General features: G+C 62.3%; 52 protein-coding genes and 1 tRNA gene (2 of these 53 cut by a window edge). 29 read left to right on the top strand and 24 right to left on the bottom strand.

What is annotated here, in order from left to right:
• The 4 genes from ACYU8T_RS12965 to ACYU8T_RS12950 form a co-directional block, all read right to left on the bottom strand.
• A protein-coding gene (locus ACYU8T_RS12965) for an outer membrane beta-barrel protein (RefSeq protein ID WP_461159676.1) crosses the window boundary here: on the bottom strand, nt 1-526 show its beginning. 623 nt of this gene lie to the left of the window's left edge; only the first 526 of its 1,149 coding nucleotides appear in the window; it begins with the start codon at nt 524-526; its stop codon lies beyond the left edge, outside the window.
• A gap of 74 nt (nt 527-600) precedes the next feature.
• Nucleotides 601-1,167, bottom strand: a complete 567-nt coding sequence (locus tag ACYU8T_RS12960; RefSeq protein WP_097090774.1) for a polysaccharide biosynthesis/export family protein — start codon at nt 1,165-1,167, stop codon at nt 601-603.
• Nucleotides 1,168-1,236: 69 nt separating this feature from the next.
• On the bottom strand, nt 1,237-2,493 hold the full coding sequence (locus ACYU8T_RS12955; protein WP_461159675.1) for a DegT/DnrJ/EryC1/StrS family aminotransferase: 1,257 nt from the start codon (nt 2,491-2,493) through the stop codon (nt 1,237-1,239).
• Nucleotides 2,494-2,558: 65 nt separating this feature from the next.
• Nucleotides 2,559-4,640, bottom strand: coding sequence for a polysaccharide biosynthesis protein (locus ACYU8T_RS12950; RefSeq protein ID WP_461159674.1), 2,082 nt, complete (start codon nt 4,638-4,640; stop codon nt 2,559-2,561).
• A 632-nt stretch (nt 4,641-5,272) separates the two neighbouring features.
• Between ACYU8T_RS12950 and ACYU8T_RS12945 the strand changes: the two genes are divergently transcribed.
• Nucleotides 5,273-6,043, top strand: a complete 771-nt coding sequence (locus ACYU8T_RS12945; RefSeq protein WP_461159673.1) for a LuxR C-terminal-related transcriptional regulator — start codon at nt 5,273-5,275, stop codon at nt 6,041-6,043.
• A gap of 181 nt (nt 6,044-6,224) precedes the next feature.
• Nucleotides 6,225-7,565: an O-antigen ligase family protein gene (locus ACYU8T_RS12940; protein WP_461159672.1), complete on the top strand. Its 1,341-nt coding sequence runs from the start codon at nt 6,225-6,227 to the stop codon at nt 7,563-7,565.
• 684 nt (nt 7,566-8,249) lie between these two features.
• Here ACYU8T_RS12940 and ACYU8T_RS12935 read toward each other — a convergent pair.
• Complete coding sequence (locus tag ACYU8T_RS12935; protein WP_461159671.1) at nt 8,250-10,580, bottom strand: GumC family protein; 2,331 nt, start codon at nt 10,578-10,580, stop codon at nt 8,250-8,252.
• A gap of 290 nt (nt 10,581-10,870) precedes the next feature.
• Here ACYU8T_RS12935 and ACYU8T_RS12930 point away from each other — a divergent pair, with 290 nt between their 5' ends.
• Genes ACYU8T_RS12930 through ACYU8T_RS12905 form a run of 6 tightly spaced genes read left to right on the top strand, consistent with a single transcriptional unit; the run spans nt 10,871 to nt 15,794 of the window.
• Entirely contained in the window at nt 10,871-11,740 is an 870-nt protein-coding gene (locus ACYU8T_RS12930) for a cytochrome c oxidase subunit II (RefSeq protein ID WP_461159670.1), read from the top strand.
• A complete protein-coding gene (locus tag ACYU8T_RS12925; RefSeq protein WP_461159669.1) occupies nt 11,740-13,458 on the top strand; it encodes a cytochrome c oxidase subunit I in 1,719 nt (572 codons plus the stop codon). Before ACYU8T_RS12930 ends, ACYU8T_RS12925 begins: the two co-directional genes overlap by 1 nt.
• Entirely contained in the window at nt 13,455-14,054 is a 600-nt protein-coding gene (locus tag ACYU8T_RS12920) for a cytochrome c oxidase subunit 3 (protein WP_461159668.1), read from the top strand. The genes ACYU8T_RS12925 and ACYU8T_RS12920 overlap by 4 nt, the downstream gene beginning before the upstream one ends.
• Nucleotides 14,055-14,063: 9 nt before the next feature.
• Entirely contained in the window at nt 14,064-14,756 is a 693-nt protein-coding gene (locus tag ACYU8T_RS12915; RefSeq protein WP_461159667.1) for a heme-copper oxidase subunit III family protein, read from the top strand.
• A 5-nt stretch (nt 14,757-14,761) separates the two neighbouring features.
• Nucleotides 14,762-15,115, top strand: a complete 354-nt coding sequence (locus ACYU8T_RS12910; RefSeq protein WP_461159666.1) for a cytochrome C oxidase subunit IV family protein — start codon at nt 14,762-14,764, stop codon at nt 15,113-15,115.
• Between the two features lie 4 nt (nt 15,116-15,119).
• The gene (locus ACYU8T_RS12905; RefSeq protein WP_461159665.1) at nt 15,120-15,794 is read left to right on the top strand and encodes a c-type cytochrome; all 675 of its coding nucleotides are present in this window, start codon (nt 15,120-15,122) and stop codon (nt 15,792-15,794) included.
• A 9-nt stretch (nt 15,795-15,803) separates the two neighbouring features.
• Here ACYU8T_RS12905 and ACYU8T_RS12900 read toward each other — a convergent pair whose 3' ends face one another.
• Nucleotides 15,804-16,604: a DUF2189 domain-containing protein gene (locus ACYU8T_RS12900; protein WP_461159664.1), complete on the bottom strand. Its 801-nt coding sequence runs from the start codon at nt 16,602-16,604 to the stop codon at nt 15,804-15,806.
• 314 nt (nt 16,605-16,918) lie between these two features.
• Here ACYU8T_RS12900 and katG point away from each other — a divergent pair, with 314 nt between their 5' ends.
• Nucleotides 16,919-19,168: a catalase/peroxidase HPI gene (gene katG / locus ACYU8T_RS12895; RefSeq protein WP_461159663.1), complete on the top strand. Its 2,250-nt coding sequence runs from the start codon at nt 16,919-16,921 to the stop codon at nt 19,166-19,168.
• 56 nt (nt 19,169-19,224) lie between these two features.
• On the opposite strand, the gene ACYU8T_RS12890 is transcribed toward katG, so the two are convergent.
• The gene (locus ACYU8T_RS12890) at nt 19,225-19,842 is read right to left on the bottom strand and encodes a hypothetical protein (RefSeq protein ID WP_201515217.1); all 618 of its coding nucleotides are present in this window, start codon (nt 19,840-19,842) and stop codon (nt 19,225-19,227) included.
• 173 nt (nt 19,843-20,015) lie between these two features.
• Here ACYU8T_RS12890 and ACYU8T_RS12885 point away from each other — a divergent pair, with 173 nt between their 5' ends.
• The 3 genes from ACYU8T_RS12885 to ACYU8T_RS12875 are packed head-to-tail and all read left to right on the top strand — an operon-like array spanning nt 20,016 to nt 21,758.
• Nucleotides 20,016-20,834 carry an alpha/beta fold hydrolase gene (locus ACYU8T_RS12885; protein WP_461159662.1) on the top strand — a complete coding sequence of 273 codons (819 nt, stop codon included), beginning with the start codon at nt 20,016-20,018 and terminating at the stop codon, nt 20,832-20,834.
• A gap of 55 nt (nt 20,835-20,889) precedes the next feature.
• The gene (locus ACYU8T_RS12880; protein ID WP_461159661.1) at nt 20,890-21,177 is read left to right on the top strand and encodes a hypothetical protein; all 288 of its coding nucleotides are present in this window, start codon (nt 20,890-20,892) and stop codon (nt 21,175-21,177) included.
• A complete protein-coding gene (locus tag ACYU8T_RS12875) occupies nt 21,174-21,758 on the top strand; it encodes an alpha-ketoglutarate-dependent dioxygenase AlkB (protein WP_097090756.1) in 585 nt (194 codons plus the stop codon). Before ACYU8T_RS12880 ends, ACYU8T_RS12875 begins: the two co-directional genes overlap by 4 nt.
• Before the next feature lie 213 nt (nt 21,759-21,971).
• Here ACYU8T_RS12875 and ACYU8T_RS12870 read toward each other — a convergent pair whose 3' ends face one another.
• Complete coding sequence (locus ACYU8T_RS12870; RefSeq protein ID WP_461159660.1) at nt 21,972-22,160, bottom strand: hypothetical protein; 189 nt, start codon at nt 22,158-22,160, stop codon at nt 21,972-21,974.
• Between the two features lie 103 nt (nt 22,161-22,263).
• Between ACYU8T_RS12870 and xth the strand changes: the two genes are divergently transcribed.
• Entirely contained in the window at nt 22,264-23,052 is a 789-nt protein-coding gene (xth, locus tag ACYU8T_RS12865; RefSeq protein ID WP_461159659.1) for an exodeoxyribonuclease III, read from the top strand.
• Nucleotides 23,049-24,092, top strand: a complete 1,044-nt coding sequence (locus ACYU8T_RS12860; RefSeq protein ID WP_461159658.1) for an ATP-dependent DNA ligase — start codon at nt 23,049-23,051, stop codon at nt 24,090-24,092. The genes xth and ACYU8T_RS12860 overlap by 4 nt, the downstream gene beginning before the upstream one ends.
• Here the strand turns inward: ACYU8T_RS12860 and ACYU8T_RS12855 are convergent.
• Nucleotides 24,079-24,957, bottom strand: coding sequence for an oxygenase MpaB family protein (locus ACYU8T_RS12855; protein ID WP_461159657.1), 879 nt, complete (start codon nt 24,955-24,957; stop codon nt 24,079-24,081). The genes ACYU8T_RS12860 and ACYU8T_RS12855 overlap by 14 nt on opposite strands.
• Nucleotides 24,958-25,255: 298 nt before the next feature.
• On the opposite strand from ACYU8T_RS12855, the gene ACYU8T_RS12850 reads away from it, so the two are divergent.
• The 3 genes from ACYU8T_RS12850 (at nt 25,256) to ACYU8T_RS12840 (ending at nt 27,619) form a co-directional block, all read left to right on the top strand.
• Entirely contained in the window at nt 25,256-26,002 is a 747-nt protein-coding gene (locus ACYU8T_RS12850; RefSeq protein WP_461159656.1) for an iron-containing redox enzyme family protein, read from the top strand.
• A 5-nt stretch (nt 26,003-26,007) separates the two neighbouring features.
• Nucleotides 26,008-26,319, top strand: coding sequence for a hypothetical protein (locus ACYU8T_RS12845; protein WP_461159655.1), 312 nt, complete (start codon nt 26,008-26,010; stop codon nt 26,317-26,319).
• 79 nt (nt 26,320-26,398) lie between these two features.
• Nucleotides 26,399-27,619, top strand: a complete 1,221-nt coding sequence (locus tag ACYU8T_RS12840; RefSeq protein WP_461159654.1) for an MBL fold metallo-hydrolase — start codon at nt 26,399-26,401, stop codon at nt 27,617-27,619.
• 1 nt (nt 27,620) lies between these two features.
• On the opposite strand, the gene ACYU8T_RS12835 is transcribed toward ACYU8T_RS12840, so the two are convergent.
• The 5 genes from ACYU8T_RS12835 to ACYU8T_RS12815 form a co-directional block, all read right to left on the bottom strand.
• Nucleotides 27,621-28,094, bottom strand: coding sequence for a hypothetical protein (locus ACYU8T_RS12835; protein ID WP_097090748.1), 474 nt, complete (start codon nt 28,092-28,094; stop codon nt 27,621-27,623).
• A 129-nt stretch (nt 28,095-28,223) separates the two neighbouring features.
• The gene (locus tag ACYU8T_RS12830) at nt 28,224-28,724 is read right to left on the bottom strand and encodes a DUF3617 domain-containing protein (RefSeq protein ID WP_461159653.1); all 501 of its coding nucleotides are present in this window, start codon (nt 28,722-28,724) and stop codon (nt 28,224-28,226) included.
• A 77-nt stretch (nt 28,725-28,801) separates the two neighbouring features.
• Nucleotides 28,802-29,080 carry an HNH endonuclease gene (locus tag ACYU8T_RS12825; RefSeq protein WP_461159652.1) on the bottom strand — a complete coding sequence of 93 codons (279 nt, stop codon included), beginning with the start codon at nt 29,078-29,080 and terminating at the stop codon, nt 28,802-28,804.
• 4 nt (nt 29,081-29,084) lie between these two features.
• Nucleotides 29,085-29,621 (bottom strand): DUF3617 domain-containing protein, encoded by a 537-nt coding sequence (locus ACYU8T_RS12820; RefSeq protein WP_461159651.1) that lies wholly within the window; start codon nt 29,619-29,621, stop codon nt 29,085-29,087.
• 86 nt (nt 29,622-29,707) lie between these two features.
• Nucleotides 29,708-30,607 (bottom strand): acid phosphatase, encoded by a 900-nt coding sequence (locus tag ACYU8T_RS12815; protein ID WP_461159650.1) that lies wholly within the window; start codon nt 30,605-30,607, stop codon nt 29,708-29,710.
• Here ACYU8T_RS12815 and uvrB point away from each other — a divergent pair.
• The 5 genes from uvrB to ACYU8T_RS12790 all read left to right on the top strand — a co-directional run bounded on the left by uvrB (nt 30,606) and on the right by ACYU8T_RS12790 (nt 34,950).
• Nucleotides 30,606-32,789: an excinuclease ABC subunit UvrB gene (gene uvrB / locus ACYU8T_RS12810; protein WP_097090745.1), complete on the top strand. Its 2,184-nt coding sequence runs from the start codon at nt 30,606-30,608 to the stop codon at nt 32,787-32,789. The two genes, ACYU8T_RS12815 and uvrB, sit on opposite strands and share 2 nt — an antisense overlap.
• A 47-nt stretch (nt 32,790-32,836) precedes the next feature.
• Nucleotides 32,837-33,322, top strand: a complete 486-nt coding sequence (locus ACYU8T_RS12805) for a disulfide bond formation protein B (protein WP_461159649.1) — start codon at nt 32,837-32,839, stop codon at nt 33,320-33,322.
• Nucleotides 33,319-33,873, top strand: coding sequence for a demethoxyubiquinone hydroxylase family protein (locus tag ACYU8T_RS12800; protein ID WP_461159648.1), 555 nt, complete (start codon nt 33,319-33,321; stop codon nt 33,871-33,873). The genes ACYU8T_RS12805 and ACYU8T_RS12800 overlap by 4 nt, the downstream gene beginning before the upstream one ends.
• 13 nt (nt 33,874-33,886) lie before the next feature.
• Nucleotides 33,887-34,468, top strand: a complete 582-nt coding sequence (locus ACYU8T_RS12795; RefSeq protein WP_461159647.1) for a hypothetical protein — start codon at nt 33,887-33,889, stop codon at nt 34,466-34,468.
• An 86-nt stretch (nt 34,469-34,554) separates the two neighbouring features.
• A complete protein-coding gene (locus ACYU8T_RS12790; RefSeq protein ID WP_461159646.1) occupies nt 34,555-34,950 on the top strand; it encodes a hypothetical protein in 396 nt (131 codons plus the stop codon).
• 52 nt (nt 34,951-35,002) lie between these two features.
• On the opposite strand, the gene pip is transcribed toward ACYU8T_RS12790, so the two are convergent.
• Nucleotides 35,003-35,944, bottom strand: coding sequence for a prolyl aminopeptidase (pip, locus tag ACYU8T_RS12785; protein WP_461159645.1), 942 nt, complete (start codon nt 35,942-35,944; stop codon nt 35,003-35,005).
• A 189-nt stretch (nt 35,945-36,133) separates the two neighbouring features.
• On the opposite strand from pip, the gene ACYU8T_RS12780 reads away from it, so the two are divergent.
• Both ACYU8T_RS12780 and ACYU8T_RS12775 read left to right on the top strand, forming a co-directional pair.
• Nucleotides 36,134-38,632: a TonB-dependent receptor gene (locus ACYU8T_RS12780; RefSeq protein WP_461159644.1), complete on the top strand. Its 2,499-nt coding sequence runs from the start codon at nt 36,134-36,136 to the stop codon at nt 38,630-38,632.
• A gap of 65 nt (nt 38,633-38,697) precedes the next feature.
• On the top strand, nt 38,698-39,117 hold the full coding sequence (locus tag ACYU8T_RS12775) for a response regulator (protein WP_255254677.1): 420 nt from the start codon (nt 38,698-38,700) through the stop codon (nt 39,115-39,117).
• A gap of 79 nt (nt 39,118-39,196) precedes the next feature.
• Here the strand turns inward: ACYU8T_RS12775 and ACYU8T_RS12770 are convergent, their stop codons facing one another.
• Together ACYU8T_RS12770 and dnaN are read right to left on the bottom strand one after the other, a co-directional pair.
• Nucleotides 39,197-41,797, bottom strand: a complete 2,601-nt coding sequence (locus ACYU8T_RS12770) for an EAL domain-containing protein (protein ID WP_461159643.1) — start codon at nt 41,795-41,797, stop codon at nt 39,197-39,199.
• A gap of 169 nt (nt 41,798-41,966) precedes the next feature.
• Complete coding sequence (gene dnaN, locus ACYU8T_RS12765; RefSeq protein ID WP_097090738.1) at nt 41,967-43,079, bottom strand: DNA polymerase III subunit beta; 1,113 nt, start codon at nt 43,077-43,079, stop codon at nt 41,967-41,969.
• A gap of 168 nt (nt 43,080-43,247) precedes the next feature.
• On the opposite strand from dnaN, the gene ACYU8T_RS12760 reads away from it, so the two are divergent.
• Nucleotides 43,248-43,718 (top strand): hypothetical protein, encoded by a 471-nt coding sequence (locus ACYU8T_RS12760; protein WP_461159642.1) that lies wholly within the window; start codon nt 43,248-43,250, stop codon nt 43,716-43,718.
• Nucleotides 43,719-43,765: 47 nt separating this feature from the next.
• The gene (rlmN, locus tag ACYU8T_RS12755; protein ID WP_461159641.1) at nt 43,766-45,025 is read left to right on the top strand and encodes a dual-specificity RNA methyltransferase RlmN; all 1,260 of its coding nucleotides are present in this window, start codon (nt 43,766-43,768) and stop codon (nt 45,023-45,025) included.
• A gap of 9 nt (nt 45,026-45,034) precedes the next feature.
• On the opposite strand, the gene ACYU8T_RS12750 is transcribed toward rlmN, so the two are convergent.
• From ACYU8T_RS12750 to creD, 4 genes are all read right to left on the bottom strand, one after another.
• Nucleotides 45,035-45,502, bottom strand: a complete 468-nt coding sequence (locus ACYU8T_RS12750) for an MgtC/SapB family protein (protein ID WP_217991035.1) — start codon at nt 45,500-45,502, stop codon at nt 45,035-45,037.
• 46 nt (nt 45,503-45,548) lie between these two features.
• Nucleotides 45,549-46,436, bottom strand: coding sequence for an NAD(P)H-hydrate dehydratase (locus ACYU8T_RS12745; RefSeq protein ID WP_461159640.1), 888 nt, complete (start codon nt 46,434-46,436; stop codon nt 45,549-45,551).
• Nucleotides 46,436-47,203: a histidine phosphatase family protein gene (locus ACYU8T_RS12740; RefSeq protein ID WP_461159639.1), complete on the bottom strand. Its 768-nt coding sequence runs from the start codon at nt 47,201-47,203 to the stop codon at nt 46,436-46,438. Before ACYU8T_RS12740 ends, ACYU8T_RS12745 begins: the two co-directional genes overlap by 1 nt.
• A gap of 132 nt (nt 47,204-47,335) precedes the next feature.
• Complete coding sequence (gene creD, locus ACYU8T_RS12735) at nt 47,336-48,844, bottom strand: cell envelope integrity protein CreD (RefSeq protein WP_461159638.1); 1,509 nt, start codon at nt 48,842-48,844, stop codon at nt 47,336-47,338.
• Between the two features lie 79 nt (nt 48,845-48,923).
• On the opposite strand from creD, the gene ACYU8T_RS12730 reads away from it, so the two are divergent.
• Entirely contained in the window at nt 48,924-49,988 is a 1,065-nt protein-coding gene (locus ACYU8T_RS12730) for a class I SAM-dependent methyltransferase (RefSeq protein WP_461159637.1), read from the top strand.
• A 24-nt stretch (nt 49,989-50,012) separates the two neighbouring features.
• Here ACYU8T_RS12730 and ACYU8T_RS12725 read toward each other — a convergent pair whose 3' ends face one another.
• The 3 genes from ACYU8T_RS12725 to recJ all read right to left on the bottom strand — a co-directional run bounded on the left by ACYU8T_RS12725 (nt 50,013) and on the right by recJ (nt 52,439).
• Complete coding sequence (locus ACYU8T_RS12725; protein ID WP_461159636.1) at nt 50,013-50,372, bottom strand: DUF2200 domain-containing protein; 360 nt, start codon at nt 50,370-50,372, stop codon at nt 50,013-50,015.
• 124 nt (nt 50,373-50,496) lie between these two features.
• Nucleotides 50,497-50,571, bottom strand: a tRNA-Glu gene (locus tag ACYU8T_RS12720).
• Between the two features lie 101 nt (nt 50,572-50,672).
• Nucleotides 50,673-52,439: a single-stranded-DNA-specific exonuclease RecJ gene (gene recJ / locus ACYU8T_RS12715; protein ID WP_461159635.1), complete on the bottom strand. Its 1,767-nt coding sequence runs from the start codon at nt 52,437-52,439 to the stop codon at nt 50,673-50,675.
• Nucleotides 52,440-52,571: 132 nt separating this feature from the next.
• Here recJ and ACYU8T_RS12710 point away from each other — a divergent pair, with 132 nt between their 5' ends.
• The gene (locus tag ACYU8T_RS12710) at nt 52,572-54,686 is read left to right on the top strand and encodes an autotransporter assembly complex protein TamA (protein ID WP_461159634.1); all 2,115 of its coding nucleotides are present in this window, start codon (nt 52,572-52,574) and stop codon (nt 54,684-54,686) included.
• Nucleotides 54,686-57,069, top strand: partial view of a translocation/assembly module TamB domain-containing protein gene (locus ACYU8T_RS12705; protein WP_461159633.1) — the 5' portion only. Its footprint extends 1,831 nt past the window's final position; only the first 2,384 of its 4,215 coding nucleotides appear in the window; the start codon lies at nt 54,686-54,688; the stop codon falls past the right edge of the window. Before ACYU8T_RS12710 ends, ACYU8T_RS12705 begins: the two co-directional genes overlap by 1 nt.

The following is a 57,069-nucleotide window of genomic DNA, read 5'->3' as shown; positions in this document are numbered from 1 at the left end:
GATCGCGTTCGGAATCAACCGAGGCAAGCGCATTATTCTTGAGCGCACTGCCTTTTAGGCTCACGGTGACGCGAGCGCCCCGATGCGTATAGCCAAGGTCGCCTTGCCAAAGGTCATATTTGCGGGGGGACGAGCCGGCCCCGGTGCGGGATTCAGGTTCACCCCGGTCTTCGACCAGCCGTGTCCAGCCAACATTGGCGCTGATCGCGTCGCTGCCCGACAGATTGTATACGCCGCCGAGGCTTGCGTTGATGCCCTCGGAGTTTTCAGACTCGTTTTTGAAATAGCGCCGGACGACGCCCCGCGCCTCCGCGGACAGCTGGAACTTGTCGTCACTCAGTCGCAGGTTGAGCCAGGGCGAGATGGTCAGGCGTTCATCATCGATCTTGTCCGAAGGCAGCGCATAAATGTTGGAATCATATTCCAGCCGGACGTCTGCGCCGAGATAAGCCGAAATCCTCCCCAACTGGACTGCTTTTGCCTCATATTCCTCGGGTGTTTCCAGCAGCGGCGTGGCCCTGTCCAATTGCTGAGCGGCCGCTGGCAATGCGGTCGCCGCAAGTATGATGCAGGAGCAGAATGGGAGGAGGCGTGCTGCTGTCAAAACCATTTCTCCACGACTTTGATGGTGTCACCCGGTTGGATCGGCGTATTTTCGGATGCTTTGGCGGTCGATGCCTGCCCATCCACCTGACGGATGATGGCGACAGTGTTCTTGTTGGCGCGGAAGGTGTAGCCACCGGCCACCGACACAGCCGTGACGACAGTCATGCCCGGCCGATAAGGATATTCACCCGGGCTGCGCACTTCGCCAAGAATATAGATGGGACGCAGCTTCACAGGCTGAATGCTGACGGCAGGCGACACCATCAGCCTCTTTTCCACCAGCAGGGCAGCGACCCGCTGCTCCAGTTCGGGTATCGTCGAGCCCTTGACCGGAATCCCGCCCATCAGCGGCAGCGTCAGTTCTCCGCGATCGTTGACAACGAAAGCCGTGCCGTTTTCGATCTCCGTCAGGCCGGGGATGATGACGCGAAGCTCATCGCCCGGCCCCAACCTGTACTGATCAGCGTTAGCGGTGGAAACGGCAGGCAGTCCGCCAACCGAGCCTGCACAGGCCGAAAGGGCCAGCATGAGGGAAATGCCGAAAGACTGGACGATCCGCATGACCACCTCCCATATCTCTGACCATCTCTGGCCATTTTGTTTCAGTTTCAGAACAGAAATAAGTTCAAGTCAATTGCTGCTGTATAGTTGCTTGTTCAGTAACGATAATTTCCCGCCTTCATTGCCAATTGCTTCCAGCAACGTCTCGATCATGAAGTGCATCGCCGCTTCTCCGAGAAGATGGTCCACCGGAAGCATGAGACTGCGCTCGCCTATCTCGGCAGCGACGGGGAGCGGCCGCAGATTGGGATGGGCGCTGTTGCGCACCGCCAACTCGCGCGACATGTCCGGGCAGGAACCCGTTCCCGCCGGAATGCCGCGCCGGGCGAGCGCCGCGATCACCTCGGATCGCGCCACCGCTGGATCGAGCAGCAGATAGAATTTATAATAGGCATGTTCGATCCCATCAGGCACCTGCGGAAGCGCGATCAGCGGGTGGCCGCTCAAGCCTGCGCGCAGAATGGCGGCATTGGCGCGGCGGCGGGCCAGCCAGGATGGCAGCTTGCGCAGCTGGGCCCGGCCGATCGCGGCCTGCATCTCCGTCAACCGCCAGTTGGTGCCGAAACTTTCGTGCAAATAGCGGAAGGCATTGCCAGCCGAAGGCGCGCTGAGCATCGCGACATTCTTGCCATGGTCCTTATAGGCCCAGGCTCGTTCCCAATGGGCTTCATCCTTCAGCAGCAGCATGCCGCCCTCGCCACCTGCCGACATGATCTTGTCCGTGCAGAAGGAAAAGGCGGAAGCATGCCCGAAGGAACCCACCATCTTTCCCCGGATCGCGGCGCCATGCGCCTGGGCACAGTCCTCGACCAGCCACAGGCCATGTCGATCCGCAATGGCCAGTAGCCCGTCCATGTCGCATGGCCAGCCCGCCAGATGCACGCACAGTATCGCCCTTGTCCGCTCATTGATCAGCGGGATGACGGCGGCGGGATCTATGGTGTGGCTGTTCCGGTCTATGTCGGCGAACACCGGCACCGCCCCGACAGCAGCTACTGCCGAAGCGCTCGCGAAGAAGCTGCGCGCCGGCACGATCACCTCGTCGCCCGGCCGAACGCCCAGAGCGCGAAACGCGAGCTCCAGCGCGAGCGTGCCGTTCGCCAGCGATATGGCGTGCGGCATGCCGCAATAGTCGGCAAACTCCCGCTCGAACGCGCGGCACTCATCGCCATGCACCAGCGAATTGACCCGGCCGCTTTGCAATACATGGACGACTGCGTCGATTTCGTCCTGCTCATATTGCGGCCAGCGCTGCTCGGGCGGCGGGAACGGCGCAGCCAAAGGCGTCGCGCCACTGATTTCACGATTTTGGACAATCTGGTTCATCGACTTCCAGCCCTCACGCTGATCTTTGGGACGGCTGCGAGCCGGAGCGTCTGAAGCGCAGTCCGTCATTCATTCGCAGCCTTGCCCACAAGATCGATTTCGCGGGTCAGTTCGCGCAGCGTCTTGGCCCAGGTGGATTGGGCAGGAGCGCGCAGCAATTCCTTCATCAGGTCGCGAACCCCATCCTCATCATGGGCATGGATCAGGCTCGCCAGTTCGGTGAAGGCGTTGACCAGCTTTTCCAGCGGCACGGGGCAAGGACTGGCCTCGATCACGCCAGGAATGGTGGAGCGAAGCTGTTCCTCGGTCGTGTCGAACAGTTCCTCGTAGAGCTTCTCGCCCGGGCGCAGGCCGACGAACTTGATGGGCACGTCGATGTCCGGACGCAGCCCCGCAAGTCGGATCATCCTGCGCGCGATATCGACGATCTTGATCGGCTCGCCCATGTCGAGGACGAAGATCGTGCCGCGGTCAATATTCGTTTCCATCGCGCGGGCACTGCTCTGCAGGATGAGCTGCACAGCTTCGCCGACGGTCATGAAATAGCGCTTGATGTCAGGATGCGTGATGGTGAGCGGCTTTCCGGCGGCCATCTGCTGTTGCAGCAGGGGCACGAGCGAGCCGCTGGAACCCAGCACATTGCCGAACCGGACGGTCATGAAGCGCGGACTGTCCGGATCGCACTGACCAATGAGGTCGAGCGCCTGGCAATAAAGTTCGCCCAGGCGCTTGGTCGTGCCCATGACACCGACGGGATTGACCGCCTTGTCGGTCGACACCTGGATCATCGCAAGCGCGCCATAGGCGCAGACCGCATCGGCGACGTTGCGCGTGCCAAGCACATTGGTGTGTGCGCCTTCGCACGGGTTGGCCTCGACGATCGGCACATGCTTGAGCGCGGCCGCATGGAAGACGACCTCCGGCTGATGGCGCTCGAAGACGTCATTGAGCGCCGCGCGATCACGGATCGAGCAGAGTTCAGGGCGGCAGATGACCTCGGGAAACTTGTCCCGGACCTGCATCTCGATCGTGTAGAGATTGAACTCCGAATGGTCGAGCAGCACGATCTCCGCTGGGCGGAAGGTTGCGATTTGGCGCACCAGCTCGCCGCCGATCGTGCCGCCTGCCCCAGTGACCAATATCCGACGGCCACGGATCAGCCGGTCGACGATATTGCGCTGGAGGGACACTTCGGGACGGCCGAGCAGGTCGGCAAGCTCGAACTGCTTGATCTCGATGCGCGGTTCCCCATCCTTCGTTTTCTGCAGGTCGTTGGCATGGGCGACGGTAAGGTCGCACTGGTCCGCCAGCTTGACCAGATGGGAGAAGGAGCGGCGCGGCATCGTCTTGTCGCCGCGGATGACAAGGCTCTCGGGCTTCAGCCCGCGTGTCGCCAGCGTCTCGACGATCTGGGGCAGCTTGTCGGGTGAACCGAGCACGGGAATTCCCGCGATCTGCAGCCTCGTCTCGCGGCTGTCGAAGGTGAGAGCACCCACGACATTGAAACGGTTCGTGCGTTCGGCGCGCAACATGTCGATGAGCGACCGGATCCAGTCGAGCTCGCCGAGCAGCAGGATATTGTGGCTGCCGCCCGGCGGCACGATATGGGCAAGGGCAAATTCGCGCAGGCCACGGCGCACCGTTCGCACGCCGATCATGGCGACCAGCAACAGGGCGGAGTGCAGCAGAGCAAAGCCGACCGCCTCCAGCGGGGCAGCCCTGATCTTGGCGGAGAGGATCAGGCACATCCCCCAGGCCGCCGCCGCGCCTCCGGCCACCGCCGTCGACAAGGTGATGCCGTCGCCAAAGGAGAGGAAGCGCCAGCTCCGCCAATAAAGGCCCGTCAGGCAAAGGGTGAACACTGCCACCAGGCTGAAGAAGAACATGAGGCTGGGGCGATCATGGAAGGCCGTCGAAACCGTCCCCGGCATCGTCATGACCACCGCAAGCAAGGTGATCAGGATCAATGATGCATCGATCAGCATCAGCGCTGCAAAACGCGCAGGCCCGGGGAAGCCGGTCGGCCGTGTCAGCAGATCATGGAGCAATATCGCCCAAACCGGCGCGCCTGCGGGCACATTTTCCCGCAGGTCCACGCCGTCGTCGAGAATTGGGTCAGATCCAGCGGGCGGTGCGCTCGCATCCATAGCAAAACCCTTGCGGTTCAAGAAAAGACCTTCGACGATCGCGCACCGCATAGGTCGAAAACATCTTCGCGGCATGCAGAGCGTGATCGTTCAAGTCACCGCCAAACGGTAACGACTTGGGTTTCACCCGCAATGAACCAGACAGCTATCATCCCTAGTGGCAGAAAATGGGCGCCAGCGATGGCCGAAGGAGCAGAATTCCCGACGCTGGCAGCCCGAATGATTTACCGGATGAGGTCGGAGTAAATCTTTTGGCTAATTGACAGCAGCCCACGCGGTGTTGGCACCGCGATCTTCCGAACGCCCGGATGCGCCTAATAACGCCGGTGGTCCTTTGATGCTGTCACAAACGAATCGGACACTTGGTCTATGCCGCCCGGTCATATTGCAGCGAAAATGGAATGTGGCACATGATTTCAACCATTTTGCCAAACATGTGAAAAGACAGGACCTTACCTGATCCGCCTCCTGAACATTCTTTATACAAGTTAAGTTTTTACAGAAAGTTACGCCTATTGTTCAGATCGGCAGTTGTGATACTCTCCGGCTCGATAAGATTGGGGTCGCCTTCAGGCAGTGCTTTTGCATTTCAATCCATCACGGCGTGCCGATGATGTTGAGGGAGGCGAACGATGACAATAGTTTCAGATGTCGTGCTTGTGGGCGGAAGCTCGATCGTCAGGGAAGGTTTGCGGCGGCTGTTGTCCTCCCAGCACCGCCATATTCTCTATACGGGCGCCAAGCTTGATGAGTTCCTCCTTTCGGAAACGGACTGCCCCGCATGTCTGCTGCTGCTGATCGAGGATCAGGACAGGGAATGGAGCGGCGCTGCCCTTGCCGAGGTGCGCGAGCAATGTCCTGCCGCCCGCATCGCCATTCTCGCCAACAAATTTGACTTCGACACGATGCTGGATGCTTTTCGGGCCGGGGCGGAAGGCTATCTGATCAACGACCTCTCTTGCGAAAGACTGGGCGGATATCTCGATCTCATAGCGCTTGGAGAAAAGATTTTCCCGTCACAACTGGCTCAGCAGCTGATCGACCAAGCCACGACTTGCGAGGAGGTTCCTGATGCCGTGTCGATCGACGGCGCCAATCTTTCCGCGCGGGAGATGGAAATCTTGCAGCGCCTGATCGCCGGATTGCCCAACAAGGTCATATCGCGCCAGCTGTCGATCAGCGAGGCCACGGTTAAGGTCCATGTGAAGGCGGTACTCCGCAAACTGCGCGTGTCCAACCGCACCCAGGCAGCGATATGGGCCGCGAGCCAAGGGCTGCACGGCATGGCTGGCGGCGATACGTCGCCTTCATATCCAGCAGCTTCTTTTGCTGGGGCAAGCCGGAGCAGCTTTTCATCCAAGGGTAACGGAGGCGATGCGGCGGGTTCTCGCGCGAACGCCTGACGACGCATCCCTTGATAAGCCACGCAAAGATTTCACCTTTTATCCTGGTCGGGGTTATCCAATTGGATATTCCGACATGCTCTTATGATCGCTGAACAGGCATTTTGTGCAATGGACTAGAGGCGACCAGATTTGCATCCTAGCTGCGAAAAGGTTCAGCTAACCAAGCGGAGCGCAGTGCGTGCGGATCAGTCATTATCAGGCAAGCCGCTACCCGTTGCCCAGCAGCCCGCGCGGCAACCTTCCCCAGGATCAGGCGCAGTCCTGGACCGACGAACTTCACAGATGGGAATTCGTGCTGTTGCAGGCGGCCGTGTTCTTCGCCCCCTATAATGCATTTCGTCATCCCAGCGTCTACATTACGCTTAGCGATATCCTGTTTGCTGGCGCCTTTTTCCTGCGCATTGGAAGGGGCAGGGTCGCCACACCCTTTGCCAGCCTGACTTGGCTTTGGGTCCTCGGCCTGCTCATGCTGAGCGGCGGCCTGTTCCTTGGAAGCGCCTTTAACGGCAACATGGTCCGGTGCCTCGTGCTGACTACGCAATATGCCTTCGCTTATTTGCTCGTGCCCCTCGTTCTGCTGCGCAGATCGGAGGAAGAAGCCATGCAGCTTATCAAATGCTGCATCTGGGGCATGGTCATCATGTGCTTCATAGGCGCGCTCGCTTACTTCGCCGGCCATTACAGTTCCGAGCGAGAGCAAATGGCGATCGTGACGGGCAACAGGAGAATGCAGGGGTTTGCAGGTAATCCCAACGGCATGGCAGTACTATCGGTTATGGCGCTGCCGCTTGTCTGGATGTTGTTGCTATCCGACAAGATGCGCAAGTGGGTAGCACTTCTTTGCATTGGCCTGCTCGTCATGGGAATAATCCTGACAAGTTCCAATACAGGCCTTTACAGCATGATCGCGGTGGCATTGATCTTCTTTGGCGGCAGACGCAACTTCAAGACGCTGATAGTCATTGCATTGCTCGGTAGCGCCGTGCTGACGTTCGGACAGGATTATCTTCCGGCAACCTTCCAGACGCGCGTGCTCTCTGCCGTGAATTCGGGCGATCTATCGAGCGCCGGGACATTTGCTTCCCGGCAGGAACTGAACAGGGAAGCGCTGGAGATGGCCGATGGGAACCTCATCATTGGCCTGGGCGCGGACCAATACCGGTATGAAAGCCGATATGGGCTACCCGTGCATAATCTTTACCTGCTGTTGTTGAACGAAGGCGGCGGCTTGTCGCTGCTCGGCTATCTAATCTTGCTCGGCGTTCCATTGCTTACAGCGGTCGCCGCACATCGAAACAGATATGGGAAGCTCGTGCTGCTAACCACCGTGTCGATATCCGTCACCCTCGCAAACGCCCTGATGGGAATGCCCCACGTTTATGGTCGATGCTGGTTCCTGATGATCTTCCTGGCAATAAGTCCTTCGCTTTTGAGACAGGGAGCGCTGGAGGACCATTTTGTTCCTTTATCCAAGCAATGCCGAGGAGCGCAAAGGCCTGTTCCACCGCTACGAGGTTAGGCGTCCATGACTGTCCGGAGCGATGCCTACTGCAGCGCCGTGCCGAGTTGGTACTGGCAACGGAGGTGTTGCTTGCTGAAAAGATCAGGTGCTCGCCGTCGGCGCCGACGCGTCAGAGTTCAGCTCTCAAACCCGAGACCGTGCGTATTTGCCGACAACTTGGCAATCTACGGCGCGCGCAAGGTCCGGCGGCAGATGATATGGAAGGCTTCCCGATCGCTGCTGAACAGTCGCTAGGCTGATGCGTGAGATGTGCCCCGAAGGGCTCATCGTGGCAAGCCGGGGCGCCGCCAGGATCAGAGGCAAGGCGGCGCCATCCTGCAATTACGTCAATCGCAGGTTCTGCGCTCCCGAACATGTTGCGGGTGTCAGAGTTCATTCACGTCGCGACAAGGGCAGGCGCTTACGTCACCAACGCTGACGCTAGACAAATTATCGGATGGCGGCCAGCAGGACGGCTCTTGCCAGTTTTGTCTTTGATGCCCTGGAACGAGTACTTCAAGACCGACAGCCGAGTCATCGGCGTGGTCTCATCCAACATAACAAGCCGCGGCTCGGCATAAACGTAACGGTTCAGTTGTAGGATCAGCTTGAACAAGGAGGATCCACTCAGTGACGCTCATCAGCTAATGGAGAATATGCAGGCGCAAGGTCGGTCGCTGCGTGCGCACTGCCCCAACCCCCTCACGCCATATGGTTCGCACGCTCCCGCCAGCGGGAAGGGGCCATCCGCTCGTACCAACGGCGGCGGGTTGGCATCTCACCACTGAAATATTCAGCCGAGTCCATGTAGAACTGGACCGGATCGCCATAGCCCCGGCGGGCATGTTCGGCATAATCGACCCGGTTCATGACAACACCGTCGACGGGCTTTTGCAGCACCTGCAAAGCGGCGCGCACTTGTTCTATGGTTGTCCGTCCCCAGCGCACGACCATCAACGTCTGATCGGCGGCGTCCATCAGCATGCGAGAATCTCGCGTGGCGAGCGTCGGAGGGGCATTGATGATCAGCAGATCGTAATGGTCGCGTAGCTGATCCAACAATTCGTTGACTTTACCTAGCCGCATAAGCGCGACGGGATTGCGGGCAGGCTCCCGGGCGCTCAGGACAACTGGTTCATAGGTGGTGATTTCCGATGGCGCAAGGTCGGGCCTTTGCGTCAGCGCGAGCGGCGGGAGCATGCCGCGCGCATCGACCGCACCACTCAAATAGTCGATCAGGTCTGGCTTTCCTCCCGCATCCTCCGTCGGGCGCAGGACATCGCTGGGACGGCGCAGGTCAAGGTCAATTACGATTGCGCGACGGCCCATCGCGACCGCCGCCGCGAGTAAGGTCAAGGTCACGGTCGATTTGCCGTCACCGGTAATCGGAGAGGTGATCAGGACCGTCTGCGATCGCCCTGCCTCAGCCAGATCGGCAACTTCGCTTCCCAATCCCCGCGCCACTTCGGCATAGAGGGACTGCGGGTCCTGCAGCACCGGATTAGCCTTGGCCGATGTGAGGGCGTCACCATCCAGTTCGGGCAGCATGGCAAAGGTGCGCAGGCCAAACTGCTGGTAAATCTGATCGGCATTCCAGAGGCGGTTGTCGGTCAGTTCGATGCCGAAGACGATCAGAAGTCCGAGGATCAATGATCCGACGAACGCCGCGAAGGTCGCGGACTTGGGGCGGGGGGAAACCGGATCCTGCGGCACGGCTGCCGGGGACATCAGGCGCGAATGAATGCCCGAGGCTGCTAGGCTGGTTTTTACCTGCTGGGCCCGTGTACTCATCGCGGTAAAAGCGCTGCGAGCGGCTTCCGCATTGCGTTCAAGGGCGTTCAACTCGACAGTCGCCGCAGTGTTGGCGAAAGCCTTGCCCGTAATCGCGCGCAAGGTGCCTTCCAACTGGCCAGCGCGCGACGCGGCCGAGGCCGCTTCGCTTCGCGCCATGGCAGCTTCACGGGCCGCGTCGGTCTGCGCCTGCATAGTCGCTGCGCTGACAACTCGCGCCTGTTCCTGCCGCATGCTTCCGTGGATTTCCGCGATTTGCGCTTCCAAGCCGCGCATCTTCGGATGTTCGGCCCCGTACATCATGGCCAGTTCACTGCGCGTGCGCGTAAGGTCGTCCAGCTGCCGCCTTTGCTGGTCGAGCAGCGGGGACGTGGCGCCTGCCGTGGTGATGTTGCCGACGGCACGGGCGACACCCGCCGCCCTGGCGTTTTGCGCTGCGCGCATGGCGGCAGCGGAAGCAGCTTCCGTAGCGATACGGTTGATCTGTGCATAATCTTCCGATCCGCCCGCACCGGTCAGCATCTGGCGCTGGCGGCGGAAATTGGCGACGGCCTGCTCAGCTTTATGCGCCTCTATCGCGAGCCGTGCCCGCTCGTCATCCAGTTGGGCAGCAATCTTGCCCTGCCGGTCGTCGCGCATCACGGCACGGTAGGCGGCAAGGCTTGCAGGATATTGGTTCGCTATTTCCGACGCCAGCTCAGGCGATCCCGATCTTACAGTGATTTCGATGAAGTCGGAATCCTTCAGGCTCGAAACCGACGTGCTGTACATTAGCCTGCCCGCGAGGCGCGACAGACGCCGGTTGTCGAGGATGGCGCTGGCGGGCAGCGGATTTTCGACGAATCGCGGATCGGAAGCGAGCTTCAGGTCCTGCACGACGCGTTCGGCGAGCGATCGGGACCGGTAGATGCCCGCTTCGTTCGCCACACGCTGCTGGTTGCGGGCGGCCATGTCCGGCGATCCGCTGTCGTCATTCAATTCGACCTGGACCGTCGCCGTCGCCTGATAGACGGGCGTGCTCGTCAACTGCACCGCAAGGACAATCAGCACCGCGAAGAAGACGATCGCGCCCAGCAGCAATTCATGCCGCCGGATGATCTTTATGACCTGCCGTGCCGAAAGGCTGGAAGGGCGGGACCCGCCATCCATCGGGCCGTCAGACCTTGCTTCGAGAAGGGGCGCATTCAGCATTCCCGATTGCGACAGCATGAATAGATCCTCCACGACGGCATTCTGCCCCATTGGCGGCCGACCCTCCTGCTTTTGGAAGGAGCGATCAAACAATCTTAGGGCGCAAAGGGCAGGAATAATGATTAACCCCTTCGGGCATCGCGTGACGCAAGCGGCGCAGCACCGGGGCGCTCGCGCGCAGTCCCAAGCCGCGTCGGCGGGCTTCAGAAGGCCGCCCCACGGCCAACCACTTCCAAAGCGCGCATTTTTTATATAAGTTACCAATGCGGTTATTTTCCGAGGCGACTCAAGAAAAGCCGGGTCAAAGGCTATGAGGCGCCCGCATTGGTGGGAGAGGGCCTGTGCCGATTGCGGTCGCCATCGCCATGCTGGTGCTTGGTTCGGTCCTGTTTCATCTGTTCAGTCCCTGGTGGCGGACGCCGATCGCGTCCAATTGGGGCTCCATCGACTCCGCACTGGACGTAACCCTCTGGATTTGCGCCGCCGCCTTCATCCTCCTCAACCTGTTCATGGCCTGGGTCCTGGTGCGTTACCGTCACCGCGCCGGGCACCGGGCGCATTATGAGCCGGAAAACGCCTCTTTGGAGAAAAGGCTAACGATCTGGACGGCGATCGGCATCGCCGGGATGCTGGCTCCAGGCCTCGCCGCATGGGGCCGCTATGTTTCCGTGCCCCAGGACGCGACGATCATCGAGGCGGTTGGCCAGCAGTGGCAATGGTCCTTCCGCTATCCCGGACCCGATGGCGTGCTGGGCGCGGCAGCTGTCAAATATGTGACGCCCGACAATTCGCTGGGCCTCGATCCGCTGGACCCGTTCGGCCGCGACGATCTGCTGGTAGAGGCGGGCGATCTTCATCTTTCCCTGGATAAGCCGGTCAAGATCGTGCTGCGCTCCAAGGACGTGCTGCACGATTTCTACGTGCCCGAATTCCGGGCGAAGATGGATATGGTCCCCGGCATCGTCACCTATTTCTGGATGACCCCGACCAAGGCGGGCACGTTCGATATCCTCTGCGCTGAGCTGTGCGGCACGGGCCATCATGAAATGCGCGGACGCGTGGTGGTGGAGCCGCCCAAGGCTTTCGCCGCCTGGCAGGCGCAGCAGACAAGCTTTGGCCAGATCCTCGCCGAAACGCCGCCTGCCGCCATGTCCATCCTGCTCATCAAGGCAAATGCCTGCATAGTCCCCGCTTCCTGGAGCAAGAGTTGATGGCTACCACCCTGGCCGACGACCTGAGGCCGATGCATCATCCTCATAGTTGGGTCACCAGATATGTCTGGAGCCAGGATCACAAGGTCATCGCCATCCAATATAGCGTCACGGCCATCGCGATCGGACTGGTAGCGCTGGTCCTGTCCGCGCTGATGCGGCTGCAACTTGGCTTCCCCGGTGTCTTCCCCGCCATCCAGCCGGACAATTACCTCCAGTTCGTGTCGATGCACGGCATGATCATGGTCGTCTATCTGCTGACGGCTTTGCTGCTGGGCGGCTTTGGCAATTATCTTATTCCGCTGATGATCGGCGCGCGGGACATGGTCTTCCCCTTCGTCAACATGCTGAGCTACTGGCTCTACCTGGTGTCGGTCATCGTCCTCGTCGCGGGTTTTTTCGTTCCGGGCGGGCCTACGGGAGCGGGCTGGACGCTTTACCCTCCGCAGGCGATCAGCGAAGGAACGCCCGGCCACCAATGGGGCATCGCCACCATGCTGGTAAGCCTTGCCATCTTCGTTGCCGCCTTCACCATGGGCGGGCTCAACTATGTGACGACAGTGCTTCAGGCGCGAACCAAAGGCATGACCCTGATGCGGATGCCGCTGTCGGTCTGGGGCATTTTCACCGCATCCATCATGGGCCTGCTTGCCTTTCCCGCGCTGTTCGTCGCGGCGATCATGATGTTGTTCGACCATTTCGCGGGCACCAGCTTCTTCATGCCGACCATGCAGTCGATGGGTGCGATCACCCCGACCGAGGGTGGAAGCCCCCTCCTCTTCCAGCATCTCTTCTGGTTCTTCGGCCATCCCGAAGTCTATATCGTGGCGCTGCCGGCCTTTGGCATCGTGTCGGACCTGATCAGCGTCCATGCGCGCCGCAACATCTTCGGCTACCGCATGATGGTGTGGGCGATCACCATTATCGGCGCACTCAGCTTCGTCGTGTGGGCACATCATATGTATGTCAGCGGCATGAACCCCTATTTCGGGTTCTTCTTCGCGACATCGACGCTGATCATCGCGATCCCCACGGCGATCAAGGTGTATAACTGGCTGCTGACGCTTTGGCGCGGCGACATCCATCTGCGCGTGCCGATGCTGTTCGCCATCGCCTTCATCTTCACCTTCATTCACGGCGGGCTGTCGGGATTGTTCCTTGGCAATGTCAGCGTCGACGTTCCGCTGTCCGATACCTTCTTCGTCGTCGCGCATTTTCACATGGTGATGGGCGTGTCGCCTGTATTGGTGATCTTCGGCGCCATCTATCACTGGTATCCCAAGATCTTCGGGCGGATGTGGAACGAGACATTGGGCAAACTCCACTTCTGGATCACCTTCCTCGGCGTCTATGCCATCTTCTTGCCGATGCACTATCTCGGCATCCTCGGCGTGCCGCGCCGCTATTATGCCTTGGGCGAAACAGGCTTCATCCCGCCCTCGGTCCATCTGGCCAATGAATGGATCAGCATCGCCGCACTGATCGTCTTCGCTGCGCAAGGCCTGTTCTTCTTCAACATGATCTGGAGCTTTTTCCGGGGACCGCGCGCTGATCCGAACCCCTGGGGTGCAGCAAGCCTCGAATGGCAGACGCCGCAGACCCCGCCGGACCATGGCAATTGGGGGCCAACCCTGCCGACCGTCTATCGCTGGCCCTATGATTACAGCGTGCCGGGCGCGCCGCGCGACTTCATTCCTCAGACGGAACCGCGCACATGACCATCCTTGCGCGCCTGGCGGAAAAGAGCTGGGAACCGGCCAGCGATCGGAACCCCGCCGCATCGTCCAATCCCCGCCCATCCGCAGGAGGGATAGGCCTCGGCGTCTATTTCGCCGTTGCTCTCGTCATGTTCTCCCTGCTCGGCGCGGCCTATGTCATGCGCATGGGCCTGCATGCGTCCATGGGCCATGCGGGCGATTGGGTCGTCCTGCCCGATCCGCCACTGCTCTGGATCAACAGCGGGATATTGGCCGCGAGCAGCATCGCCTGGGAGATCGCGCGCCGCTCCTTCGACAACGGAAGGACAGTGCGCGCAGCCGCTACGGGGACGGCACTCGGCCTCGCCTTCCTGATTGGCCAATGGCTGCTGTGGCGTCATTATCTGGCGCAGGGCTATTATCTCTCGTCCAACCCCGCCAACGCCTTCTTCTATCTGCTGACGGCGCTCCATGGCCTGCACATTCTGGGCGGGCTCGTCGCGGCCGCCTGGGTACTTGCGGCGCACAATCTGCACAATGTCCGGCTGTGCGCCGTCTATTGGCATTTCCTCTTCTTCATCTGGATTTTGATCGCCGCCCTGCTCGTCTCCACATGAGGTCCATCCATGGCTCACACAGTATCCGACGGAAGAGACAGGGAGATCATCACGCCCGCGCTGCGGGAAATCGTCGCGGATTGGTCGGCCGATCAGGAAGTCTTTCGCCATACCCATTGGGGCAAGGCGATGATGTGGATATTCCTGCTGTCGGATACCTTCATCTTCTCCTGCTTCCTCACAGGCTACATGACGATGCGCGCGTCAGCGGTGGAGCCATGGCCTAATACCGCCGAAGTATTCGCCCTGACCATCGGTGGTCAGGACATTCCGCTCATCCTCATCGCGATCATGACCTTTGTCCTCATCAGTTCCAGCGGCACGATGGCGATGGCGGTCAATTTCGGTTATCGCAAAGACAAGCGCAAAACAGCCATATTGATGCTGCTCACCGCTTTGTTCGGCGCGGCCTTCGTCGGCATGCAGGCTTTTGAATGGACCAAGCTGATCCACGAAGGCGTGCGCCCGTGGAGCAACCCCATGGGCGCGCCGCAATTCGGCGCGAGCTTCTTCATGATCACCGGCTTTCACGGCCTGCACGTGACCTGCGGCGTCATCCTGCTGCTGATCATCGCGTCCAAGGTCGCGCGCGGCCATTATGACCGTGCCGGTGACTATAGCGCGGTCGAGATCGCGGGGCTCTACTGGCACTTCGTCGACCTCGTGTGGGTCTTCATCTTCGCCTTCTTCTACCTGTGGTGACGCCCATGAAACATGAGATACCAGGCAGCGAAGCCTCGCTAGTCCATGAAGGGCAACATCATCCCATCAGCCTTTACCTGAAGGTCTGGGGCTATCTGTTCGTGCTGAGCGCCATGTCCTACATGGTGGACTATATGCATGTGCAGGGGATCGTCCGCTGGACGCTCATCATCCTCTTCATGCTGCTGAAGGCAGGGCTGATCCTGTCGATCTTCATGCATCTCGCCTGGGAAAGGCTGTCGCTGATCTACGTAATCCTGGTGCCGCCGCTGCTGCTGCTGGTGCTGGTGCGGATCATGACGATCGAAGCCGACTACGCTTTTTGGACGCGGGCGATCTTCATGGGCGGGGGAGGATGAAGCCATGAACCGCATGCGCTGGCTGGTGACGGGACTGTGTGTCGCAGGCGCGGCAAGCGCGCTCTGGAGCCTCAACTGGTTCGCGGGACAGCTATATCCCAATGGCGATGCGGGCACCCTCGCCTACAAACCGGGCGAGGACATGCCGCCGCGCGTCGACATGGCGTCGGTCCAGCGCGACTGGCCCGCGAGCCTGGGCAATCCAGGCGAAGGCAAGCGACTGATCGCCTATCATCGCGACATGCGCGGTAAGGCGCCCGCGCCCGCCTCCAGCGCAGGCGGTGCGCCCGCCCCGGCACCCTTGGATCTTGGCACCTTGCTGGCGAGTGCCGACGCCAATGCGGGCAAGGCGAAGATGCAGCTTTGCGCCAGTTGCCATGCTTTCAGCCAAGGCGGCCCAAACCGCATCGGACCCAATCTCTGGGGCGTGGTGGGGCGGCCGGTCGCAAGCCATGCAGGATTCGCCTATTCTCCGGCGATGAAGGCCCATGGGGGAAGCTGGACCTATGACAAGCTGTTCGAGTTCCTCGCCTCCCCCGCGCGCGACATTCCGGGAACCAAGATGAGCTTTGCAGGCCTGCGCCGCCCCGAAGACCGCGCCGCCGTCATCAAATATCTTGCCAGCCTCGGGAATGGAGGGCCGCCGCTACCAGCGCCGTCGCTACAAGCCGGACAGTGAGGGGCCGCCTTACCGGACGACCGCGCGGGTATAGAGATGCCAGGTAGCGTATCCGAGCACCGGCAGCACGACGGCAAGCCCGACAAGTCCCGGCAGCGCACCCAGGATCAGCAACGCGACGACTATCAGTCCCCATGTCGCGACGGTGAGGGGATTTTCCCTGGTGACGCGCACAGATGTGCGCAACGCGTTGCCCCAGCTGACTTGTCTGTCGACGATCATCGGAAAGGACACGACGCTGACCGCCAGCGTCACCATCGCAAAGGCCAGGCCGACAAGATTGCCGATGATGATCATTTGCCAGCCTTCGGCCGTCCCGAACACCGCGCTCACGAACGCGCCAAGCGATGAAATCGCCTCAGGACCGAACCTGCCCACCGTCGAATTATAGATGAACCACGCCGCGGCGAGCCACGCGAGGAACAGCAGGGCGGTGATGCTGGTAAGGTCGAAAAGCGACGGCGCGGACGGTCCGCGCACGACATCCAGGAAATGCCGCCAGCGCGAGTCGAGGCCATGCTCCCTGCGCCGGGCAAGCTCATAGAAGCCGCTGGCCAAAGCAGGACTGAACAGGACCGAGCCTGCAAGAAGCGGGAACAGCAGCGGCAGGATCGATACGCGGCTGGCGATCAGGATGGCGAACAGCACGACCACCGGATAGATCAGCCCAATGAAGATGAGGTCGCCGCGCTTGGCCTGAAAATCTTCCCAGCCCTGCCGCAGCGCGATCCGCAGGTCGTCAAAGCCGATCCTGCGAATTTCATGATCTTCCCGGCCGCGTGGAACATCAGCCGAATGCGTGATCGCCATGCTCGCTCTCCCTCGCGAAGTCACCATGACGGACGCTCAAGCTTCCTTACCCTCAGTCGGGACTGGTGACGGAGGCGGCCTGTTGACCTGCGCAGCGCATCGTCTCGGCATGAGGAGCGCCTCATGGCCATGTGCAGCAGATTACACCAAAGCGTAACGAAGCGGAACCAAAAAGCAGCTTCGTACCTTGGCCAGCCACAGTTCGCACTGCGGCACTGATCGCTTTTGTCGATCGCTCTGACCGATCTTAATCGCTTCCGTAACTATCGCGTCGAGCCTAGCCTGTCCGCCTGTATTCAAGAGGAGAGCCAATCATGGACGCAAAAACTGGTGGAAGCCCGCTGAGCTGCCCGATGAAGGAACCGGCCGCGCTCCGGTCACTGCTCGGACGCACCAACCGCGACTGGTGGCCGAACCAATTATCTCTCGAAATCCTTCATCAAAATGGCGCACACGCCAATCCGATGGGGGAATCTTTCGATTATGCGAAGGAGTTCGCCAGTCTTGATCTGGAAGCGGTCAAGAAGGACCTGCACGCGCTGATGACCGACAGCCAGCCCTGGTGGCCGGCCGACTATGGGCATTATGGCCCCTTCTTCATCCGCATGGCGTGGCACAGCGCAGGCACCTATCGCACCGGCGACGGGCGCGGCGGCGCGTCTTCGGGCGGGCAGCGTTTCGCGCCGCTCAACAGTTGGCCTGACAACGCCAATCTGGACAAGGCGCGCCGCCTGCTCTGGCCCATCAAGCAGAAATATGGCCGCAAGCTGTCCTGGGCGGACCTGATGATCCTGACGGGCAATGTTGCGATCGAATCCATGGGCGGGCCCGTCTTCGGCTTCGGCGGCGGACGCGAAGATGTGTGGGAACCGGAAAAGGACGTTTACTGGGGCACGGAAGAACAGTGGGTCGGGCATGCAGACAACCAGACCCGCATTCAGCCCGACAAGGAAATGGCGCTGGAAGAACCGCTCGCGGCGATCCAGATGGGCCTCATCTACGTCAACCCTGAAGGACCGGGCGGCAACCCCGACCCGCTCCAATCGGCTCGCGACATTCGCGAAACCTTCGCACGAATGGGCATGAATGACGAAGAGACACTGGCGCTGACCGCTGGCGGTCACACCTTCGGCAAGGCGCATGGCGCAGGCGATGCTGCGAAGATCGGGGCAGAACCGGAAGGCGCGGACATAGCGCAGCAAGGTCTCGGCTGGCAGAGCGGGCATGAAAGCGGCGTTGGCGATCACACGATCACCAGCGGGATCGAAGGCGCATGGACGCCGACACCCATCCAGTGGGACATGAGCTTCTTTCACATGCTGCTAGACTATGACTATGAGTTGGTGAAGAGCCCCGCGGGCGCGCATCAGTGGCAGCCCGTCAACCAGAAGCCTGAAGACATGGCACCGGGCGCGCATAGCCCCGACAAGCGATTGCCGACGATGATGACCACCGCCGACATGGCGTTCAGGGAGGATCCGGAATATCGCAGGATCGCCGAACGCTTCCGCAATGATCCGGACGCTTTCGCCGATGCCTTCGCGCGCGCCTGGTTCAAGCTGTGCCATCGCGACATGGGGCCCAAGAGCCGCTATCTTGGCCCAGACGTTCCGGCCGAGGACCTGATCTGGCAGGACCCGATCCCGGCAGCCGACTATGCGCAGATCGAGGAGGCCGATATCGCCGCGCTGAAGCAGGAGATCGCGTCTTCCGGACTGACTGTGTCCGAACTTGTGCAGACGGCGTGGGCATCGGCATCCACTTTCCGCGGATCGGACAAGCGCGGCGGCGCCAATGGCGGCCGCATCCGCCTCGCGCCGCAAAAGGATTGGGAGGTGAACCAGCCCGATCAGCTGGCCCGCGTGCTTGGCGTTCTGGAAGGCATCAAGGCCAGGTTCGATGGCGCCGCGTCCGGGGGCAAGAAGGTGAGCATCGCAGACCTTATTGTGCTGGGCGGAAGTGTCGGCATCGAACAGGCGGCGAAGGACGCAGGGCATGATGTGACTGTGCCGTTCACACCGGGCCGCACCGACGCGTCGCAAGAACAGACCGATGTCGATGGCTTCGCCGTACTCGAGCCGAAGGTGGACGGCTTCCGCAACTATCTGCCGGTCAGCTATCGCGTACCGGTGGAAGAACTGCTGATCGATCGCGCGAACCTGCTGCGGCTGAGCGCGCCGCAGATGACGGTACTGGTCGGCGGGCTGCGCGTGCTTGGGGTCAGCCATGGCGGATCGAAGCATGGCGTGTTCACGGATCGGCCGGGGCAGCTTACCAACGACTTTTTCGTCAACCTGCTCGACATGGGCACGGCGTGGAAGGCGGAAAGCGACAAGGGCGATGTGTTCATCAGCACCTGCCGCAATTCTGGCGAGCAGAAGTGGACGGGCACGCGCGTCGACCTGGTTTTCGGATCGAACTCGCAACTGCGCGCCTTGTCGGAAGCCTATGCTTCTGCCGATGCGGGCAGGAAGTTCGTCGATGACTTCGTCAACGCTTGGGTCAAGGTGATGGATGCCGATCGCTTCGACCTTCGCTGGTCGGGTCTGACAGCCACCGCCTGAGCATGAAGCCGCCGCAGTCTTCCCAAGGGGAACTGCGGCGGCAACTTGCCGTCAGATCAATGAAGATCGCGGCGGCCATAGTCGGGCTCGCCGAACCGGCTGGGCCGCGTCATGTGCGACATGCCGTTGGGCTCTCCAGGCTCATGCACAAGCTCTTCAAACAGGGCGCGATAATGGATCATAGCCTGGCGCAGATCTTCGGTATCGGCCTCGCCACGCGCGTGACGGATCGCGATGTCGTGCGCTGAACGATAATTCTGCACCACTTCGGGATGATCGACCGACAGGTCGGCCGAGCGCCGGTCGAAGTCGGCAATCGGATAGCCGCGCGCTTCCATGACTTCCGTCAGCAGCACGTCGGCGCGCGAAACCGCGCCCTGCGGATCATCGACGAACTGGTTCTGCACCTTCATCCAGCCATCGTTGAACATGTCGATCTGCTGCGGCGAAAGACGGCGCAGCGAAAAGCTCGCAACGCGCTTTTCCCTCTCCTGCAACTCTGCTTCGGCTCTGCGCGAGCTTCCCGTTTCCTCGACGGTGCGCGCATATTCAGACCCGAATTTCGACCGCAGATTGGCGCGCTGCCTGTTGCGCATGATCAACACGGCTATTCCGGCCAGCAGGACAAGGACGACCAGTCCCAAGCCGATTTCCAGCGGAGTGAGCGTCACCATGACATCTCCTTGGCCTGTGTGTTAGGCCGATTATGGCGCCCGCCGCTCTATGCTGTTCAACCGGGATGAAGGGTCATGGTTCCCCAACGGCGCGCAGAGCGGATCGATGGAGCGTACGGAACGATACGCCCCGCCACCGGTTGCGGTCACTTCCTAGTAGAAGGAGTGGCTCCATGCATATCGAAACCTCCGAAGGTCATGTCATCCATGTGAAGGACATGGGTTCGGGCCACCCGGTGATCCTGATCCACGGCTGGCCGCTGACCGGCGACATGTGGGAATATCAGACGCTGGCGCTGCTCGAAGCGGGCTATCGGGTGATTACCTACGACCGTCGCGGTTTCGGGCAGTCGGGGCATCCTGCGGACGGCTATAATTATGATGTTTTCGCCGCCGATCTTGCGGCCGTCATCGACAAGGTGAGCGCGCCCAAGGTGTCGCTCGTCGGCTTTTCCATGGGCGGCGGCGAAATCGCTCGCTATCTCTCGCGCTATGGATCGGCGAAGGTGGACAGGGTCGCGCTGGTCGGTTCGGTCGTTCCCTACATGCTGAAGGATGACAGCAACCCCGACGGCGTCGATGATTCCGTGTTCGACCAATTGCAGGCACAGGTGCGGGAGGACCGTTTCGCTTTCCTGCAAAGTTTCGCCAAGACATTCTACGGCATCGGCCTTGTATCCAAGCCGGTCAGCAACGGGCTGCTCGACTGGACTTTTGCCCTCGCGATCATGGCGAGCCCCAAGGCGACGGTCGATTGCATCAACGCCTTCGGCCGCACCGACTTCCGGCCGGACCTTCCCGCGTTCGACATTCCGACGCTCGTTATCCACGGGACGAGCGACAAGACGGTGCCGATCGATCCCACCGGACGAGCAGCGGCGGCTGCCATTCCGGGTGCGCAACTTATCGAATATGATGGCGAACCACATGGCCTGTTTGCGACCGCGCCGGACCGGCTGAACGCCGATCTGCTGGACTTCCTCGCCCGTTGAACAGCCTTGCCCCGGACGTGGAACTCACGGCCGGGGCACGACTTTACCCACTATGGTGAAGGCCAATCCATTCAGCCTCATGATCGACAGCTGGCAGTTGGGGGTAGAGGCATGGATGGTGATCGCCCTGCGAATACCCAAGCTGCTGGCGGGCAATTCCGCTGCAGCGCGGGAGGCCCATCTTATGGTTGCCGAGAAGATAGAAGCGGTCGGCGCGCTGCAGTGGAAAGCGCTCACCGGCACTCTTGGCACTAATCCTGACGCAGCCATGCGCAACTCCATCGCCCATTACCGCAAGGCGGTGGCCCGCAATCAACGGCGGCTCTCCCGGCGTAGAAAATGACGCAGACCAACCTGTTCGAAACGCCTCTCATTCCCGGGCTCGATTACCGCGACGACATGCTGGACCCTGACGAAGAGTCGATGCTGATCACAAAGATCGATGAGCTGCCCCTGACGCCCTTCCGCTTTCAGGGATGGACCGGCAAAAGGCTGACGCTGTCGCTTGGCTGGACCTATGACTTCGACAATGGCCGATTTGGCCCGAGCGAGCCGATCCCGCCCTGGCTCCGGCCGATCAAGGCGCGGGCCGCATCCTTCGCAGGGCTGGCGGATGCCGACCTCGTCCAGGCTTTGTTGATCCGCTACGATCCGGGCGCTGGTATAGGCTGGCACCGGGACCGTCCGGTCTTCGAACATGTTGTTGGCATTTCCTTGGGCAGAGCCACCACATTGCGCTTCCGCAGGCGGACGGCAAAAGGCTTCGATCGCATCTCGCTACCGGTGTCCCGCAGATCCATATATCATCTCTCAGGCGAAGCACGGCATGCGTGGGAGCATAGCATCGCGGGCATGGACACGCGCCGCTGGTCGATCACCTTCCGGTCGCTCTCCCCGAAGGCCGCGGTAATGGCACGCAACTGACCCCTTGTTCTCGCCGTTCGGGCACCCATATCGCGGTCATCGTCAACAACGGAAAGGAGGTGGTCTGATGTCTCATTGTCTTATGCCGATCACGGCAGAAATGAAGAGCCTGACCTCCGCCGCGGGGGTCCGCCTCTTCTGAGCGCGTCCAATCGGCTGACAATGGAAAGGCCGTCCGGAACCAACCGGGCGGCCTTTTGATTTGGGCGGCTATCAGAAGCCTTCCGTCCCCTTGTGGTCGCGAAATCCTGCCGAGCGCAGTTCTTCCTGATCCTTCTGCGCCTTCTCTTGAGCGTCGGCAATCTGCTTCCGCTCCTTCTCGGTTGGCGGCTGCGGCTTGGGCGATGCCTTCTTGACGATCTCGGTTTCGTTGGTCGGGCATTTGTTCTGGTCGTGGTCCACGTCATTCGCTCCTTGGATGCCTTGGCGAAAGAACGGGCTGGCGACGGCGTCGTTCCTGCCCTCGTCGAACCAATCGAGCCGCGGAGCGTCTTGCTGAAAAGACATGAAGATCGCGACTTACAATGTGAACGGCGTCAATGGACGTCTTCCCGTGCTGCTGCGATGGCTGGAGCAGGCCGAGCCAGACATTGTGTGCTTGCAGGAGCTGAAGGCTCCGCAGGAGAATTTTCCCGAGCGGGCGATCCGCGATGCGGGATATGATGCAATATGGCACGGGCAGAGCCGGTGGAACGGCGTCGCGATCCTTAGCCGTGTTGGCGCGATTCATGAAACGCGGCGCGGACTGCCGGGCGACTCCAACGATGTGCAGAGCCGCTACATCGAAGCAGCGGTGAATGGGGTCCTCATTGCCTGCCTCTACCTTCCGAATGGCAATCCTCGCCCTGGCCCCAAATTCGATTTCAAGCTGCGCTGGTTCGATCGGCTGCACAGCCATATGGCTTCGCTCATCGATGTCGACGCGCCGGTGATCGTCGCTGGCGATTATAATGTGATGCCGACTGACCTTGACGTTTATGTTCCCGATCGGTGGCGCGACGATGCCCTGTTCGCCCCGGAGGTGCGCGCTGCCTACCGACGCCTCCTCGATCAGGGATGGAGCGATGCGATCCGGCAGCTGCATCCGGATGAGGTGATCTACAGTTTCTGGAAATATTGGCGTGGCTCCTTCGAGCGCAATGCTGGTCTGCAGATCGATCACGCGCTGCTGAACCCGGTGGCGTCAGCCAAGCTGGTGGCCGCCGAAGTGGACACCCGGCCTCGCGCCTGGGAAAAGACGAGCGACCATGCGCCCGTGGTCATCACGCTGGATATGAGCGGAGAGGAGCCATGACCGGAGCGGAAGACCCGATGGAGCTTGCCTTGCCGCTGCCGATGGAGGCGCGGCTCGTGTCCGAACTGCCGGCGTCTCCGGGATGGCAATATGAACCCAAATGGGACGGCTTCCGCGCTATCGTCGGCCGTGACGGCGAGCAAGCTGACATACGGTCTAAATCCGGCAAGTCGCTGGCACGCTTCTTTCCGGAGGTCATGGATGCCCTGCTTGCAACGGCCGAGAGCCGCTATGTGCTGGACGGCGAGTTGATCCTGCCCGTGGAAGGCGTTCTTTCCTTCGATGCTTTGCAGCAAAGGCTGCACCCAGCGGAAAGCAGAATTATGCGCCTGTCCCGCGAAACTCCGGCGCAGCTGATGCTGTTCGATTGCCTGTCGCTGGGGCGGAGCGACCTGATGGACTCTCCCTTGCACGAACGCCGCGCGGCCTTGGAGCGCTTTCACGCAAAGAATGGGACAAAAACGCTGCTCCTGTCGCCCGCAAGTAAACGGATCGAGGATGCCGACCGCTGGCTGGAAGGAAGCGGCGGCGCGCTGGATGGCATTATCGCCAAGCCATTAGATGCGCCATATCGCTCCGGCGAACGCGCTATGATGAAGATGAAAAATTACCGCAGCGCCGATTGCGTGGTCGGCGGATTCCGCCGCACGGCTGATCGTGGCGGCGCTGCATCCCTGCTGCTGGGGCTCTATGATGAAGCAGGCAAACTCAACCATGTCGGCTTTACCTCCGCGTTCAAGGCTGATGAGCGCGCCCATCTGCTAAAACGCCTTGAGCCGCTTGCCGGTGGCTCCGGCTTCACCGGCAAGGCGCCGGGTGGCCCGAGCCGCTGGAACAAAGGCGAGGAGAGCGCCTGGGAGCCGCTGAGTCCCGAATTGGTGGTGGAGGTCATCTACGATCAGGTGACCGGCGGGCGCTTTCGCCACGGCACCCGCCTCCTGCGCTGGCGTCCCGACAAAGCGCCGCGCCAATGCACATGCGACCAGTTGCAAGCGGAACTGCGCCCGGCCGAGATCGATCAGCTGCTTAGGCTTGACTGACCCGCCGCTCAGCCCGGCTCGCAGCCCCGCCGTCCAGCGCCCAGCGCATAAGAAGCCCCATCCCCGCCAGCTGCGCCCGTGTCACATGGCGGCCAGGCCCCAGCTCAAAGCCATGCATGCGCGCTGCCCAGGGCGGCAGCAGATCGATCGCCGCGTCGATCGCAACCTTGCTGAAGGGCGCGTTGAGCAAGCCCGGCGTGGGTTCGGCCAGGAGGGACACGATCTCCCTCGTCCGCTCATCGCTGCGAAGCTGCGGCCGCATGGCGGATAGATATTCCCGCACTTGCGCAACAGTGCGAGGGACGGGCGCAGCACCCAGCCGTTCGGCAAGACCGGCCATTTCCCCGTAATAGCGGTTCTGCTCCCGCAGGCTTAGAATAGGCGCCCGGTAGCGGCGATAGGCCGTGAGGAAGCAATAGACCTCTGCGACGTGGACCCAGCGCAACAACTGCGGATCGCTCGCGCGATAATGGGTTCCATCCGGCAGTTCCCCCTCCACCCGATCATGCACGGCGCGGACATGCGCGATCAGGCGTTCGGCTTCGGCGGTCGCGCCATAGGTCGTGCCCGCGATGAACTGAGCCGTCCGCCGCAACCGCCCGCTACGATCCTCTCGAAAGCGGCTATGGTCCCATATTCCAGCGAGCGCAGCAGGATGAAGCATCTGAAGCAGGAGCGCGGCGATGCCGCCGGTCATCATGCTCGTGAAATCCTGATGCACGCGCCACGCCATGGATTGCGGCCCGAACAGCCCCTGGTCACCAAGGGGCGTGTCGAGGTTGATCCTTTCTCCCCCAGACCCGAAGACCTTGGCGACATTGTGCTGGACCATCTGCCGTAGCGCGCGATGAGGTAGCAGCAGCATGAAAATCCTCCTGCCGCGACAAACGCGTAAATCGGCGAGTCGATGCCAATTTGATTGGGCAAACGCCAGGATACTGATCCCGATTAGGCATTTTAAAGGGAACGTCACGCCCTCCCCTGAATTGAACAGGGGTACAATCAGGAGAGCATTTTCCGTGGCTACCCGTTTCATCGCACCCGAGTGCGAGTCGCAATTTCTTCAACAAAGTTTTCAGCAGCGCCTCAGTCATTGGAATCGGCAACGGCTAGCGCCGTCCTATCCGGAGGATTGGGAAAGCCGGTTCCGCCAGGACGAAGCCATGCTCCGCCTGGAACATGGCTTCATGGAAGAGCTACGCGCCATGGTCCGTGATCGTGCTGCACAAGCTCCGACCGATCCAGAAGGCTTCATCCAATGGTTCGAAGCGCTCGAGCAGACCGGCCCCGGTCAGCATGATGCGCTGTTCCCATGGCTCGCCGACCACGCGTCCCGGGACGAAATCCGCTGGTTCCTGACGCAGGAGGCGGCAGGCGAGGCTGGCTTTGACGATCTCGTCGCATTGACGCAAGTCAAGCTGCCAGACTCCGCCAAGCTGGAACTCGCGCGCAATTATTGGGATGAAATGGGGCGCGGCCAGGAAAAGGGCATGCACGGCCCCATGCTTGCACAGCTGGTCACGACACTCGGACTGACACCGACGATCGAGACCACGGTCTGGGAAAGCCTGGCGCTCGCCAACGCGATGACCGCGATGGCGACGCAGCGCTGCTACGCCTGGCACAGCGTCGGCGCGCTGGGGGCGATCGAACTAACCGCGCCCGGTCGATCGGCGCACACCGCTCGCGCCTTGCGACGAATTGGGCTCAGCCAGTCCGAGCGACGATATTTCGATCTGCATGCGGTGCTGGACGTCAAGCATAGCCGGGACTGGAACGAACTGGCGATCAAGCCGCTGGTCGCGGAAGACCCCCGCCGCGCGACCGCCATAGCAGAGGGCGCGTTGATCCGCCTGAGCTGCGGCGAACGCTGCTTCAACCGTTACCGCAGCCATTTCGGCCTGGAGTAGGCAATATGGCACAATCGAACGGCCGCATCCTGGTCGTCGAAGATGATCCGAAACTTGCCGGCATGATGGTCGATCTGCTGCTGGCGGAGGATTATGAGGTCGATGGACCTTATACCAGCGTCAGCGATGGCATGGCTGCACTGGCCATGCATATGCCCGATGGCGCGGTGTTGGACCTGCATCGCCACAGCCGGAGCGAAAGTCTGTTGAAAGACGATCTGGAAGCCTATGCCATTCCCTTCCTGGAAGGCGAGGACAGCGGGGCGCAGGACCTTCAACAGCGATTGCTGCCCTGGCTGCGGCACATGCGTCATTGAGGCGGAACGCCGGAAGCGGCTCTTGCCGCGCGCCATATCAAGGCTATGACCCTGCATCGTGATCAGTGCAGGAGACGGCATGGGCCGCATCATCGGGAAAGTCTTTCGCGGAGCGGGCGTCGCGCTGCTGTTCCTCGTTATCGTGCTGTGTCTCGCGATCACGATCATCCCGCCCTTCCTCGACCGCATCTATTATGACGGGCCAGTCAGCCGTCATTATGATGGCGAGCATTTCTTCAATCCTGATGGCGAAATCCAATTTTCCAGTCCTCCGGGAAAGAACCGACGCGGATTTCTTCTCCGCTGGCTGACGGGCCAGGACGAGCGTCCCGAATGGCCCGCGGCGGTCGCTGTAGAGCCCACACGCCCCCCGGCATTCGCAGCGCCGCGGGGCATGCGGGCGACCTGGGTCGGCCACGCCACAGTGCTGGTGCAGGCGGCGGGCCTCAACATTCTTACCGACCCCATATGGTCCGACTATGCGAGCCCTTTTCCGCCGCTGGGACCAAAGCGCGTGGCGCAGCCGGGCATCAGGTTCGATGACCTGCCGAAAATCGACCTCATCATCGTCAGCCATAATCACTACGACCATATGGATATCCCCACGCTCAGGAGATTATGGGAGCGTGACCGGCCCAAGATCATCGTCAGCTTGGGGAATGAGCGCATCCTTAAAGACAAGGGCATTCCCGCAATCGCGCTCGATTGGGGCCAGTCCGTGTCCGGCGCCGCCCTGAACAATCTGGGGACGCAAACAGTCATCCAGTGCGAAAATTACGAACATTGTCCCGACTATCGTGTCCATGTGCTGCGCAATCATCACTGGAGCAGCCGGTGGGGCACGGACAGAAACCGCGCTTTATGGTCCAGCTTCCTGATCGAAACCCGTGCGGGCAACATCTTCTTCGCCGGCGACACAGGTGCTGGCGACATGGCATGGCCCGCAGAAGCCGCACGGATCGGGCCGATCCGCCTCGCGATGATCCCTATCGGCGCCTTCCGTTTCTGGCCGGGGCAGATGGAAGCGGACTCGCACATCGGGCCGCAGCGCGCGGTCCAAGTGTTCGAAAAGCTAAAGGCATCGACTGCCATCCCTATCCATTGGGGCACATTCCGGCTGTCTTATGAAAAATGGGACACGCCGCCCCGCATGCTGGACCTGTTCCTCAAATGCGAAGGCATGGAACGGCAGCGCTTTGCGCCGCTGCGCATCGGTCAATCGATTCAGGTGCCTGCCTATTCCGCCGCGCGCCAAGGGCCCAAAAAATGCGACCAGCGCGCCATCCGGGCGCTGCAATAGGTCAGGCGGGCGCGCCTGCTTTCAACATGGCGCGCCAATTGTCCGTCGTCATCGCGGCCAGATATTCGGACTGCATCTCGGCAGTCAGCATCTCCATCATCTGCCGCCCTTCGATCCACAGTTCGATCACGCCGAAGGCGCCGCCGCGCTTGCGATATTTGGCGGGCCACCCTTCCCGCCGCGCGATCCCCATGATCTCTTCGCGGGATAGCGGGGTGGCCAACGCGGCATGGGTGGCGGTGTAGCGGCTTTCACCAGTCCGCTCTCCAAAACTATCGGCGTCGCCTTCTTCCTCGCGCAGGACCGTATCGATCGGATAAACCTCTATCGCGGTGCCCCGGTCGTCGCCCGCAAAGGCGATCCAGCTACCAGGCGTGACTGGCGGGAAGTAAAAGGCCTCGCCGCGCCACATTTCCGCGATGACTTCTGCAACATGCTTGGGATCATGCGCGGCGATCGAAAGATGAAAGAGCATGTCTTAACCCTCCGCCATTCCGATGAATGCCGGGGCGAACATGGCACAGAAGCCCGCTCTCGGCATTGGCGATTTCGGACAGGTGATCCTCCGCCGAGCGGCAGCGGAGGACCTTTCATCACGGCCGCTTCAGGCCTTGCTGCATTCTCCGGTGCGTTTGCCGGTCACGTCATGGGTCGTGCGCAGGACCGGGCTGCCCCCGGCCGTCTTCGTCATGGTGCTGCCCAGCGTCAGAGTGTCGGCGGTGTAATTGCCCTCCAGCGCGATTTCCGACGTAGCCGCGCCGGACTTGCATGACAGGGTGGCGATCAGCCTTCCCTTGCGCAGCAGCTTGTCCTTGTAGGTGCAATCCTGGCCCTCATCCCCAGCCAGGGCATTCGCATCGGGCGTTCCCTTTGCATCGACGGCGATACACAGCTTTTCCTCATCAACCTGTTTGAGCGCCGCCTGATATTGGGCGGGCGTCACGGTTGGAGTGTTGTAGCCTGTCGTTTTGCGGGTGATCGTCCATTCGCCTGCCTTCATCAGGATCGGTGCTTCGACCGCTTCCGTTTTGGGTGCCTCATTGCCGCATCCGGCCAAGCCAAGCGTCATCGCGAGCGGCAGCGCCGCCATCATCGTCTTTCGCATATCCTCTTCCCCTGTTCTCTTGCGGAACAATCAGAGGCTCGCTCGGCGCGCGTCGAAGCGCAAGGGAAAAAGCGGCGCTAGCGCTTCCTGTAGGTGGGCGCGTGGAAATCCGGCGGTTTGTTCGCGACCCAGCCAAGGAAGCGGGCGATCCCAGGATGCGCGCGCAGAACGGCGCCGTCACCTTGCGTGCGGGCCAACTCGACATTGCTCAATTGCGCATGGATCGCGCGATGACAAATCGGGTGCACGGGCACCGTCTCGCGCCCGCCCCGGCTCTTCGGCACCGGATGATGCCATTCCACACGCTTTCCGAGCGGGCGCGCGCAGAGCCAGCAACTGCCTTCCGCGCTCTCCATCAGATCAGGATGCGACGCAGTCCGCGCCGACCCACTTGCCCGTCGTCTTTGCCTTCATGCTCATGTTCATGCCGCCCGGAGCACCGCTCATCTTCATGTCCATTTGCATTTCATAGCTTTCGGGCGCGTAGCTGCCGGACATGACGGCATTCATGGTGCCATGTTCCGACTTGCAGGCGATCTCGCCCTTCACCGACCCGCCGCTGACGTCAAAGCCCTTGTAGGTGCAATCCTTGCTCTCCTGCCCAGAGAACATCTTGCCGCTCGGGTTCGCCGCTTCTTCCGGAGAAACGCAATATTTGATCGAGCTGCGGCTCATCATCTTCTTCATCTGCTCTTTCATCTGATCGCTGCCGCCCTGCACGTTCGGCATCTCTATATCCTCGAGCGTATAGGCTCCTTCCCACTGGCCGGGCTTCAACTGCACCTTCTGCACCTCTGCCCTCACTTCCTCGCGGCTCTGCGGTTCGCCCGAAGGCTTGTCCCCGCAGCTGCCAAGCAGCAGCGCCGCAGGAACAATGATGGCCAAGGCTTTCAACATGATATTCCCCCGTTGATGCCGGAATGGCCCGGCCTCTCTGATCGGCAGCATATCAGGACAGACGAGGATGGAAAATGATCCTGCGGCTATTGACTGAGCGCCGCCGCCTCCTGCGCGCAATCGGGCGCGGCTTCGGCGGATTTGCTCCGCTGCGCCGCGACCTCCTTGCGGGCGGCGGCGAGATCGGCGGCAAAGGCGGGATCGGCATTGAGGCGCATCACCGTGGCCGAAGCAATGACCCGTCCCTCCTCGATATCGCTCAACCAGTGCACATTGCAGATGCGGCGGCTGTCCCCCATCGCCCGGCCACGCGCGACCAACTTTGCCGCTCTCTCCGGCATGACTTCGGCCAGGATGAGGCCAAAGCCATAGCCGATCGCGCTGTGGCCGGAGGGATAAGAGCCGTCACGGCGCAAAACCTCGTCCCAATCCGGGGTACACATCGGCTGCCCATTCACCATGAAGGGACGCTGCCGCATGTACCGCTTCTTCACCTCGCCGGTAGAGCCGCCGAGATCGCCCATGGCCCGTGACAGAAGGCGGACAAGCGCAGGAGTATGCGCCTGATCGATGGGAATGCCGGCCGAGCAGGAAAATGCGGCAGCGGCGTGGGCTGGGCGCAGATCCGCATCCGCCTTGGCGAGATCCCAACGCGCGCTGCCGCGCATGGCGAGAGCGGCGGCTGCCCCTTCCTTATCGCGCGCTTCAGCCGCTGATCCAGCCGCCGGAGGCGGCGGAGACAGCATAAGGCCGTCGGGCAGCGCGCCGCCGCCCAGATAGCTGGCGGTGCGCGCCTTCGTTCCCTGCATCACTGATGGCGGCGTCTGCGCCGATCCGGTTCCGGCCGTCGTCGTCGCGCATGCCTGCAACATGGCCATCGATGTGAACAGAAAAATGGCCTTGCGCATCGAGTCCTCCGCTATCGTCACATGGGATGCCTGCCCCACATTGCTGTGGTGCGGGACCATGCCCATATTGGCCCGCATGTCCATTCAGATTCGCACAACGCTGGACGAGCCCCAGACCGGCGAAGGCTTCGTCCCCCACCGTCCCGCGCGCCCGGAAAAGAGCGAGGGCGGGCGTCCGTTCAAGCTGGTTTCGGACTATGAGCCCTCGGGTGACCAGCCCACCGCGATCGCCGAACTGGTGGAGCAGGCGCGGGCGGGGGAAAAGGACCAGGTGCTGCTGGGCGTCACTGGTTCGGGCAAGACGTTCACCATGGCGAAGGTGATCGAGGCAATGCAACGCCCCGCTCTGATCCTCGCGCCCAACAAAATTCTCGCCGCGCAACTCTATGGCGAGTTCAAGAGCTTCTTCCCGGAAAATGCTGTCGAATATTTCGTCAGCTATTACGACTATTACCAGCCCGAAGCCTATGTGCCGCGCTCCGATACCTATATCGAAAAGGAATCGAGTGTGAATGAGGCGATCGACCGGATGCGTCACTCCGCCACCCGCGCTCTGCTCGAGCGGGACGATGTGCTGATCGTCGCGTCTGTCTCCTGCCTTTACGGCATCGGGTCGGTCGAAACCTATTCGGCGATGACCTTCTCGATGAAGAAGGGCGCTATCGAAGATCAACGGGAGATCATCCGCAAACTGGTGGCGCTGCAATATAAGCGCAACGACGCTGCCTTCGCGCGTGGAAATTTCCGGGTGAAGGGCGACAATCTGGAAGTGTTCCCATCCCACTATGAGGACACAGCCTGGCGCATCAGCTTCTTCGGCAATGAGATCGAGGAGATCGTCGAGTTCGATCCGCTCACGGGCAAGAAGATCGCCAGCCTCGACTATGTGAAGGTCTTCCCCAATTCGCACCATGTGACGCCCGGTCCGACGCTGAAGCAGGCGATGGAGGCGATCCGCTTCGAACTCGCCGAGCGGCTGAAGGAACTCGTCGCAGAGGGCAAGCTGCTGGAGGCGCAGCGACTGGAGCAGCGGACGAATTTCGACCTCGAAATGATTGCAGCAACGGGCTCCTGCGCGGGGATCGAGAATTATTCCCGCTTTCTGACCGGCCGCCTGCCCGGTGAACCGCCGCCGACTCTCTTCGAATATCTGCCCGAAAACGCGCTGTTGTTCGTGGACGAAAGCCACCAGACCATCCCGCAGATCGGGGCGATGGCGCGTGGCGACCATCGGCGCAAGATCACGCTCGCCGAATATGGCTTCCGCCTGCCAAGCTGTATCGACAACCGCCCGCTGCGCTTCAACGAGTGGGACGCGATGCGGCCGCAGACGGTCAGCGTCTCCGCCACGCCCGGCTCGTGGGAAATGGAACAGACCGGCGGTGTCTTTTCCGAACAGGTCATCCGCCCTACCGGCCTCATCGACCCGCCGGTGGAGATCAAGCCGGTCGAGGATCAGGTGGACGACCTGATCCATGAAGCCAGGGAGACGGCGAAGAAGGGTTATCGCACGCTCGTCACCACGCTCACCAAGCGCATGGCCGAGGACCTGACCGAGTTCATGCATGAGGCGGGCTTGAAGGTCCGCTACATGCACAGCGACGTCGAGACGCTGGAGCGTATCGAACTGATCCGCGACTTGCGCCTGGGCGTTTATGACGTGCTGGTCGGCATCAACCTGCTGCGCGAAGGGTTGGACATTCCGGAATGCGGGCTCGTCGCGATCCTTGACGCGGACAAGGAAGGCTTTCTGCGCTCCGAAACCTCGCTCATTCAGACCATCGGCCGCGCCGCCCGCAATGTCGAAGGGCGGGTCATCCTCTATGCCGATCGCATCACCGGCAGCATGGAGCGCGCCCTCAACGAAACCAGCCGCCGCCGCGAGAAGCAGGAGGCCTATAATCTCGAACACGGGATCACGCCGACAACGATCAAGCGCAACATCGGCGACATCATCGCCCATGTGGCGAGCAAGGATCAGGTCACGGTGGACACGGGTCTGGAGGACCGCCCGCACCTCGTCGGCCATAATCTGCGCGCCTATATTGAGGACCTTGAAAAGAAGATGCGCGCCGCCGCCGCCGATCTGGAGTTCGAGGAAGCAGGCCGCATCCGCGACGAAATCCGCAAGCTGGAGGCGGACGAGCTTGGCCTGCCCATGGACGAGCAGGTCGCATCGCCGCGCGGCCGCGCCACCGAAGGCAAGCCCGGCACGCGCAAGCTGCGCTACGGCAAGACCCAGCGGAAGTTCGGGCGCTGACGCAAGTTCAGCATGACGAAAGGTTCAAGGCCGTTTAAGCGGGCACAATGAAGAGCTTGCCCCTCGCCCGCTTCCTTGCCCTTGTGGTGCCACTGCTGCTGCTGGGTGGCGCTTACGCCTCGCAATATGTGGGCGGCCTGCACCCATGCGAAATGTGCTGGTGGCAACGCTACCCGCATATGGCGGCGGTCCCGTTGGCGTTGATCGCCTATGGTACGAAAAGGCGCCCCTGCGTCAGCGCGCTGTTCGCAGGGCTGGCGGGGCTGGCGATCGGGATCAGTGGCGCAATCGGCCTTTTCCATGCGGGTGTCGAATATGGCTGGTGGCAGGGGCTGACGGCCTGCTCCACCTCTCCAACGGCGGACAATCCGGCCGACATATTGAACCAGATCATGGCAACCCCGATCACGCGCTGCGACGTCGCGCCTTGGACTTTGCTGGGCATTTCGCTGGCGGGCTTCAATGGCATCTTGTCGGGAGCAAGCGCCCTCGCCATCTTGGCCCTGCTGATCAAGTTAAGGAAAGAGGCATGAGCGCGCCCAGGGATTTCCCCCGCCCCGGCCGGCGGGTGACGGCAGATGATCGCGCGCAGATGTTGCGCGTGGATCAGGCTGGCGAGTTCGGCGCGACCCGCATCTATGCCGGGCAGCTTGCCGTCCTTGGCGATCGCCACCCCGACGCCCGCGTCATTGCGGGCATGGCGGCGCAGGAGGAGCGGCACCGCAAGATATTCGACGCGATGATCGCACGGCGCGGCGTGCGTCCGACCGCATTGCAGCCGATCTGGAACGTCGCGGGTTTCGCGCTGGGCGCAGTCACTGCCGCGATCGGCCCGCGCGCCGCGATGGCCTGCACCGCCGCGGTCGAAACTGAGATCGATCGCCATTATGCCGAGCAATTGGCGGAGCTAGCGAATGAAGATGCGGAACTTGCCGCCACCATCACGGATTTTCAGGCGGAAGAGGTCGAGCATCGCGAAACCGCGATCGCCCGTGGAGCGGAGCAGGCGCCCGCCTACCCACTGCTTTCGGGTGTCATTCGCCTGGGGTGCCGGGCTGCAATCGCGCTGTCGAAGCGGATCTGAGGAGATAAGGACGATGATGAAGACCGCGACAGCCGCCATGCTGCTGATGGCTGCGAGCGTTTTGCCCGCCATGGCGCACCAGCAGACCGGACCCGTGCAGGAACAGGCGCCCGCCGCCGCTGCCGGAACGACGGGATCGGAGCGGGTAAACCTGGTCATCGTCTATGGCGAGGACCCCTGCCCGCAAAGCGCAGGCAGCGACATCGTCGTCTGCGCGCGCAAGGGCGAGGAAGAACGCTATCGCATCCCCGAGCCCCTGCGCGGCGATCCGAACAAGCCGAGCAACCAGGCATGGGGTGAGCGTGTGCGATCCATGGAATATGTCGGCCGCACCGGCACGGAGAGCTGCTCGGCCACCGGCCCCGGCGGGTTCACCGGCTGCTTCAACCAGTTGGCCCGGCTTGCCAAGGCAGAACGGCAGACAGCGGACAATGCCAGCTGGAAGGATCTGGTCGAAGCCGAACGGGCGCGGCGGCTCTCCACCATCGATGAGGATAGCAAGGCGATCGAAGCGCGAGCCGTGGCGGAGGAAAAGGCGCAAGCCAGACAACCGCAGCAGACTGCTCCCCAGCCGGGCACGCCCCCGCAACCCTGACGGTGTGCGCAACGCTCGGCGTCTGAACAAATGGGCGGATTTGGGCAGTCCGCCGGTGGACAGGGGCGAATGGAGGATATTCACCAATGCGCTTTCCTGTACATGCCTTGCTTGGCTTAGCAGCGCTGACGCCCTTCCTGTCGCTCACGCCAGCCATTGCCGAGCCCCCTCAGCGCGTGTTCAACCTCATCGTTTATGGGGACGACCCCTGCCCCAAGGGGGAAGGCGAAGAGATCATCGTCTGCGCGCGCAAACCCGAGTCCGAACGCTACCGCATCCCCAAGAAGTTGCGCGAAAAGCCAGCGCCGTCGGGTGGGCCGGGCTGGGGCAGTCAGGTGGCGACGATGGAGCAGGTTCAGCGGCAGAATCTGCCTGGCAGCTGCTCGGCCATCGGCAGCAACGGCTTCACCGGCTGCACCGCCAAGATGCTGGAACAATGGTTTGCGGAACGGCGGATGCAAGAGTCCAAGGGCGAACCTTGAGGCTCTTATCCTCGGCGCGCCACAGCTGCTCTCCCTGCGCACTGGAAGGGCCTCAAGCGGCAAAACCATCCGTGGCGCGGACAAGGGCGTCGAGAATGCCGGGCTCGTTATAGGCGTGCCCCGCGCCCTCGATCATCTCGAACCGTGCTTCAGGCCAAGCTTTGTGCAGTGCCCAAGCGGTTTCGGCAGGACAAGCCATGTCATACCGGCCCTGAACGATGACGCCGGGAATGCCGCTTAGCTTACCCGCATCGCGAATGAGCTGCCCTTCTTCCAGCCAACCGCGATGAACGAAATAATGATTCTCGATCCGCGCAAAGGCCAGAGCGAAGGCGTCGTCATCATGCGTGGCTGACAAGGCAGCATCAGGCAGCAGACGGATGGTTTCGCCTTCCCAGACACTCCAGGCCTTGGCTGCAGCAATCTGTGCCGCATGATCGTCGCCCGTCAGCAAGCGGTGATAGGCATGAAGCAGGTCGCCGCGATCCTCCTCCGCTATGGGAGCCAGGAAACGTTCCCATTTGTCGGGGTAGATGCGGCTCGCACCCTCCTGATAATACCAGTCGATCTCCTGTTGGCGGAGCGTGAAAATCCCGCGCAAGATCAATTCGCTGACGCGGGAGGGATGACTCTGCGCATAGGCCAGGGCGAGCGCCGATCCCCAGCTTCCGCCGAACACCAGCCATCGATCCACGCCCATCCATTCCCGCAGCCGCTCGATATCCGCGACGAGGTGCCATGTGCTGTTCGCCTCCAGCGACGCGTGCGGCGTCGAACGGCCACAACCGCGCTGGTCGAATAGCAGGACATCATAGCGCTCCGGATCGAACAGACGGCGATGATCGGGCGAGATGCCGCCGCCCGGCCCGCCATGGAGAAAGACCGCAGGCTTCGCGCCCGGCGTGCCCGCACGCTCCCAATAGATGAAATGGCCATCGCCAACGTCGAGATGGCCGGAAGCATGGGGGTCGGTGGCCGGGTATAAGGTGCGCATCGGCAAAGCCTAGGCGAGCCGATCGGCGAAGGGAACAGGCGGCAGGATAAGCCTGTCCATACAGATGATCCGCAGCGCGCGACGGCAACTGCTACAATTTGCGACAAATTAGCCTTGGCCTTGCCAAGATTTTGAGACAGTTCGCCCTTAGTGACGGACCATCAAGGGTTCGCTTTTTCCAAAAGGGGTATGTTCGTGCGCCGACCGGCTTCGCTGATGCTGTTTTTCCTATTGGGCGCGTCGCCCGCTGCGCTGATGGCGCAGACTGCATCCGAGGAGCCGCCGGTGCAGATGGACGATGGGGAAGAGATCGTCGTCACCGGCCAGCCCCAGCGTGGCGCTGTGCTGGGCAATATCAAGCCCGAACAGCAGCTTTCCTCCGCGGACATCCGCGCCTTGGGCGTAACATCCATTTCAGAAATGATCACGGAACTGTCGGCACAGACCAACGGAACGCCGGTTGTTCTGCTGAACGGCAAGCGCATCTCCAGCTTTTCCGAGATTCAAGACATCCCGTCGGAGGCCGTGGCCCGGGTCGATATCCTTCCCGAACAGGTTGCCCTGTCCTATGGCTATGCCCCGACGCAAAAGGTGGCGAACATCGTGCTTCGCCAGCGCTTCCGTGCAGAGCTTGCCGATCTGCGGGCGGCTACGACCACCGATGGCGGACGGGAAAGCGGATCGGCCGAGGCGGGCCTGCTACGTATCCGGGGAGACAATCGCTTCACGTTGAACGTCAAATATAATGCAGCCGCTTCCTTGCTGGAGAGCCAGCGCGGGATCGAACGAACGGTGAGTAACCCGGCGCTGATCGACGTCACCCGTTTTCGCACGCTCAGCCCCGCGACCGAAAGCATATCCGCGAACGCCACCTATGCCCGCGCGCTCGGCGGCGTGTCGATGACCGTCAATGGTCGCGTAGAGCTTTCGGACAATGACTCACTGCAAGGGCTTTCAGCGGCAGCACTCGCCGCGCCGATCGGCGATGGACCGCGCTATGCCGAATTCCTGCGCGACAACCGGCTCGATCAGCAGATCCGTGGAACGACCGGCCATTTGGGGCTGACGTTCAACGGGCTGCTCGGCAAAGGCTGGCAATGGTCCTTCACCGGCAATGGCGATGTGTCGGACACACGCACGCGAACCGACCGATCGAGTTCAACCGACCGGGCGAGCGCGCGGTCGCGGGCCGTGACGGGCGACCTGCTACTGTCGGGCCCTGTGTTCGACCTGCCCGCAGGCGCCGTGACAAGCTCGGTCCGGGTGGGCGCATCGGCCAACGGCTTCGAAGCCTGGTCGATCCGCAACGGAACCGAGCGCAGCAATGACTATGACCGGCAGATCGCCAGCGGACAGGTAACGCTCGACTTGCCGATCACCAGCAAGGCGAGGGGCGTCCTCGGCGCGGTTGGCGACATCGGCATCAATGTGAATGCGGCTGCGCAGGAGCTTTCGGATTTCGGCACGCTCTCCACATTAGGCTATGGCGTGCGGTGGCGGCCGATACCAGCGGTCCAACTGCTGGTTTCCGCCAACCAGGACCGGGCAGCACCTACGGGCAACCAGCTCAGCGATCCTGTCATCAGAACGGAGAATATTCCGGTCTTCGACTATCAAAGCGGCCAGACCGTCTTCGTGACGCGGGTGACCGGGGGCAACGCGCAATTGAAGGAAAGCGTGCGGGATCAGTTCCGGCTGAGCGGGACGGTGAAGCCGTTCGACAAGCCCAACCTGACTTTGACCGCGACCTACCTCAACAGCCGGACGAGCAATCCTATCGCGGCGTTCCCCGAACCGACCCCGGCGATCGAGGACGCCTTCCATGGTCGCTTCACTCGCGTGAACGGCGCACTCACCGAAATCGATGCGCGGCCAATCAACTATCTACGGTCGCAAAGCGAGCAGCTGCGTTGGGGTTTCGATCTATCCTTCCCGCTCAAGTCCCGCATCCAGAAGCTAGTCGAAGCCTGGCGCGCGGCTGGCGCGAAGCCGGGGGACAGGCCCAAGGAATTGCAGGACATGCGCGCGCTGTTCGGCAACCGTGGCGGGCGCGGAGCGCAGAGAGGCCAGGATGGCGCCCCCCCTCCGCCTGCGCCAAACGACAGCGATCACCCCCGTAGCGAGGGCGGCTTTGGCGGCCCCGGCGGCGGCGGACGTCCAGGCGGCGGCTTTGGCGGACCGGGTGGCGGGCGCGGTGGTGGAAGCGGACGACTGAGCTTCAGCCTCTATCACACATGGCATTTTACCGAGAGCATTCTGATCGCGCCGGGCGTGCCGGAACTCGACCTGTTGAACGGCGACGCGACAGGATCATCGGGCGGCCAGCCAAGGCACGAGGTGGAGGCGCGCGTCGGTTACACGAACAACGGGCTTGGCGCGCGGCTGAGCGTCGATTGGGAAAGCGGCACCCATGTCGATGGTGCGTTGGGCGGCACGTCGCGGCTCGATTTCGGCAGCCTCGCGACGGCGAACCTGCGGCTGTTCGCCAACCTTGCGCAAATGCCTTCGCTGGTGAAGAACCACCCGTTTCTACGCGGATCGCGGGTGTCGATCGGCATCGACAATATCTTCAACACGCGCCGCGACGTGACCAACGCCACAGGAGGAACGCCGCTGCGCTACCAGCCGGGCTATCTTGATCCGCTGGGCCGGACGATCAGCATTTCCTTCCGGAAGCTCTTCTTCTGACCCTCGCCTAAATGACTCCATTGTCCGTCCGTTATGATCCATGAAAACATGGGTCGGAGGAATATATGGCAAAGCCGATACGGATCATGGTGGTCGACGATTCGCTCACCATCCGCGCAATGATCGAAACGCTGCTGGAGCGCGATTGCCGGTTCGATGTCGTAGGCGTCGCCCGCAATGGCGAAGAAGCGATCGACCTTATCCGCATGGAAAAGCCCGATGTGGTGACGCTGGATGTCGCCATGCCGGGCCGGGATGGCCTCAGCATCCTGGATGAGATCATGGAGATCGATCCCTGCCCCGTCATCATGCTCTCCAGCCTGATGCGTGACGGAGCGCCGATCATGGCCGAAGCGCTCGACCGGGGCGCTGCCGCCTGCTTCAACAAGGCCATGATCGCTCGCGAGGCCGGCCGGTTCATCACCCTGATCAGGGACGTGGCCCGCGGCATGGTTCAGGCGGAGCGGACAGCGATCGCCGCCTGAACAGTTATCAGTTCAGCACAATAAGGGAGCCGCGATCCCCGGCTCCTTTTTTTGTGCGCGGTCGCAAAGCTGTGCGGGATCAGGATGCCAGCGATCGAGGCAGGGCGCACGCCGCCGCAATATCGATGGCGCTGGCGAACTCCACGCCCATTCGATCATCGCGGGACCAGCGGACGACCGCGTCGACGCTGTGCACGTCGCTGAACTCAACAACCAGGCCCATGCCTGAAGGCACGTTCCAAAGCCCTTCGATCATCGCGCCAGTGGCCGAAATATTGCGGATGCGCCCGGTATAGGCATGGCCGTCGGCATGCACCGCCACCGTGCGCAGCATGGTCTTGCGCTCAGGACGGCTGGACTGGAACCCTTCCACCAGCGCGACCGTGCCATGAAAGCGGTGCCGGGCCAGCACCTCGCTGGCGCCGAGCGGGCGGCCATAGACATAGCCCTGTATATGGCTACAGCCCAGATCGCGGATGAGCGCGAGTTCGTCCTGCGTTTCCGCTCCCTCGGCGGTCGTGTCCATGCCCAGCGCCTCGGCCAGGCTGACGATGGCCTTGATGATTGCGCTGTTCCGGCTGCCGGTCATCACCGCCCCGCGAACGAAGCTCTGGTCGATCTTGATCTTGTCGAACGGCGCTTTCTTCAGATAACCGAGCGAGGAGTAGCCGGTCCCGAAGTCATCCAGCGCCAGCCTGATGCCGATCCCTTTGAGCCGGGAAAACATCGCATCGGTGCCTTCATCATCGTTCAGGAAGACGCTTTCGGTGATCTCCAACTCCAGCCGCTGGGGCGCGAGTTGCGCGGCGGCAAGTGCGTTCATGACGGTCGCAGGCAGGCCAGGATTGGCGAACTGGATGGGCGAGACATTGACCGCGACGCGAATATCCTCTTCCCACTGGGCTGCATCATGGCAGGCGGTGCGGAGCACCCACTCGCCCAGCGATCCAATAAGGCCGGTATCTTCCGCGATCGGCACGAAAATGGACGGGGATATCTCTCCGCGCACCGGATGGATCCAGCGCAGCAATGCCTCATAGCCGGTAACCCGCTCCGTCTTGGAGGACACGACGGGTTGATAGACAAGGTGCAGCCCGTCCGAAGCCAGGGCGTGACGCAGATCCTCCTCCAGCTGCCGCCGTCCTTCTGCATCGGCATGCATTTCCGCCGAATAGAAGCGATGAACGCCCCGCCCGTCACCTTTGGCGGCATAGAGCGCCAGGTCGGCATTGCGGATCAGCGCATCGGCAGTCTCGCCATCCTGCGGACAGCAGGAAATGCCAACAGATACGCCGATGACGACGACTTTGCCTTCGATCGTGTAGGGCTGCGAAAGCGTGCTGATGATCGTCTTGGCAAGTTGGGACAGAAGCGCGCGATCCTGTCCGCCCGGCAGCAGCACCTTGAACTCGTCGCCCCCCTGCCGCCCGACGAGCCCGCGATTACCCACCACCCGCTGGAGCCTCTGGCTGACCTGCCGCAGCAGTGCGTCACCGGCTGGATGGCCAAGCGTATCATTGACCGTCTTGAATCGATCCAGATCCAGCATGAGCAAAGCGCAATCGCCGGGTTGTCCGCGCGCGCCAGCCACGGCATCTTCCAACGACTGCAGCATCTGCACGCGATTGGCGAGCCCGGTGAGCGAATCGAACTGGGCGAGCCGCTGCACCTCGGCCTGGCTCCGGCGCATTTCCGTAAGATCGGTCCCGCTTCCCCGGAAGCCATGGAACTGGCCATATTCATTGAAGACCGGCTGGCCGGAGATCGACCACCAGCGCTCGTCGCGTGTCGCCGCCGCCCGCACATGAACGTCCGAAAACCCGGTCCGCGCTGAAAGATGGAACCCCAGGGTGCGTTCACCCCCGCCATTTTGATGATCACCAGCCGATACGATGTCGGTGATCGGCCGCCCTACAAGGTCATCCTCAGGGACGTTGAGCGTCCGGGCCAAGGGTTCTGAAAGATAGGTCAGGCAGCCCTGCCGATCCGTTTCCCAGAACCAGCCCTGCCCCGATTGCTCATATTCCTGCAACAGCCGGTCGGATCTTTGGGCACGCAGATCCTGCTGATGCCGGGTAACGGCACGCTCAAGGTCAACGGTCGCCTGGCGGACAGCAGCGATCAGCATGACGGCAATGCAGCTCAGCAACAGGCCGATCTGGGCAAAGCCTGCGCCTTGAACGGCTGACACGATCAGCGTTCCAAGAAAATAACTGACGCCCAATAACCGCCGGTCGCCGAACACGGATATGGCGATCAGCGCCATCGCGACTTCGGCCGCGAGGGAAAATGACAAGGGTCCGGCAAAACGCGCCGGTCCCAGCAACATGCTGAATGTCACGCTCGACAACAGGACGGCGGGCAGCATCAACCATTTCTGCACATGCGGCCTTTGGTTGTGAAACCGCTCGGCGCGCGGCCCGACGATCAGCACGCCGTCGATCAGCAGCATGAACAGCAATGTCAGAATGGAGTAGATGCTGCCAAGCGGCACGTGCAGCAGCGCGACGGTGCACAGCTTGCCCAGCAGGATCAGCGGCCAAAGCCGCGCGATGTGGGAAAAGGCGCCGGATATCCAGAAAGCCGACGCCTCGGTCCCGCCCTCGGCAAGGCCCAGCGCCACCGCAAGATCAGCGGGCCGGGACAGGGAATCATTCAGCCTGATGCGCGAAGGGGCCATGGCCCGTGCGTAACGCACAGATGTTGAAAGAAACTTACCCGGTTATGCCAAAAGGCATAATGGCTCCGCGCGGCCGCGAAAACCGGCGATCCGAGCTGAAAAAAGAAAGATGCTGAACATCGCCAGCATCTTTCCAAACCCTGATCATTATACTCAGCCGAGCCTACGTTCAGACGCGCATGGGCATCAGCACGTAGAGCGCCGGGCTCCGGTCATTTTCACGGATGAGCGTCGGGGCTGCCGCGTCCGCCAGGTGCAGCTCGACCGTCTCGCTGTCGATCTGGCCCAGAATGTCCAGCAGGTAGCGGGCGTTGAAACCGATATCGAAACCCTCGCCTTGGAATGCGCCCGGCACTTCTTCCGCCGCCGTGCCGTTTTCCGGGCTGGTCACTGACAGGGTAATCTTGTCCCGATCAAGCGTCATCTTGACCGCACGGGTCTTTTCCGTCGCGATCGTCGCGACGCGGTCCACGCCTTCCTCGAAGCTGCGCGGATCGATCTTGAGCAGCTTGTCATTGGCGGTCGGGATGACGCGGCTATAATCCGGGAAGGTCCCGTCGATCAGCTTGCTGGTGAGGATCGCGCTGCCCAGGCCGAAGCGGATCTTGCTTGCGGACAGGGTGATCTGGACCGATCCTTCCACCTCATCCAGAAGCTTGCGCAATTCGCCGATGCACTTGCGGGGGATGATGATGCCCGGCATCCCATCGGCGCCGTCGGGACGGGGCACGGTGACGCGGGCAAGGCGATGGCCGTCGGTCGCAGCGGCCTTCAGAACCGGCTGACCTTCGTCAGACACATGGAAATAAATTCCGTTCAGATAATAGCGCGTTTCTTCGGTCGAGATGGCGAAGCGCGTCTTGTCGATGATCTGCTTCAACGTCTCTGCGGGCAGCTCGAAGCTGGTGGGCAGATCGCCTTCCGCGATCACTGGGAAATCGTCGCGCGGCAGGGTCGACAGGTTGAAACGGGCGCGGCCCGCCTGGATCAGCATCTTACCCTCGGCCGCGTGCAGCGAAACCTGGCTGCCTTCCGGCAGCTTGCGGGCGATGTCGAACAATGTGTGGGCGCTGATGGTGGTCGCGCCGGGCTGTTCCACCTGCGCGGAAACGCTCTCGACGATCTGGAGATCGAGGTCGGTCGCCATCAGCTTGATCGCGCCATCGGCGGACGCTTCGATCAGCACGTTGGACAGGATCGGAATCGTATTGCGCCGTTCAACCACCGACTGGACGTGGCTGAGGCTCTTGAGGAGCGTGGCGCGTTCGATTGTGGCCTTCATGTCCCTGTTTGTCCGTTTCTTTTCTGCGCAAAGCCCGAATGCGGTCGAATCCGGGCGACAATGATGGATGATCCTTCATAACCACTGTTGCGGCGGCGGCAAGCGCCTGCTGATCGTTTCGTGACGGCAAGGGTTGCAAAAGGGCACATGATGGGCTTTGCCAGCTTCATGAAGCGCCTCTGGCTCCTCCCGTTGCTGATCTCGACGCCTGCGACTGCGCGGGATTCTCTGGGGATGTTCGAAGCCTGGGGGGCATTCCGCGATCCGGCAGCGCCGCGCTGCTACGCCATAGCCAGACCCGTGAGCCGCGCAGGCAGCGGGTTTGCAGCGGTCGGCAACTGGCCCCGCCAACGCGTGCGCGGACAGGTGCATTTCCGGCTGAGCCGGGTGCGGGCCGATGGCGCTTCCGTCATCCTGAATGTCGGTGAGCGGCGCTTCCCGCTGGTGGCGGGCCAGGCCGACGCGTGGGCGCCCGATCCCCGCGCCGACGCCGCCATCATTGCGGCCATGCGCTCGGCAGGCAGCATGAGCGTGCAGACCCAAGGCGCGAATGGGCGGGCCTTTGCCGACACCTACACGCTGCGCGGCGCTGCCACGGCGATCGACGCGGCGGCATTGGGATGCGCCCGGCTGCGCTGATAGACGCTCCCTTTATAAATACGCAAAAATCCGCTATGGGCGCTGCCATGCATTCATCCGCCAGCCCCCTGATGCCGATTCCCGGCGCTATTGACCCTGTGCCCGTGCCGCGCGCGGTGACGCCGCGTGAAGATGGACGCACTGACCTCATGGGCCTGTCGCGCCCGCAGATCAAAGGCGCGCTGGAGGAAGCAGGGCTCGACGCCAAGCAGGCGAAGCTCCGCTCCAAGCAGCTGTTCCACTGGCTCTATCATCGCGGCGAGACCGATTTCGACGCCATGACCGATCTTGCCAAGCCCATGCGCGGCTGGATGGCGGAGCGCTTCGTCGTCGGCCGCCCTCAGGTGGTGGAAGCCCAGGTGTCGAGCGACGGCACCCGCAAATGGCTGCTCCGGTCGGACGATGGCCAGGATTATGAAATGGTGTTCATCCCCGACGCCGATCGGGGAACGCTCTGCGTCTCCAGCCAAGTGGGCTGCACGCTCAACTGCCGTTTCTGCCATACCGGCACGATGCGGCTGGTGCGCAATCTGACGCCGGGCGAAATCGTCGGGCAGGTGATGCTGGCCCGCGACGCGCTGGGCGAATGGCCAAAGGGCAGCATGGCGTCGGCCAATGACGATGAAACCGACGACGCGTCGCAATATACGACCGACGGCCGCATGCTGACCAACATCGTGATGATGGGCATGGGTGAGCCGCTCTACAATTTCGACCATGTCCGCGACGCGCTAAAGGTCGTCATGGACGGCGATGGCCTGGCGCTCTCGAAGCGCCGCATCACCCTCTCGACCTCCGGCGTGGTGCCAATGATGGCGCGCGCTGGTGAAGAGATCGGCGTCAACCTCGCCGTGTCGCTCCACGCCGTGACCAAGGATGTGCGCGACGAACTCGTGCCGCTCAACAAGAAGTTCGGCATCGAACAGCTGCTTCAGGCATGTGCCGACTATCCGAGCGCCAACAATGCCCGCCGCATCACCTTCGAATATGTGATGATCAAGGACAAGAATGACAGCGACGAGGATGCGCGCGAACTGGTGCGGCTGCTGCGTCACTACAAGCTCCCAGCCAAGGTCAACCTCATCCCGTTCAATCCCTGGCCGGGCACGGACTATGAATGTTCGACGCCCGAGCGGATCAAGCGCTTTTCCGACATCGTGTTCGAAGGCGGCATCTCCGCTCCGGTGCGCACGCCGCGGGGCCGGGACATCATGGCCGCCTGCGGGCAGCTGAAATCCGCCAGCGAGAAGAAGAGCCGCGCTGAGCTCGATAGGTTAGCGGCCGAAAAGCAAGCGGCGCTCGGTTGAGCCTTCGCCTTAGCGTGGCGGGCTGGGCTCGCTGATGGTCTCTTCCGCGTCCCGTTCATTCTCATCGGGCTTCAACGGCGCCATGACCCAGAATGTCAGCAACGTGAAGCCAGTGAGGACCACCGCCACATCATAGGTGCCAAGCCCCGCCGCGACGCCGATAGCGCCTGTGATCCACAGGCTTGCGGCGGTTGCAGTGCCCTTCACGGCATGCCGCTGCTGCAGGATCGCGCCGCCGCCTAGGAATCCGATGCCTGCGATCACGCCTTCCAGCACGCGGGCCAGCGCCTCGACTTCCTGCGCCATCAAGCCCTCGACCGTCTGGACCAAGCCACAGCTGGCCACGGCCACCAAGGGGAAGGTCCGCAACCCGGCGCTGCGTTCCGCCCGCTCCCGGTTCCAGCCGATCGGAAGCGCCAGACAATAGGCAATCACGATCGGCACCAGATGCGGCAGGACCGAAAATGTGTCTCTCATTTCGACTAAACGCACGAACATGAATTCGGATGCGCAACGAACATCGCTAGTACTTGCCGGGCTCCTCCAGCAAACGGGGGATCAAGGGCAACAGTTCGCGGGCAAGGAAGCCGATCGGCCCCATCGTGCGGGCCAGTTCCCGCCCTGCCCGTCCATGAAGCCAGCTTGCCCAGGCAGCGGCGCGGAAAGGGTCCGCTCCACGCGCTGCCAGACCACCAGCAATGCCTGCGAGCACGTCACCCGATCCTCCTGTGGCAAGCCCGACGCAACCGCCCTCATGAAGCAGGCAGGCGCCATCCGGAGCCGCAATCACGCTGCGGTCCCCTTTCAGGATCACCACGGCCTGAAAATCCTGCGCGACCTGCGACGCGACCCCAACCGGGTCGGCTGTGATGGCTTCAGCGCTCTTGTCCGTCAGGATCGCCATCTCCCCATGATGCGGCGTCAGGATGATATGCCCCTCATGCGCTGCGATCGTAGACCGTAAATCGCGCGCCGATGTCATTGCCGCCGCATCGAGGACGATGGTCACGGGTGGCTCCGTCGCAGCCAGAATATCGGCGACCAACTGATCCGTCCCGGCACTCACATTCATGCCGGGTCCCAGGACCAGCGAATCGCAGCGGGCAAGCTGCGGCTTCAGCACGGCGGCCGCGCCGACCGCGATCTCGCCATCCTCCTGCGCCGGAAGGGCGATCATCGCCGCCTCGGGGACCAGCACGCCCAGCGACATGGCGGCCGATCGCACCGTCGCCATCTGCAGCTTGCCTGCCCCCGCCCGAAGCGCGGCTTCGCCCGTCAGCCGAAGGGCGCCAGGCACGAACTCCGCCCCACCGACCACCAGCACACGGCCGCGCGCATTCTTGTCTGAATCGCTGTCGACAACCGGCAACGGGTTCGCCTTCAGCCAGGCGGTATCCAGGGTCTCCGGCATCATCCCCGCGCTCCTGCAATGGCATCGGGCTCGCGCGTGACCGGCGTCGCTTCTTCTTCCATCGGCGCGGTCACATTATAACGGCGAAGCACCAGCCCGCCATTGCGGCCATGCGAGGGGTCATAGACATAGTCACTGATCGCACAATTGGCGACGTCTCCCGCCCGATCGATTGCCAAAATCTCCGCTTCATCAAGGCCTTCGATAATGTAGCGCAGGCACAGCACCACGACCTGATGTGTGAAGATCATCACCCGCCGCCCGGCATAGTGCAACGATATGGTATCCATCACCGACCGGAGGCGCAGGATGACGTCGCACCAACTTTCCCCGCCAGGTGGCCGATGGTAGAATTTCCCGAGCATCCGGCGAAACTCATATTGCTCTGCCTCAAGGTTACGGATGCCGGACGTCGTCAGCCCGTCCAATATTCCGAATTCCTTTTCCCGCAGCCGCTCGTCGAAGCAGATCGGCTCGTCCGCCCGCGCTCCGCCTGCTTCACGAAAGACCTGCGCAGTCTGAAATGCACGCAGATAGGGAGAGGATAGCAGAACTTCCGGCCGATGATCCTCCGCCTCGCTTGCAAACCAGTGGCCCAACGCCTGCGCCTGTTCGCGGCCCAGCTCACTTAAAGGGACATCCGCGTCGCGCACGGACAAGGCTATGCGGTCGGATTGCGCTTCCGTCGCCTCATCGCGCGCGACATTTCCGGCACTTTGGCCATGACGAACGATGATGAGCTGGCTTGGCCAATGAAGTGACGCCACGGATGTCCCTGCCTTTCATGCCGCGTTGCTGAGGCATGAAGAACGGTCGCGCCAAGGCTTTGATCCCGACGCAGGCGCGCGAGGGACGCATGGCGAGCCAACCCTGAAGCAGCCATGCGCCATCCACCCGGTCTACGCGCGGGATTGCGCTTCCCCGGATTTCCGCTGCCCGACATTGCTCCATTCAACATTGCGCGTGGCGTACATGACGCTTGCCAGCGCGATCAGCAGCAGCACCGAACCGATGAGCAGCGACCATGCCTCCAGGTTGAGCAGCACGAACAGCAAGGCATAGAGCCCCACCAGCAGCGCCCCGATGAACCGGCCGCGCCGCCAGCTTCCCAGCACGGCGGCGCTATAGGCGGACAACAGGCCAATGATCGCCGCCGCCCCCAGAATATAGGCTGCGGTAAAGCCGATGACCTCTGCAAAGGCAAGCAACAGGGCGAAGAAGAGCACCAGCGCCGCCCCCGTCAGCAGATATTCCGCCGCAGCCACGCGCGCGCCGCCGACAATGTCGAACAGCAGGAAGGCGAGGAAAGTGAGGCCTATGAACAGGAAGCCATATTTAACCGACCTGTCCACCTTGGAATAAAGATCGACCGGTTCGATCAGGCCGACCGTCACCGCGCGGGAATTGCCGCCGATGACTTCAGCTGGCCTCGCCGCAACCGTAGTGTCGGCAACTGCCACCATGGCATAGCCCGCGCTGCCATCCAGCAGCGGAGGCCCCAATTCCTGCATCGCGACGGGAGGCTGGCCCAGCGCCAGCTTGTCGATCTGGTAGCGGGCCGAAAAGCCGCCATCCGAAATCTCCCGCTTCTCAGGCAGGAAGGCGCCTCCAAAGCTCGGGCTCGGCCATGTCGAAGAGATCTGCCAGAAGGTCTTGCCGCCCCTTGGCACCAGGCTCAGCGACCGGCTGCCGCGCAGGCCGAAATCATATGCCACGGTCAGTCTGCCCTCGCCCGCCCAGGGGAGAAAGGCGAAGAAACCCTGCCCTCCGGTAGCGCCGGGACCTTTGCCGGGCTGAACGGCCAAAGCCTTGCCACCGGCAGAAAGCGACCCACCGCTGGTCAATCCCCGCGCATCCGATGCGCCCATCCGCAATTCCGCCCGCTCCCATAGAAGGCGATCGGCGGTGATGCCGAAGCGGGGCAGGTCTTGCGGCAAAGCAAATTGCGCGGCTCCCTTTATGCGCGCGTCGTAGAGCACACTGCGGTAGATCGACTTGCGCCGCTCTTCCGGACGGACGGTGGTCGTGACCATATTCTCGACCGGCGAAATATAGAGCAGCTTTTCGGTCTCGACAGTGCGCGACACCCGCTGGCCGTCAACCTGCTCTTCCTGCACCTGGGTGGTGCGGAATGGAACGACGATGACAGGTCCCGCAATGATCTGTGGCCCGCCCCAACCAGCATTGATCGCGTCCTGCGCCGTCTGAGATTGGCTTTGCCGATCCCATACCAGAGCATAGATCAGCATCAGCGGCACGATCAGCGACAGCGCTACCAGCGCCGCGAACAGCAGCTTCATGCCGGGCGACCGCGTTGGCCGCATGTCATCAGCCGAGCCTGTAACCAACCGCCGCTCCTGTCGAATATTGTCCAGGTCACTGTCTATGCCAAGGGGCGTCAGCGTCAATCATCACGTGCCGCGCATGCGCTAATCTGATACTGTCGCCTGCGAGAAATGCCGAGAGTCGAACTGTTTCGAGGAGGGCATGATGCAGACGTCAATCGACGAAGCGAAACTTCACAATTTTGTCGGAAAAATGCTGAACGATCTCGGCGGCGCGATCAGCGTGCCGACGGTACGCGTCGGCTTCAGGCTAGGCCTGTTTGACGCGCTCGCGCAGGGCCCAGCGAAGGCGGCGGACCTCGCACAAAGAGCAGGCGGCCTGCACGAACGTTATGTGCGGGAATGGGCAATGGCCCAGGCCGCCAATGGCTTTATCGACTTCGATCCTGGCTCAGGCATGTTCAGCGTCTCGCCAGAGCAGGCGATGGTTTTCGTGAACCCCGACAGCCCCGTCTATCTGGCTGGCGCCTTCGAAATGGTCGCCGCCATGATAGAGGCGGAGCCCAAGGTCGAAGAATGTTTCCGCAACGGCAAGGGCGTCAGATGGGGAGACCATGCGGGCTGCCTGTTCTGCGCGACCGGCGCATTCTTCCGGCCCGGCTATGTCAACAACATCGTGCAGAGCTGGATACCCGCGATGGATGGCATGGAGGCAAAGCTGCGGTCCGGCGCAAAAGTCGCCGATGTCGGCTGCGGCGTCGGCTTCTCCACCTTGCTGATGGCGCAGGCCTATCCCGAAAGTCACTTCACCGGCTATGATTTCCATGAACCATCGATCGAGGACGCACGGCGTCATGCGCAAGAACATGGCCTCAGCGATCGGGTCCGGTTCGAAGTAGCGGCGGCCAAGGACATTGCCGAGAAGGACTTCGACTTCATCACCATGTATGACTGTCTGCACGATATGGGCGATCCCAAAGGATGCGCGGCACACATGCGCCGCATCCTGACGCCGGGCGGTAGCTGGATGATCGTCGAGCCGATTGCAGGCGACAGGCCGAAAGACAATCTCAATCCCGTCGGGCGGCTCTACTACAACGCGTCCACCATGATCTGCGTGCCCACGTCGCTTGACCAGGAGGTCGGCGAAGGCCTGGGCGCGCAAGCAGGCGAAGCTCGTCTGGCGGCAGTCATCGCCAACGGCGGCTTCCAGTCGGTTAAAAGAGTGGCGGAAGGGCCATTCAACATGGTGCTTCAAGCGCGTTGAAGGGTAGGAACTGGCCGAAGCCGCTCAACTGGCATCGGCGCGCAGGATCTTCTCCATCGGCTTGCTCCTGGCGAGTTCGTCGATCAATTTGTCCAGATAGCGGATTTCTTGCATGAGGGGCTCATCGACCTCTTCGACGCGGACGCCGCAGACCACGCCGGTGATAAGCCGCCGTGCGGGGTTCAGTTTGGGCGCCTCGGCAAAGAAGCGTTCGAAACTGACATTGGCCGCCAGTTGCTCCTCAAGCGTTTCTTGGCTGTATCCCGTCAACCAGCGGAAAATCTGATCGACCTCGCCTCTGGTGCGGCCCTTCTTCTCGGCCTTGCTGACGTAGAGGGGGTAAACGCTCGCCACGCTGACCGAGTAGATGCGATGCTTCGCCATGATCCCTCCTGCGCAGACCCGAAATGCCTTAGCAGCTTTCGCGCAAAAGGATGATGGGGAAACTGATCCCCAGCTTCAGGGGAACTTATCTCGGTGGAGATGAAAAAACCCAGCAGATGCTGGGTGGTGACCCCTACGGGAATCGAACCCGTGTTTCAGCCGTGAAAGGGCCGCGTCCTAACCGCTAGACGAAGGGGCCACACTGCAGAATTGCTCTGGCAGTGCTGCGAAGCGAGGGCGGCTTTAGGGGGGGAGCTTGCGCCGGTCAACCCCCTTTGGGCCTAGAAAATCATCTCTTCTTCAATCGGCCCAGGCGGCGTCTTCCAGATGCAGCTCGGCTGCCGGGCGGCTACCCCAATCGTCGATCTTGGCGCGCCCTGCGACCCACAGGCGGCGATCGCGCGGTGCGCCCAGGATCGCTTGGCCCAGCTCGCTTTCGGCCTGGCGGAACGCGATGGTCTTGATCGAACGGCCATCATCGCCAGCCATCACGGCGCGCAAATGCCCGTTGCCGACCACATCCGCCTTGATGACCCGCATCGGCCCCGCCGCCACCAGCGGGGCAGGCCAGCCAGCGCCATAGGGCCCACCCGCCTCGATCGCGGCCACAAAGTCGGGATTGACCCCCGCAGGCGCGAGCACGGCATCGATGAGCAGCGCACGATCATCGCGCGCACGGGCCACGGCAGGTCCAAGCCTTTCGTCCAGGAAGTCTGCCAGCGCGTCCACCTTGTCCGAAGCGACCGTCAACCCTGCCGCCATGGCATGGCCGCCCCCGGCGACCAGCAACCCGCTGTCCTTCGCCGCCAGTACGGCCGCCCCCAGGTCCACGCCCGATATGGACCGCCCGGACCCCTTGCCGGTGCCCGCGTCGTCGATCGCAACGACGATCGCAGGCCGCCCGGCCTTTTCCTTGATGCGTCCGGCAACGATGCCGATCACCCCAGGGTGCCAACCTGGCCCCGCGATCACCGCGACTGCGCGATTGCCCTGCGCGGCGAGCAATTCCTCGGCCTCGGCCTGCACCGCCGCTTCGATCGCGCGCCGTTCCTCGTTGAACTGGTCGAGCTCGGCCGCGATGCTCGCTGCTTCCAACGGGTCTTCGGTCGTCAGCAGCCGCACGCCAAGGTCGGCTTTGCCCACCCGGCCGCCCGCATTGATGCGTGGTCCAAGCGCGAAGCCAAGATCATGGCATAGCGGGGCCCGGCTGAGGCGGCTGGCGTCGATCAGGGCGGAGATACCGATATTGCGGCGCTTGGCCATGACCTTGAGGCCCTGCGCGACAAAGGCGCGGTTGAGCCCCTTGAGCTGCGCCACGTCCGCGACGGTGCCGAGCGCCACGATATCGAGCAACTCCATCAGCGCGGGCTCGGCCCGATGCGTGAACCAGCCGCGCCGCCGCAGCACGCGGATCAGCGCCGCGCCGAGGAGGAAGGCGACGCCGACCGCCGCCAAATGACCATGAGCCGCCGCTTCCTCGACCTCGTCAAGCCGGTTCGGGTTCACCAGCGCGAACGCTTCGGGAAGCGCTGCGACGCATTTATGGTGATCCACCACCACGACATCGACGCCGACCGCCTTCGCCATGGCGAGCGCCTCGAACGCCTGAGCGCCGCAATCGACGGTGACGATCAACGTCGCCCCTTCCCCGGCCAGCCGCACCAGCGCCTCGCCAGACGGGCCATAGCCTTCCATCAGCCGATCCGGGATGTAAGGCCGCGCGGACAGGCCAAGATCGCGCAGCAGCCGGATCAGCAAGGCCGCGCTGGTCGCGCCGTCCACGTCATAGTCGCCGAAAATCCGGACATGCTCGCAGCTCTGCACCGCATCGGCCAGCCGCTCGGCCGCGCTGTCCATGTCGCGGAACAGGCTGGGGTCAGGCATGAAATGACGGATGGTGGGATTGCGATGCGCATCCACCGCCTCGCGCGGACAGCCTCGGGCGAGCAGCAACTGAGTGACAAGGTCATCGGGCAGATAGCCGGGCTCGCGTGCGTCCGCGCCCCCACCCCGCCAGCGCCACGGTTGTCCAAGGATGGAGCGGGATACATTCAGCGCGACAGTCATTTATCAGTCCCTAAACCGGCCAAGCCCTTGTGGGAAGCGGTTCGCGGACAGCGGCGGAACCGAATCGATGTCCTGCGCGTATTCCCAAGCCGCGCGCGGGTGCGGCGGATCGAAAGGGGCGGCGAAGTTTACATGAGTTCAGGGCAGGCGAAACGCGTCCGGCATGCCTTGGGCGTTCTGATGATTGCGGCGTCACCTCTTCCGCTACAGGCCCAGACTTCCAGCGGCGCTTCCACCGGCACGGTTGCGCCGGAACAGGAGCCGCCGATCCTGCCCGACGAGGAATTCGAGGCGCGCCTCCCCAAGGCTGGTGAGATTGACACGGCGAACCCCTCCGCTCCGCTCCCGTCGATCGACAGCTGGATCGACCAGCAAATGCCGCAGGCCAGCGCGCCCGTCGAACTGCCCCCGGCTACTGAACCCGCAGCGGAAGCAGAGCTCGCACAGCCCCTCCCCCCGCTCGACAGCGTCACCGTGCCTGCCCAGGTGGCAAGCGATAGCCCCAATGAGAAAACGCCGGAAATCCGCTATGCTGTCGAGATTGACGGCTTCGGCAGGACCGGCCTTGAAGATGAGTTCCGGGGCGAGTCAGCGCTGATCGATGGGAAGGGACGCGCCGACACAGCCGCCATGGTGCAGGCCCGCGCGCATGAGGATGAAGCCTTCGCCGTGCGGCTGCTCTATTCGGAAGGCTATTATGACGCGACCGCCCTGGCCTCGCTCGACCAGACCGGCAACGGCACGCTGAAGGCGGTCTTGTCCGTCACGCCGGGCAAGCGGTACAAGATCGGTGATATCGTGATCAACGCCGGGCCTACGGTGCCGCCCGGGCTCGTCCGCGACAGCCTGCCGCTCAAGACCGGCGACTATATCGTTGCCGCCGATGTGGAAAGCGCGGAAGCCAATGTCGGCGTGAGGCTCCCCGAAAATGGCTATCCCTTCGCCAAGGTCGGCGAACGGGACATATTGCTCGATCCGGCGACGATCACGGGCGACTATACATTGCCTGTCGAGGTCGGCCCGCGCGGGTCGTTCCGGGGCATCACCACCTCCGGCGCCAAGCAAGCCTTTGGCGCTGACCATATGAAGGTCATCAGCCGTTTCAAACCCGGCGAGCTATATGACAGCCGCAAGGTTGACGACCTGCGCCGCGCCCTCGTCGCGACGGGGCTTTTCTCCAGCATCGCGGTCGATCCGGTGCGCACGAACGAGCCCGGCCCCGACGGCACCGAATATGTCGATCTGCATGTCGATCAGGAAGCAGGACCGCCGCGCACCCTGGCGGGCGAGCTTGGCTATGGCACGGGACAGGGCTTCCGCGCCGAGGGCACATGGACGCATCGCAACCTCTTCCCACCGGAAGGCGCGCTGATCGCCAAGGTCATCGCGGGCACGCAGGAACAGGGCGTCTCGGGCACCTTCCGCCGCTCGAACGCGGGCAAGCGGGACAAGACCTTCCAGGCTGGCGTCCTGCTCAACCACCAGAATTACGACGCCTACGAAGCCTTCACCGCAGGCCTGAACATCAGTTGGTCGCGCCAATCGACGCCGATCTTCCAAAAGCGCTGGACCTATACCTATGGCGCGGAAATCCTGCTGTCCAACGAACAGACGACGATCGATCCGGCAACAGCGGAAAAGCGGCGGCTGACCTATTTCATCGGCTCGCTGCCGCTGCAGGTCGGCTATGACCGCTCAAATGACCTGCTCAATCCGACGAAGGGCTTTCGCGCCAATCTGCGCCTTTCACCCGAGGCATCGCTTCAGGGCAATGTGTCACCCTATGTGCGCGGCACCTTTGACCTTAGCGGCTATTATCCCGTTTCCGATGCGCTGGTGATCGCGGCGCGGACGCGGCTCGGCACGATCAGCGGCGCTGCCCGCGACCAGATTGCGCCCTCGCGCCGGATCTATGCTGGTGGGGGCGGGTCGGTGCGCGGCTTTGGCTATCAGGAATTGGGCCCCAAAGACGTCAATGACGACCCGATCGGCGGGCGGTCCGTCAACGAGTTCGCCGTCGAGGGCCGCTATCGCTTCGGCAATTATGGCGTCGTCGCCTTCGTTGACGCGGGCCAGGTCTATGAAAGCGCCATCCCGAAATTCTCGGACATTCGCTATGGCGTAGGCTTGGGCGGCCGCTTCTATACCGACTTCGGCCCGTTCCGGGCGGACATAGCCATGCCGATCAATCGGCAGCCCGGCGAATCCAAATTCACTCTCTATATCGGCATTGGACAGGCTTTCTGATGGCCGAAGACACGCCTCCACCCGCTCCCGAAAGCCAGACCGTGATCATCCGGGAAGGCCGACCGTTGTGGCAGAAGATCATGCTCGGCATTGCCGGTCTGATCCTTGGCCTGGTCGTCCTTGCCGCCGGGTTGCTGCTCTTCCTCAACACGCAGCCGGGCAAGAAATTCCTGATCCGCCAGATAGCGGCGCTGAAGTTGGAATCCGGCATGGCTATCGAGGTCGGCCGTATCGAAGGATCGGTCTATAGCGACATGGTCATCCACGACCTTGTCCTGCGTGATCCCAAGGGACCATTCGCCGTATCGCCACGCGTTCATGTCGTTTGGAGCCCCTTCCGCTATCTCAGCAACCATATCTCCGTCCGCCTGCTGGAAAGCCCGCTTGTCGTGCTGGCCCGCAGCCCACAGTTCAACGTCACGCAAAGCGATCCCGACGCCCCGATCCTTCCCGACCTCGACATCGACGTTGATCGGCTGAAGATCGCCAAGTTCGTGCTGGCAAAGCCGGTGATCGGCCAGAAGCGCGAGATCGCCATTGACGGCGTCACCCACATTGCCGATGGCCGCGCGCAGCTTAGCGCCAATGCCGTGGTCGATAGCGGCGATCGGCTCCAGGCATGGCTCGACGCGGTGCCCGAACAGAACCGCCTGGCCATGAAGGGCACGCTGACCGCGCCCAAGGGCGGAGTGATCGCAAAGATGAGTGGGCTCACCGATGGCCTCACCGCGACGCTGGACGGGCGTGGGACATGGCAAGCGTGGAACGGCCGGATCGTCGCCAACTCGCCCAAGGGCGAGCTTGCCAACATCGCCCTTGCCGCACGCGACGGTAATTTCACGGCCAAGGGTCCGGTGCGCCCCGGCCTCGTCTTTGCCGGAACCGTTGACCGGCTGACCGCTCCAGCCCTCGATGTCGATCTCTTCGCCGGACTTAACGAGCGGCGCGTGAACCTTAAGGGATCACTCCGCTCGAACGCGCTCGCCGCGACGGCGCAGGGCCTCATCGACCTCGGCAAAAGCCAGTTCAGCGGGCTCAAGATCGACGCCGCACTGCTGACGCCCGGCGCGATCATGGAAAAGGTGCGCGGCAGGGATGTGCGCGCTTCGATCATCCTCGACGGCCCCATGGCGACGCCCCTCATAAACTATGATCTCACCGCCGCGATGCTCGCCTTCGACCAGACCGGCATCGAAGGGCTGAAGGCCAGCGGCCGGGCAGTGATCGATACCGATCGCATCCGCATCCCGGTGAATGCCACCGCGCGGCGCGTCACCGGCCTCAATGCAGCAGCGGGCGGGTTGCTCCAGAATCTGCGGGTAAAGGGCGACTTCGCTTATTCCGCAGGCAAGCTGATCAGCGACAATCTGAAGATCGACAGCGATCGGGTGGACGCCACCGCCATCGTCCTTGCCGACCTCGACAACGCCATTTACCGAGGCGCGCTCAAGGGCCGGGTGAACGATTACAAGATCGACGGCGTCGGCATCGTCAACCTCAACACCGACGTGGAGTTGGTGCCGGGCCCCAAGGGCGGCTGGGGCCTTGCGGGCAAGTTCGGCGTCCGCACCGCGCGCTGGGAAAATGCGTCGGTGCGCGATTTCCTTGGCGGCAATGCCGTCATGTCGGGCCGCATCGGCATGACGCCGGAAGGCAAGTTCACCCTTGCCGGCCTCAAAGGCGCGGCACCCAATTTCCGCATCCATTCCGGGTCAGGCAGCTACGACACCAATGGCGCGATCACTTTTGACGCGTCCGCGACGTCCAACCAATATGGCCCGCTTGCGCTCACTGTTCGCGGCACGATGGAACGGCCGCAAGCTATCCTGCGCGCGGCCCGGCCCAATGTCGGCGTGCAGCTGTCCAACGTCGTTGCAAAGCTCAATGGCGAAGCAGGCGGCTATCGGCTGGAAGCGACTGGCGGCTCCGCCTATGGCCCCTTCTTCGCCAATGTGCTGATCCGCACGGGGCGTGGGCCGCTTACGATCGACATCACGCGCGCGCGTTTCGCGGGCGTAGACATGAATGGCCGCCTTCAGCAGACCGCCGCCGGACCTTTCGCCGGACGGCTGGCCATGAACGGCTCGGGGATCAACGGCGCGGCGCGGCTCGCGGCCGTGGGCAAGGCTCAGGGTATCGCGGTGAACGCCACCGCCAGCAACGCTCGCCTGCCCGGCGAGGCCGATGTGGTGATCGGCCGCGCCATAGTGGCTGCGGACATCGTGCTCACTGACCAGCCGCGCATCACCGCCGATGTCCAGATGGCGAACGCGGCCTATGGCGACTATGTCGTGCGCAAGGGGCGGGCGCGCATCAATTATCAGGGCGGACGCGGACGCGCGCAGCTGGTTGCGGATGGATCGACGGGCGTGCCCTTCTCCAT

It is taken from the genome of Sphingobium sp. TomMM35A, from assembly GCF_054771735.1.
Note: the sequence above shows the minus strand (reverse complement) of the source record. Positions and strands in the feature narration are given on the sequence as shown.

Bases quoted from the DNA above. Each gene is read 5' to 3' on its own strand.
- ACYU8T_RS12950 (WP_461159674.1), bottom strand. From the start codon at position 4,640: ATGGATGCGAGCGCACCGCCCGCTGGATCTGACCCAATTCTCGACGAC.
- katG (WP_461159663.1), top strand. From the start codon at position 16,919: ATGGACGCAAAAACTGGTGGAAGCCCGCTGAGCTGCCCGATGAAGGAA.
- ACYU8T_RS12885 (WP_461159662.1), top strand. From the start codon at position 20,016: ATGCATATCGAAACCTCCGAAGGTCATGTCATCCATGTGAAGGACATG.
- ACYU8T_RS12780 (WP_461159644.1), top strand. From the start codon at position 36,134: ATGTTCGTGCGCCGACCGGCTTCGCTGATGCTGTTTTTCCTATTGGGC.
- ACYU8T_RS12955 (WP_461159675.1), bottom strand. From the start codon at position 2,493: ATGAACCAGATTGTCCAAAATCGTGAAATCAGTGGCGCGACGCCTTTG.
- ACYU8T_RS12750 (WP_217991035.1), bottom strand. From the start codon at position 45,502: ATGAGAGACACATTTTCGGTCCTGCCGCATCTGGTGCCGATCGTGATT.
- ACYU8T_RS12745 (WP_461159640.1), bottom strand. From the start codon at position 46,436: ATGCCGGAGACCCTGGATACCGCCTGGCTGAAGGCGAACCCGTTGCCG.
- ACYU8T_RS12920 (WP_461159668.1), top strand. From the start codon at position 13,455: ATGACCATCCTTGCGCGCCTGGCGGAAAAGAGCTGGGAACCGGCCAGC.
- recJ (WP_461159635.1), bottom strand. From the start codon at position 52,439: ATGACTGTCGCGCTGAATGTATCCCGCTCCATCCTTGGACAACCGTGG.
- ACYU8T_RS12960 (WP_097090774.1), bottom strand. From the start codon at position 1,167: ATGCGGATCGTCCAGTCTTTCGGCATTTCCCTCATGCTGGCCCTTTCG.
- ACYU8T_RS12825 (WP_461159652.1), bottom strand. From the start codon at position 29,080: ATGGAGAGCGCGGAAGGCAGTTGCTGGCTCTGCGCGCGCCCGCTCGGA.
- ACYU8T_RS12790 (WP_461159646.1), top strand. From the start codon at position 34,555: ATGCGCTTTCCTGTACATGCCTTGCTTGGCTTAGCAGCGCTGACGCCC.
- xth (WP_461159659.1), top strand. From the start codon at position 22,264: ATGAAGATCGCGACTTACAATGTGAACGGCGTCAATGGACGTCTTCCC.
- ACYU8T_RS12775 (WP_255254677.1), top strand. From the start codon at position 38,698: ATGGCAAAGCCGATACGGATCATGGTGGTCGACGATTCGCTCACCATC.
- ACYU8T_RS12795 (WP_461159647.1), top strand. From the start codon at position 33,887: ATGATGAAGACCGCGACAGCCGCCATGCTGCTGATGGCTGCGAGCGTT.
- ACYU8T_RS12915 (WP_461159667.1), top strand. From the start codon at position 14,064: ATGGCTCACACAGTATCCGACGGAAGAGACAGGGAGATCATCACGCCC.
- ACYU8T_RS12925 (WP_461159669.1), top strand. From the start codon at position 11,740: ATGGCTACCACCCTGGCCGACGACCTGAGGCCGATGCATCATCCTCAT.
- ACYU8T_RS12910 (WP_461159666.1), top strand. From the start codon at position 14,762: ATGAAACATGAGATACCAGGCAGCGAAGCCTCGCTAGTCCATGAAGGG.
- ACYU8T_RS12725 (WP_461159636.1), bottom strand. From the start codon at position 50,372: ATGGCGAAGCATCGCATCTACTCGGTCAGCGTGGCGAGCGTTTACCCC.
- ACYU8T_RS12945 (WP_461159673.1), top strand. From the start codon at position 5,273: ATGACAATAGTTTCAGATGTCGTGCTTGTGGGCGGAAGCTCGATCGTC.
- ACYU8T_RS12830 (WP_461159653.1), bottom strand. From the start codon at position 28,724: ATGCGAAAGACGATGATGGCGGCGCTGCCGCTCGCGATGACGCTTGGC.
- ACYU8T_RS12770 (WP_461159643.1), bottom strand. From the start codon at position 41,797: ATGGCCCCTTCGCGCATCAGGCTGAATGATTCCCTGTCCCGGCCCGCT.
- dnaN (WP_097090738.1), bottom strand. From the start codon at position 43,079: ATGAAGGCCACAATCGAACGCGCCACGCTCCTCAAGAGCCTCAGCCAC.
- ACYU8T_RS12820 (WP_461159651.1), bottom strand. From the start codon at position 29,621: ATGTTGAAAGCCTTGGCCATCATTGTTCCTGCGGCGCTGCTGCTTGGC.
- ACYU8T_RS12890 (WP_201515217.1), bottom strand. From the start codon at position 19,842: ATGGTGACGCTCACTCCGCTGGAAATCGGCTTGGGACTGGTCGTCCTT.
- ACYU8T_RS12835 (WP_097090748.1), bottom strand. From the start codon at position 28,094: ATGCTCTTTCATCTTTCGATCGCCGCGCATGATCCCAAGCATGTTGCA.
- ACYU8T_RS12905 (WP_461159665.1), top strand. From the start codon at position 15,120: ATGAACCGCATGCGCTGGCTGGTGACGGGACTGTGTGTCGCAGGCGCG.
- ACYU8T_RS12840 (WP_461159654.1), top strand. From the start codon at position 26,399: ATGGGCCGCATCATCGGGAAAGTCTTTCGCGGAGCGGGCGTCGCGCTG.
- ACYU8T_RS12710 (WP_461159634.1), top strand. From the start codon at position 52,572: ATGAGTTCAGGGCAGGCGAAACGCGTCCGGCATGCCTTGGGCGTTCTG.
- ACYU8T_RS12805 (WP_461159649.1), top strand. From the start codon at position 32,837: ATGAAGAGCTTGCCCCTCGCCCGCTTCCTTGCCCTTGTGGTGCCACTG.
- ACYU8T_RS12875 (WP_097090756.1), top strand. From the start codon at position 21,174: ATGACGCAGACCAACCTGTTCGAAACGCCTCTCATTCCCGGGCTCGAT.
- ACYU8T_RS12760 (WP_461159642.1), top strand. From the start codon at position 43,248: ATGAAGCGCCTCTGGCTCCTCCCGTTGCTGATCTCGACGCCTGCGACT.
- ACYU8T_RS12800 (WP_461159648.1), top strand. From the start codon at position 33,319: ATGAGCGCGCCCAGGGATTTCCCCCGCCCCGGCCGGCGGGTGACGGCA.
- ACYU8T_RS12730 (WP_461159637.1), top strand. From the start codon at position 48,924: ATGATGCAGACGTCAATCGACGAAGCGAAACTTCACAATTTTGTCGGA.
- ACYU8T_RS12935 (WP_461159671.1), bottom strand. From the start codon at position 10,580: ATGGGGCAGAATGCCGTCGTGGAGGATCTATTCATGCTGTCGCAATCG.
- ACYU8T_RS12860 (WP_461159658.1), top strand. From the start codon at position 23,049: ATGACCGGAGCGGAAGACCCGATGGAGCTTGCCTTGCCGCTGCCGATG.
- ACYU8T_RS12900 (WP_461159664.1), bottom strand. From the start codon at position 16,604: ATGGCGATCACGCATTCGGCTGATGTTCCACGCGGCCGGGAAGATCAT.
- pip (WP_461159645.1), bottom strand. From the start codon at position 35,944: ATGCGCACCTTATACCCGGCCACCGACCCCCATGCTTCCGGCCATCTC.
- ACYU8T_RS12850 (WP_461159656.1), top strand. From the start codon at position 25,256: ATGCTCCGCCTGGAACATGGCTTCATGGAAGAGCTACGCGCCATGGTC.
- ACYU8T_RS12855 (WP_461159657.1), bottom strand. From the start codon at position 24,957: ATGCTGCTGCTACCTCATCGCGCGCTACGGCAGATGGTCCAGCACAAT.
- ACYU8T_RS12845 (WP_461159655.1), top strand. From the start codon at position 26,008: ATGGCACAATCGAACGGCCGCATCCTGGTCGTCGAAGATGATCCGAAA.
- rlmN (WP_461159641.1), top strand. From the start codon at position 43,766: ATGCATTCATCCGCCAGCCCCCTGATGCCGATTCCCGGCGCTATTGAC.
- ACYU8T_RS12815 (WP_461159650.1), bottom strand. From the start codon at position 30,607: ATGCGGGCCAATATGGGCATGGTCCCGCACCACAGCAATGTGGGGCAG.
- uvrB (WP_097090745.1), top strand. From the start codon at position 30,606: ATGTCCATTCAGATTCGCACAACGCTGGACGAGCCCCAGACCGGCGAA.